General features: G+C 67.6%; 32 protein-coding genes, 2 pseudogenes and 1 riboswitch (1 of these 35 cut by a window edge). Of the genes and pseudogenes, 17 read left to right on the top strand and 17 right to left on the bottom strand.

Translation table 11 applies throughout. From position 1 onward, the window contains the following. The 12 genes and pseudogenes from EO170_RS16985 to EO170_RS17045 form a co-directional block, all read left to right on the top strand. Nucleotides 1-316: the final stretch of an LLM class flavin-dependent oxidoreductase gene (locus tag EO170_RS16985; RefSeq protein ID WP_126946743.1), read on the top strand. 1,013 nt of this gene lie to the left of the window's left edge; 316 of the gene's 1,329 nt are visible here — the last part of the coding sequence; its start codon lies off the left edge, out of view; it ends in the stop codon at nt 314-316. 16 nt (nt 317-332) lie between these two features. Then, complete coding sequence (gene mgrA, locus EO170_RS16990) at nt 333-1,373, top strand: L-glyceraldehyde 3-phosphate reductase (protein ID WP_126946746.1); 1,041 nt, start codon at nt 333-335, stop codon at nt 1,371-1,373. Nucleotides 1,374-1,384: 11 nt separating this feature from the next. Next, a complete protein-coding gene (locus tag EO170_RS16995) occupies nt 1,385-2,368 on the top strand; it encodes an aliphatic sulfonate ABC transporter substrate-binding protein (RefSeq protein ID WP_126946749.1) in 984 nt (327 codons plus the stop codon). Between the two features lie 108 nt (nt 2,369-2,476). Then, on the top strand, nt 2,477-3,271 hold the full coding sequence (ssuC, locus tag EO170_RS17000) for an aliphatic sulfonate ABC transporter permease SsuC (protein WP_126946752.1): 795 nt from the start codon (nt 2,477-2,479) through the stop codon (nt 3,269-3,271). Beyond that, on the top strand, nt 3,268-4,086 hold the full coding sequence (locus tag EO170_RS17005) for an ATP-binding cassette domain-containing protein (RefSeq protein WP_126946755.1): 819 nt from the start codon (nt 3,268-3,270) through the stop codon (nt 4,084-4,086). Before ssuC ends, EO170_RS17005 begins: the two co-directional genes overlap by 4 nt. Nucleotides 4,087-4,279: 193 nt before the next feature. Continuing rightward, on the top strand, nt 4,280-6,865 hold the full coding sequence (gene clpB, locus EO170_RS17010) for an ATP-dependent chaperone ClpB (protein WP_126946758.1): 2,586 nt from the start codon (nt 4,280-4,282) through the stop codon (nt 6,863-6,865). Between the two features lie 209 nt (nt 6,866-7,074). Next, complete coding sequence (locus EO170_RS17015; RefSeq protein WP_126946761.1) at nt 7,075-8,361, top strand: aminotransferase class I/II-fold pyridoxal phosphate-dependent enzyme; 1,287 nt, start codon at nt 7,075-7,077, stop codon at nt 8,359-8,361. A 558-nt stretch (nt 8,362-8,919) separates the two neighbouring features. Further along, a riboswitch (cobalamin riboswitch) is annotated at nt 8,920-9,143 on the top strand. Nucleotides 9,144-9,256: 113 nt separating this feature from the next. Continuing rightward, nucleotides 9,257-11,134 (top strand): TonB-dependent vitamin B12 receptor, encoded by a 1,878-nt coding sequence (gene btuB / locus EO170_RS17025; protein ID WP_126946764.1) that lies wholly within the window; start codon nt 9,257-9,259, stop codon nt 11,132-11,134. Nucleotides 11,135-11,231: 97 nt separating this feature from the next. Next, nucleotides 11,232-11,443 (top strand): annotated as a pseudogene (locus EO170_RS17030) (bifunctional adenosylcobinamide kinase/adenosylcobinamide-phosphate guanylyltransferase); the annotation flags it as partial. Continuing rightward, the gene (gene cobT, locus EO170_RS17035) at nt 11,440-12,486 is read left to right on the top strand and encodes a nicotinate-nucleotide--dimethylbenzimidazole phosphoribosyltransferase (protein ID WP_126946767.1); all 1,047 of its coding nucleotides are present in this window, start codon (nt 11,440-11,442) and stop codon (nt 12,484-12,486) included. The pseudogene EO170_RS17030 and the gene cobT, both read left to right, overlap by 4 nt. Before the next feature lie 8 nt (nt 12,487-12,494). Then, a pseudogene (locus tag EO170_RS17040) lies at nt 12,495-12,783 on the top strand (histidine phosphatase family protein); the annotation flags it as partial. A 231-nt stretch (nt 12,784-13,014) separates the two neighbouring features. Continuing rightward, complete coding sequence (locus EO170_RS17045) at nt 13,015-13,926, top strand: GyrI-like domain-containing protein (RefSeq protein ID WP_241239464.1); 912 nt, start codon at nt 13,015-13,017, stop codon at nt 13,924-13,926. On the opposite strand, the gene EO170_RS17050 is transcribed toward EO170_RS17045, so the two are convergent. The 8 genes from EO170_RS17050 to ybaL all read right to left on the bottom strand — a co-directional run bounded on the left by EO170_RS17050 (nt 13,830) and on the right by ybaL (nt 26,134). Continuing rightward, nucleotides 13,830-15,119 carry a type III PLP-dependent enzyme gene (locus tag EO170_RS17050; RefSeq protein WP_126946770.1) on the bottom strand — a complete coding sequence of 430 codons (1,290 nt, stop codon included), beginning with the start codon at nt 15,117-15,119 and terminating at the stop codon, nt 13,830-13,832. The genes EO170_RS17045 and EO170_RS17050 overlap by 97 nt on opposite strands. Then, nucleotides 15,116-16,885: an IucA/IucC family protein gene (locus tag EO170_RS17055; RefSeq protein ID WP_126946773.1), complete on the bottom strand. Its 1,770-nt coding sequence runs from the start codon at nt 16,883-16,885 to the stop codon at nt 15,116-15,118. The genes EO170_RS17050 and EO170_RS17055 overlap by 4 nt, the downstream gene beginning before the upstream one ends. After that, a complete protein-coding gene (locus EO170_RS17060; RefSeq protein ID WP_126946776.1) occupies nt 16,863-18,068 on the bottom strand; it encodes an MFS transporter in 1,206 nt (401 codons plus the stop codon). Before EO170_RS17060 ends, EO170_RS17055 begins: the two co-directional genes overlap by 23 nt. Further along, nucleotides 18,065-19,867 carry an IucA/IucC family protein gene (locus tag EO170_RS17065; RefSeq protein ID WP_126946779.1) on the bottom strand — a complete coding sequence of 601 codons (1,803 nt, stop codon included), beginning with the start codon at nt 19,865-19,867 and terminating at the stop codon, nt 18,065-18,067. Before EO170_RS17065 ends, EO170_RS17060 begins: the two co-directional genes overlap by 4 nt. Continuing rightward, on the bottom strand, nt 19,864-21,090 hold the full coding sequence (locus tag EO170_RS17070) for an ATP-grasp domain-containing protein (RefSeq protein WP_126946782.1): 1,227 nt from the start codon (nt 21,088-21,090) through the stop codon (nt 19,864-19,866). Before EO170_RS17070 ends, EO170_RS17065 begins: the two co-directional genes overlap by 4 nt. A 233-nt stretch (nt 21,091-21,323) precedes the next feature. Beyond that, complete coding sequence (locus tag EO170_RS17075; protein WP_126946787.1) at nt 21,324-23,456, bottom strand: TonB-dependent siderophore receptor; 2,133 nt, start codon at nt 23,454-23,456, stop codon at nt 21,324-21,326. Beyond that, nucleotides 23,457-24,218 carry an aldolase/citrate lyase family protein gene (locus EO170_RS17080; RefSeq protein WP_126946790.1) on the bottom strand — a complete coding sequence of 254 codons (762 nt, stop codon included), beginning with the start codon at nt 24,216-24,218 and terminating at the stop codon, nt 23,457-23,459. It abuts the gene before it with no gap. A 218-nt stretch (nt 24,219-24,436) separates the two neighbouring features. After that, nucleotides 24,437-26,134, bottom strand: coding sequence for a YbaL family putative K(+) efflux transporter (ybaL, locus tag EO170_RS17085; RefSeq protein ID WP_104650239.1), 1,698 nt, complete (start codon nt 26,132-26,134; stop codon nt 24,437-24,439). Nucleotides 26,135-26,557: 423 nt separating this feature from the next. Between ybaL and EO170_RS17095 the strand changes: the two genes are divergently transcribed. After that, nucleotides 26,558-27,751 (top strand): cytochrome P450, encoded by a 1,194-nt coding sequence (locus EO170_RS17095; RefSeq protein ID WP_126946792.1) that lies wholly within the window; start codon nt 26,558-26,560, stop codon nt 27,749-27,751. Nucleotides 27,752-28,012: 261 nt separating this feature from the next. Here the strand turns inward: EO170_RS17095 and EO170_RS17100 are convergent, their stop codons facing one another. The 4 genes from EO170_RS17100 to EO170_RS17115 all read right to left on the bottom strand — a co-directional run bounded on the left by EO170_RS17100 (nt 28,013) and on the right by EO170_RS17115 (nt 36,430). Beyond that, nucleotides 28,013-30,412, bottom strand: coding sequence for a TonB-dependent receptor (locus EO170_RS17100; protein ID WP_126946795.1), 2,400 nt, complete (start codon nt 30,410-30,412; stop codon nt 28,013-28,015). Nucleotides 30,413-30,725: 313 nt separating this feature from the next. After that, the gene (locus EO170_RS17105) at nt 30,726-33,113 is read right to left on the bottom strand and encodes a TonB-dependent receptor (protein WP_126946798.1); all 2,388 of its coding nucleotides are present in this window, start codon (nt 33,111-33,113) and stop codon (nt 30,726-30,728) included. Between the two features lie 274 nt (nt 33,114-33,387). Then, on the bottom strand, nt 33,388-33,813 hold the full coding sequence (locus EO170_RS17110) for a VOC family protein (RefSeq protein ID WP_164741083.1): 426 nt from the start codon (nt 33,811-33,813) through the stop codon (nt 33,388-33,390). 232 nt (nt 33,814-34,045) lie between these two features. Next, nucleotides 34,046-36,430: a TonB-dependent receptor gene (locus EO170_RS17115; RefSeq protein ID WP_126946801.1), complete on the bottom strand. Its 2,385-nt coding sequence runs from the start codon at nt 36,428-36,430 to the stop codon at nt 34,046-34,048. Between the two features lie 176 nt (nt 36,431-36,606). Between EO170_RS17115 and EO170_RS17120 the strand changes: the two genes are divergently transcribed. Next, nucleotides 36,607-38,523 carry an ABC-F family ATP-binding cassette domain-containing protein gene (locus EO170_RS17120; protein ID WP_126946803.1) on the top strand — a complete coding sequence of 639 codons (1,917 nt, stop codon included), beginning with the start codon at nt 36,607-36,609 and terminating at the stop codon, nt 38,521-38,523. A gap of 311 nt (nt 38,524-38,834) precedes the next feature. Here the strand turns inward: EO170_RS17120 and ampR are convergent, their stop codons facing one another. Continuing rightward, nucleotides 38,835-39,707 carry a LysR family transcriptional regulator AmpR gene (ampR, locus tag EO170_RS17125; RefSeq protein ID WP_126946806.1) on the bottom strand — a complete coding sequence of 291 codons (873 nt, stop codon included), beginning with the start codon at nt 39,705-39,707 and terminating at the stop codon, nt 38,835-38,837. Between the two features lie 100 nt (nt 39,708-39,807). Here ampR and bla point away from each other — a divergent pair, with 100 nt between their 5' ends. After that, nucleotides 39,808-40,758 carry a class A beta-lactamase gene (gene bla, locus EO170_RS17130; protein WP_126946809.1) on the top strand — a complete coding sequence of 317 codons (951 nt, stop codon included), beginning with the start codon at nt 39,808-39,810 and terminating at the stop codon, nt 40,756-40,758. Nucleotides 40,759-40,764: 6 nt separating this feature from the next. On the opposite strand, the gene EO170_RS17135 is transcribed toward bla, so the two are convergent. From EO170_RS17135 to EO170_RS17150, 3 genes are all read right to left on the bottom strand, one after another. Further along, entirely contained in the window at nt 40,765-42,915 is a 2,151-nt protein-coding gene (locus EO170_RS17135; RefSeq protein ID WP_126946812.1) for a phospholipase C, phosphocholine-specific, read from the bottom strand. Between the two features lie 227 nt (nt 42,916-43,142). Continuing rightward, complete coding sequence (locus EO170_RS17140; RefSeq protein ID WP_126946815.1) at nt 43,143-45,554, bottom strand: TonB-dependent receptor; 2,412 nt, start codon at nt 45,552-45,554, stop codon at nt 43,143-43,145. An 892-nt stretch (nt 45,555-46,446) separates the two neighbouring features. Next, nucleotides 46,447-47,691: an MFS transporter gene (locus EO170_RS17150; RefSeq protein WP_104649771.1), complete on the bottom strand. Its 1,245-nt coding sequence runs from the start codon at nt 47,689-47,691 to the stop codon at nt 46,447-46,449. A gap of 436 nt (nt 47,692-48,127) precedes the next feature. On the opposite strand from EO170_RS17150, the gene EO170_RS17155 reads away from it, so the two are divergent. Beyond that, nucleotides 48,128-48,421, top strand: a complete 294-nt coding sequence (locus EO170_RS17155; RefSeq protein ID WP_104583599.1) for a zinc ribbon domain-containing protein — start codon at nt 48,128-48,130, stop codon at nt 48,419-48,421. A gap of 104 nt (nt 48,422-48,525) precedes the next feature. Here EO170_RS17155 and EO170_RS17160 read toward each other — a convergent pair whose 3' ends face one another. Beyond that, nucleotides 48,526-49,299 carry a DUF3011 domain-containing protein gene (locus EO170_RS17160; RefSeq protein WP_126941987.1) on the bottom strand — a complete coding sequence of 258 codons (774 nt, stop codon included), beginning with the start codon at nt 49,297-49,299 and terminating at the stop codon, nt 48,526-48,528. A gap of 156 nt (nt 49,300-49,455) precedes the next feature. Between EO170_RS17160 and aspS the strand changes: the two genes are divergently transcribed. Beyond that, nucleotides 49,456-51,222 (top strand): aspartate--tRNA ligase, encoded by a 1,767-nt coding sequence (gene aspS / locus EO170_RS17165; protein ID WP_126946818.1) that lies wholly within the window; start codon nt 49,456-49,458, stop codon nt 51,220-51,222. Nucleotides 51,223-51,506 lie beyond the last annotated feature (284 nt).

A 51,506-nucleotide genomic window follows, 5' to 3' on the forward strand; every position in this document is an offset into this window, starting at 1 on the left:
GTTCACCGAGCTGGCCGGACAGGAGCAACTGAGCATTGCCCAGCTCGGCCGGCGCATCGCAGGCGGGCGCGGGCATTACAGCCTGATCGGCACGCCCACGCAGATTGCCGACGAGCTGCAGGCCTGGTTCGAGCAGGGCGCCGCCGACGGCTTCAACGTGCTGGTACCCCATCTGCCCGGCGGCCTGGCCGATGTGGCCACGCACGTGGTGCCCGAGCTGCAGCGGCGTGGACTGTTCCGGCGTGAATATGCCGGGCGCACCTTGCGCGATCATCTGGGGCTGGCACGCCCCGTCAATCGCTTCAGCGCACGCTGACTCACCGGATACCCTGATGACCTATCTCGCACATCCCGATCGTTACGACCGTATCGCCTACCGCCGTGTCGGCCGCAGCGGTCTTGTCCTGCCTGCGCTGTCGCTAGGCCTGTGGCACAACTTCGGCGACAGCACGCCGATCGACACGCAGCGCGCATTGCTGCGTACTGCCTTCGACCTGGGCATCACCCATTTCGATCTGGCCAACAACTACGGCCCGCCGTATGGCAGCGCGGAAATCAACTTTGGCCGCCTGCTGCGTGAGGACTTCAGGCCGTATCGCGATGAATTGATCCTCTCCACCAAGGCCGGCTGGGACATGTGGCCGGGCCCGTACGGGCAGGGTGGCAGTTCGCGCAAGTACCTGCTGTCCAGCCTGGACCAGAGCCTGCAACGCCTGGGCGTGGACTACGTGGACATCTTCTACTCGCACCGCTTCGATGCGGACACGCCGCTGGAAGAGACCGCCGGTGCATTGGCCAGCGCGGTGCAGCAGGGCAAGGCGCTGTATGTGGGCGTGTCGTCGTACTCGGCGGCGCGCACGCGCGAAATCGCCGCGTTGTTGCGCCAGTGGAAGGTGCCGTTGCTGATCCATCAGCCGGCCTACAACCTGTTCAATCGCTGGGCCGAGCACGAATTGTTCGATGCAACCGAGGAGGTCGGCGCCGGCGTCATCGCCTTCACGCCGCTGGCGCAGGGCCTGTTGACCGGCAAGTACCTCAATGGCGTGCCCGGCGATGCGCGGATGAACCGGCCTGGTGGCGACTCGTTGCGGCCGGAACATCTGTCCGAGGACAACCTGCAACGCGCACGCGGGCTGGAGGCGATCGCGCAGCGGCGTGGACAGAGTCTGGCGCAGCTGGCCTTGGCCTGGGTGCTGCGCGACCGGCGGGTGAGCTCGGCATTGCTGGGCGCCAGCCGCCCGGAGCAGTTGATTGAAAACGTCGCGGCCTTGCAGACGACCGAGTTCAGTGCGGACGAGCTGGCCGAGATCGATCGCTTTGCGGTCGAGGGTGGCGTGAACCTCTGGGAAAAACCGTCCACCGACTGGCAATGAGGAACACGCCGATGCGCTACCGCTTTTTGATTGCTGCGTTGCTGTTGTCCGGCATCGCGTGGCTGCAACCCGCAACGGCCGCCGAGCCGGCGCAGCTGCGTATCGGCTATCAAAAGGCGGTATCCAGCCTGGTGCTGGCCAAGCAGCATCGGTTGCTGGAGCAGCGCTTCCCGCGCACCAGGATCAGCTGGGTGGAGTTCCCGGCCGGCCCGCAGCTGCTGGAAGCCCTGAACGTAGGCAGCATCGACCTGGGCGGTGCGGGTGACATTCCGCCGCTGTTCGCGCAGGCCGCCGGTGCCGACCTGCTGTACGTGGGCTGGGTGCCGCCCACGCCCAAGGCCGAGACCATCCTGGTGCCGGCCAACAGCTCGCTGCGGCGTGTGGCCGACCTCAAGGGCAAACGGGTTGCCTTCCAGAAAGGCTCCAGCGCGCACAACCTGCTGCTGCGCCTGTTGGCCAAGTCCGGCCTGGGCATGCGCGACATCACGCCGTTGTATCTGTCACCGGCCAACGCACGTGCGGCGTTCGCCGCCGGGCAGGTGGATGCCTGGGCGATCTGGGACCCGTGGTATTCGGCACTGACGCTGGATGGCAGCGCGCGCCTGCTCGCCAACGGCGAAGGGCTGGGGCTGACCGGCGGGTTCTTCCTGTCCTCGCGCCGTTACGCCACCGCCTGGGGTCCGTTCGTGCAGCAGGTGATGGGCACGCTCAACCAGGCCGATGGCTTGCTGGAGCGCGACCGCGCCGGCAGCATCAAGGTGCTGGCGCAGGTCAGCGGGCTGTCACCCGCGGTGGTCGAGCGCACGCTGACGCACCGCCCGCCGGCCAGCGTGCAGCCGCTCAGCGCCGAGGTCGTCAAGGCGCAGCAGGCCACTGCCGATCTGTTCTACGCGCAGCGTTTGTTGCCCAAACGCGTGCTGGTGGCGCCGGCGGTATGGCGTGCGCCCGCGGCGGCCGCCGCGCAAACGGCGGGCAAGCCGGCGGGGGGCAAGTGATGCGCGCAAGCCGCAGCACACGCGCAGGTGCGGACGCGTGCCGGACATCGGCAACGGGCAGATGCGCGCCGTCGCGCCGAGGCCCCGCCACGACACCGCGGTTGCGCGATGCGTAGCCGCCTGCAGCGTCTGGGCAATGCGCTGGTGCCCTGGGTGTTGCCGCTCGTTTTGCTGGTGGCCTGGCAGGTCGCGGCCTCCGGCGGCTGGTTGCCGCAGCGCATCCTGCCTGCGCCGGACGCGGTGCTGCGCGCGGCAGTCACCTTGGTGCGCAGTGGCGAGTTGTGGCAACACCTGGCCATCAGCAGCTGGCGGGCGGCCGTGGGCCTGGCCATCGGCGGCAGCATCGGCTTTGCGCTGGGCCTGCTGACCGGCGTGTCGCGGGTGGCCGAGCGCCTGCTCGACAGCAGCCTGCAGATGCTGCGCAACGTGCCGCATCTGGCGCTGATTCCGCTGGTGATCCTGTGGTTCGGCATCGACGAGGGCGCCAAGCTGTTCCTGGTGGCATTGGGCACGTTCTTCCCGATCTACCTCAACACCTACCACGGCATCCGCAGCGTGGACCCGGCCTTGATCGAGATGGCGCGCAATTACGGCTTGCGCGGGCCGCAGCTGTTCGTCGATGTGTTGTTGCCCGGCGCATTGCCGTCGATCCTGGTCGGCTTGCGCTTTGCGTTGGGGCTGATGTGGCTGACGCTGATCGTGGCCGAAACCATTTCCGCCAGTTCCGGTATCGGCTATCTGGCGACCAACGCGCGCGAGTTTCTGCAGACCGACATCGTGGTGGTCGCCATCGTGTTGTATGCACTGCTCGGCAAGCTGGCCGATCTGGCCGCACGCGGACTGGAAGCCTGGTGGCTGGGCTGGCATCCGGCGCAGCAACAGCGTGCGGAGCTGCGCCGATGAGCGCGACCGAGACCGGCCTGCCGCTGCGCTTGCGCGGCATCGGCAAGCGCTACGGCGACAGCGCTGTGTTGCGCGGCATCGACCTGGACGTCGCACCTGGCGCATGTGTGGCGGTGGTCGGGCGCAGCGGCTGCGGCAAGAGCACCTTGCTGCGGGTGATCGCCGGGCTGGAGACGGCCGAGACCGGCACCGTCGACAGCGGCCATGCCGCGCTGGCGGCGCAGCGCGATGCGGTGCGGCTGATGTTCCAAGACGCACGGCTGCTGCCGTGGAAGCGCGTGATCGACAACGTGGCGCTGGGCCTGGGGCGTGCCGGGCGTGCGCAGGCACAGACGGCGCTGGACGCGGTGGGGCTGGGCACGCGTGGCGGCGACTGGCCGGCGACGCTGTCCGGCGGCCAGCGCCAGCGCGTGGCCCTGGCGCGTGCGCTGGTGCATCGGCCGCGGCTGTTGTTGCTGGACGAACCCCTGGGCGCGCTGGATGCGTTGACGCGCATCGAGATGCAGCAGCTGATCGTGCAGTTGTGGCGGCAGCATGGCTTCACCCTGGTGCTGGTGACCCACGACGTGGCCGAGGCCAGTGCGCTGGCCGATCGCATCGTGCTGATCGAACACGGCCAGGTCGGCCTGGATCTGCCGGTGCCGGTCCCGCATCCGCGTGCACCCGGCGCGCCGGCCCTGGCGGCAATCCAGGCACAGGTGCTGGCGCGCCTGCTGCGGACACCGGACGTGGTGGCGCCAGCGGGCGCGGACACTCCTGCTGTGGAGCAGGAGGGTGCCATGCCTGCACCTTTGTCTCTCCGGCGGATCATCTGACGGTTTGCCGGTGGGCCTGGGTCGCTCAGGCCACTGTGCGAGCCCGCAGCGCGCAGCCCATGCCACGGATAGGAGCCGGTCCTGGTGCCCGCATCGGCGCCTGCGCAGCCGCCACACCTTGAAACGCCGCACAGCAGCCGCATCTGCACGGTATTGTCGGCGTTGCCGGCCACCAGTTCAGAGGATTCTCCCCATGCGGATGGACAAGCTCACCTCGCGGTTCCAGCAGGCGCTGGCCGACGCGCAGTCGCTGGCCGTGGGCCGCGACCACAACATCATCGAGCCGGTGCACGTGCTGGCCGCCCTGCTCGACCAGAGCGGCGGCAGCACGCGCCCGCTGCTGTCGCAGGCCGGCGTCAACGTGCCGCTGCTGCGCGAGCGGCTGGGCGAGGCGCTGGACACGCTGCCCAAGGTCTCCGGGCAGGAAGGCAACCTGTCGATCGGCAACGATCTCAACCGCCTGCTCAACCAGACCGACAAGCTGTCCCAGCAACATGGCGATGCGTTCATCGCCAGCGAGTGGTTCGTGCTGGCCGCCGCCGACGATGCCAGCCCGCTGGGCGTGGCCCTGCGCGCGGCCGGCGGCGACAAGAAGAAGATCGAAGCGGCCATCGACAAGCTGCGCGGCGGCGAGACCGTGCAGTCGGAAAACGCCGAGGAACAACGCCAGGCGCTGGAAAAATACACCATCGACCTGACCGCGCGTGCCGAGAGTGGCAAGCTCGATCCGGTGATCGGCCGCGACGAAGAGATCCGCCGCACCATCCAGGTGTTGCAGCGGCGCACCAAGAACAACCCGGTGCTGATCGGCGAACCGGGCGTGGGCAAGACCGCCATTGTCGAGGGCCTGGCCCAGCGCATCATCAACGGCGAAGTGCCCGAAGGCCTGCGCGGAAAGCGCGTGCTGTCGCTGGACATGGGCGCGCTGATCGCCGGCGCCAAGTTCCGCGGCGAGTTCGAAGAACGCCTGAAGGCGGTGCTCAGCGATCTGTCCAAGAACGAGGGCCAGATCATCCTGTTCATCGACGAGCTGCACACCATGGTCGGCGCCGGCAAGGCCGATGGCGCGATGGACGCCGGCAACATGCTCAAGCCGGCGCTGGCGCGTGGCGAGCTGCACTGCATTGGCGCCACCACGCTGGACGAATACCGCAAGTACATCGAGAAGGACGCCGCGCTGGAGCGGCGCTTCCAGAAGGTGTTCGTGGGCGAGCCGACGGTGGAAGACACCATCGCGATCCTGCGCGGGCTGAAGGAGCGCTACGCGGTGCATCACGGCGTGGAAATCACCGACCCGGCGATCGTTGCCGCCGCCACCCTGTCCAACCGCTACATCACCGACCGCCAGCTGCCGGACAAGGCCATCGATTTGATGGACGAGGCAGCCTCGCGTATCCGCATGGAGATCGACTCCAAGCCGGAGGAACTGGATCGCCTGGAGCGCCGCCTGATCCAACTCAAGATCCAGCGCGAGATGCTGAAGAAGGAAAAGGACGACGCCTCGCGTCAGCGCCTGGCCGATCTGGAAACCGACATCGACAAGCTCGAGCGCGAGTTCTACGACCTCAACGAGTTGTGGAAGTCGGAAAAGGCCGCGTTGCAGGGCACCACCAAGGTCAAGGAGCAGATCGAGCACGCCAAGCTGGAACTGGAAGCGGCGCAACGGCGCCAGGACTACGCCAAGATGAGCGAGATCCAGTACGGCGTGCTGCCGCAGCTGGAAAAGCAGATGGCGCTGGCCAACGAGGTCGAACACCACGACTTCAAGCTGGTGCAGGACCGCGTCACCGCCGAGGAAATCGCCGAGGTGGTGTCGCGCTGGACCGGGATCCCGGTCAACAAGATGCTCGAAGGCGAGCGCGACAAACTGCTGCGCATGGAAGAGGAACTGCACCAGCGCGTGGTCGGGCAGAACGAGGCGATCAAGGTCGTCTCCGACGCGGTGCGGCGTTCGCGCGCCGGCCTGTCCGATCCCAATCGCCCGAGCGGCTCGTTCCTGTTCCTCGGCCCGACCGGCGTGGGCAAGACCGAGTTGTGCAAGGCGCTGGCGGACTTCCTGTTCGACAGCACCGAGGCCATGATCCGCATCGACATGAGCGAGTTCATGGAGAAGCATTCGGTGTCGCGCCTGATCGGTGCGCCCCCGGGCTATGTGGGCTACGAGGAAGGCGGCTACCTCACCGAGGCGGTGCGTCGGCGCCCGTATTCGCTGATCCTGCTGGACGAGGTGGAAAAGGCGCATGCCGATGTTTTCAACATCCTGCTGCAGGTGCTCGACGACGGCCGCCTCACCGATGGCCAGGGCCGCACGGTGGACTTCCGCAATACCGTCATCGTGATGACCTCCAACCTGGGCTCGCACCAGATCCAGGAGCTGTCCGGCGACGGCAGCGCCGAGGCCTACACGCAGATGAAGGCGGCGGTGATGGGCGTGGTGCAGGCGCATTTCCGCCCGGAGTTCATCAACCGGCTGGACGACATCGTGGTGTTCCATCCGCTGGACAAGGCGCAGATCAAGTCGATCGCGCGCATCCAGTTGCATGGGCTGGAAAAACGCCTGTCCGAGCGCGGCCTCAAGCTGGACCTGGACGATGCGGCGCTCGAATTGCTGGGCAATGTCGGTTTCGACCCGGTGTATGGCGCCCGCCCGCTCAAGCGCGCGATCCAGTCGCAGGTGGAAAACCCGCTGGCGCAGCAGATCCTGTCGGGGCATTACCTCAGCGGCGACACCGTGCGCGTGCGTGCCGAAGGTGGGCGCCTGGTGTTCACCAAGGGCTGAGAGCCGGCATCGGTTGTGTGCCGCATCGCTGGTTGCGTTTGAAGCAAGCAACGGGCACTGCGCAGGCAGTGCCCGTTTGCGTGATGTGGATGGCACATGCGGCGCATCGTTGTGCTCACAACGTGGTGGCATAAGGTCATCACCGCTGGTTTGCAGACACGCGCGCAAGGCCGGCTATGGTCGGCACTCCTGTCCGAGCGAGCCGCGCCATGACCGATCCGCAGTGGAAGCCCGAAACCATCGCCGTGCACGGCGGCTATCAGCCAGATCCCACCACGCGGGCGGTGGCGGTGCCGATCTACCAGACCGTCGCCTACGCATTCGACGATACCCAGCATGGCGCGGACCTGTTCGACCTCAAGGTGCAGGGCAATATCTACAGCCGCATCATGAATCCGACCAACGCCGTGCTGGAGCAGCGCGTGGCTGCGCTGGAAGGCGGCATCGGCGCGTTGGCGCTGGCGTCGGGGCAGGCCGCGGTGACCTATGCGATCCAGACCATTGCCGAGGCCGGCGACAACATCGTCTCCTCCAGTGCGTTGTATGGCGGCACCTACAATCTGTTCGCGCATACCTTGCCGCAGTTCGGCATCGGCACGCGCTTTGCCGACTATCGCGATCCGCAGGCGTTTGCCGGCTTGATCGATGAACGCACCAAGGCGGTGTTCGTCGAGTCGATCGGCAACCCGCGCGGCAACATCACCGATATCGAGGCGGTGGCGGCAGTGGCGCACGCGCACGGCGTGCCGCTGATCGTGGACAACACCGTAGCCACGCCGTCGCTGCTGCGCCCGATCGAGTTCGGTGCCGACATCGTGGTGCATTCGCTGACCAAGTATCTGGGCGGCCATGGCAACAGCATCGGCGGGGCGATCGTGGACAGCGGGCGCTTTCCGTGGGCGGAGCACAAGCAGCGGTTTCCACGCCTCAACGAGCCGGACGTGAGCTATCACGGCGTGGTGTACACCGAATCGCTGGGCGATGCCGCCTACATCGGCCGTGCGCGCGTGGTGCCGCTGCGCAATACCGGCGCGGCGTTGTCGCCGTTCAATGCGTTCCTGATCCTGCAAGGCATCGAAACGCTGCCGCTACGGATGGAGCGCATCAACGCCAACACGCTGGCAATAGCAACCTATCTGCAGCAGCACGCGCGGGTTGCCTGGGTCAATTACGCCGCGCTGCCGGATCATCCGGAGCATGCGTTGGCGCAGAAGTATCTGGGCGGGCATGGCTCGGGCGTGCTGACCTTCGGCCTGCCCGGCGGTCGTGCGGCAGGCGCGCGTTTTCTGGATGCGCTGCAATTGTTCACGCGGCTGGTGAACATCGGCGATGCGAAGTCGCTGGCCACGCATCCGGCATCGACCACGCACCGTCAGCTGGGCCCGGCCGAGCTGGAACATGCCGGCGTCAGTGAAGACACCGTGCGGCTTTCGATCGGGATCGAGCACGTCGACGATCTGCTGGCCGATCTGGAGCAGGCGCTGCAGGGAACATGAGGTTGTACGCCCGCCTTTAAGCGCAGGAACGCAGAGCCTCGCTCTCTTCGGGGCACCAAGGCACGGGCTGCGTGCCAGCTTCACCTGCGCCTTGGTGCGCCCGCGCTGCTGGCGCGGGCCGGGGCGCGGAGTGGGAGTGGTACGGCGATGCACGATGCCTGTGGGTACTGGCTTCGGTAGGGGCGTCAGCGCGGCCGGGGACCGGCTCCTCGGCTCGGTCAGACATCCTGTCTGACTCGCCGCCGCGGCACATCCGTGTGCCGCTCTCCGCCAATCCCCGGCCGCGCTGACGCCTCGGCACGTCGCTTCCATGCCCTGGAAACCTTGAACAAGCCAGCAACGCGTGATTTGAAGCTCCCGTTACTGTTGGGCACCAATGCACGGGTTGCGCGCCAGCTTCACCTGCGCCTTGGTGCGCTCGCGCTGCCGCCTCGGCACGTTGCTTCCATGCCCTGGGAAATTCCAGCACCCCACCGACGCGTGGCTGGATTTGGGGCGTGCCGACGCGCGGCGCCTGGCCGGTTGCCAGAGCGCGCCGGTGCCCCTGGCCAATCCTGCTACCATGCGCGCCCCTGAGGTGACTGCCGCGGTTGCGGTTGTTTAAACGGGAATCCGGTGCGTAGATCGCCTTGGCGAGCTGCAATGCCGGAGCTGCCCCCGCAACGGTGGGCGAGGTCAGGTGCCGCAACACGCCACTGTGCAGTCGCATGGGAAGGCGCGGCATCGGAGGCGCAGGCCTCCACTCGCGAGCCCGGAGACCGGCCTGAGGGATTGAACCGGCACGCGGTGGGCGTGGCCTTGCTCGTCTGGCGCTGCGCGTTGGACGTCTGGCCCGTTGCTGCCTGCCGCCCCATTGCCCCCGCGCGGGTAGGCGCGGTTCCAGGAGCAGCAGTCGATGTCCGTTTCTTCCGTTTTGCCGCGCCGTGCGTTGCTGGCCGCAGGGCTGTCGCTGTGCGTGGCCCACCTGGCCCACGCCGAGGCTGCCATCGATCTCGACCAGGTCGTGGTCACCGCCTCGCGCACTGCGCAGACCCAGGACCAGACGCTGGCGCCGGTCACGGTGATTGACCGCGCGCAGATCGAGCGTCGCCAAGTCAATTCACTGCAGGACCTGCTGCGTGGCGAGGCCGGCGTGGCGCTGGCCAACAACGGCGGCCCGGGCAAGCCGACCTCGCTGTTCCTGCGCGGCACCGAATCCGACCAGGTGGTGGTGTTGATCGATGGCGTGCGCATCGGCTCGGCCACCTCGGGCGGCGCGGCGTTGCAGGACGTGCCGATCGAGCAGATCGAGCGCATCGAAATCGTGCGTGGCCCGTTCTCCAGCCTGTACGGTTCCGAGGCGCTGGGCGGGGTGATCCAGATCTTTACCCGCCGCCCGCAAGGCCGCTTCGTGCCGACCTTCAGCGCGGCGGCCGGCAGCGACAACGCGCGCCGCTACAGCGCGGGCCTGGCCGGGCGCAGTGAAGGCGATCTGAGCGAAAGCGGTGGCTGGTACTCGGCCAACGCGGTGCATGACGAAACCGATGGCATCAACGCGTATCTGGACACCAGCTCCAGCGACTACGACCCGGATCGCGATGGTTACCGCAACGATTCGTTGAGCGTGCAGGGCGGCTGGCGCTTCAATCGCCAGTGGGATGCCGACGTGCACGGCCTGCGCGCGCAGAGCCGCAATGAATACGACGGCTCGGCTTTCGGCGGCAACCTGTCCAAGGGCGTGCAGCAGGCGGTCGGCGGCCGCCTGCGTTATGCGCCCACCGATGCGCTCAAGCTCACCGCCAGCGTCGGCAGCAGTTCCGACTTCAGCGATGCGTATTACGACGGTGCGTATGTGTCCACCTATGACACCCGCCGCAAGCAGGGCGCGTTGCAGGCCGATATCGCTGCCGGCGCGGGCCTGTTCACGGTCGGCTTCGACTGGCAGCGTGACGCCATCGCCAGCAGCGACAATTACGATGCCGACAGCCGCATCGACCGCGCCGCATTCGCGCAGTGGCAGCAAAGTTTCGGTACGCAGTCGGTGCAGGCCAGCCTGCGCCGCAACGACAACAGCCAGTTCGGCGGCAAGACCACCGGCGGCCTGCTGTGGGGCTGGGATGTTGCCGAGCATCTGCGCCTGACCGCCAGTTACGGCACCGCGTTCAAGGCGCCGACCTTCAACGAGTTGTATTACCCTGATTTCGGCAATCCGTTGCTGGGGCCGGAAACCTCCCGAAGCGCCGAGCTCGGCCTGCGCGGCGGCTACGACTGGGGCACCTGGACGCTGCGCGCGTTCCAGACCCGCATCGACGACCTGATCGCCTACGACGCGGCGCTGGTGGATGCGGCGCATCCGTTCGGGCAGCCGAACAACATCGACCGGGCGCGCATCCGCGGCGTGGAAGCCGGCTACGACACCGAGCTGGCCGGCTGGACCGTACGCAGCGCCTTGACCTGGCTGCAGCCGGAAGCCGATGGCGGCATCAATCAAGGCAACTGGCTGCCGCGGCGTGCGCGGCAGAGCGGGCGCATCGATGCGGACCGCAGCGTCGGGGCATTCGGCGTCGGCGCGAGCCTGTTCGGCTCCGGCAAGCGGTTCGACGATCTGGCCAACACCGAGCGCCTGGCCGGTTACGGCTTGCTGGATCTACGCGTGAGCTATGCAGTGACTGCAGACTGGAAGGTCTCGCTCACCGCCAACAACGTGTTCGACCGCCAGTACGAAACCGCACGCTGGTATGCGCAGCCGGGGCGCAATTATCTGCTGACCCTGCGCTATCAAGCCGCGCAGTAAGCGCGGCTGGTGCACCGGCGATGGCCGCTGAGCGGCCTCGCGCGCCGGGCACCGACGCGGGCCCTGGAAGACACGCAGTGGCAGATTCGGGCGCAGGCGCGAGGCCCTGCTCGCCACCCTGCCGCAACTGCCGTGGCGGCTCATGCCGGTCAGCAACCAGGTGGGGCAGGGCAGCGTGCCGCTGGGCGAACTGACGCGTCGATTTGTCGATCAGGCCGGCCGGCTGCACCAGGCATTGGCGCTACAGTGCGAGCCTGTGGTGCTGGTGGTGGCAGGTTGCCGATGGTTCTGAAGGGAGAGGTGGTGTGACAAGCGATTGGATCCATGGTGCCTGCGCGGTGCCGGACGCGCGCGTGCGCGCGGCTGCGCTGGCGCGGCAGGAACAACTGACCAAGCCGCCCGGCGCGCTGGGCCGGCTGGAACAGCTGGCGGTGCAACTGGCGGCCTGGCAGCGCAACGAACACCCCACCGTGCAGCGGGTCTGGATCGCGGTATATGCCGCCGACCACGGGGTCGCCGCAGAAGGCGTGTCTGCGTTTCCGCAGGCGGTCACCGGCGAGATGGTGCGTAATTTCGCCCGGGGTGGCGCCGCCATCGCGGTGCTGGCGCGCGAACTCGGTGCACGCCTGGAAGTGGTGAACCTGGGCGTGGTCAACGACCCGGGCGAGTTGCCGCGGGTGCGGCGTGCCTGGATCGCGCCAGCCAGCGCCAACATCTGCGAGCAGCCGGCGATGACCTCCACCCAGTTGCGCGATGCACTGGCCGCAGGCGCCGAAAGCGTTGCGCAGGCAAGAAGTTGCGACACGCAGCTGTTTGTCGGTGGCGAAATGGGCATCGGCAACACCACCTCGGCCGCCGCGCTGGGCTGCGCGCTGCTGTCGCAGTTTCCGCAGGCGATGGCCGGTGCCGGTACCGGGCTGGATGCCGAGGGCATCGCCCACAAGGCCACCGTGATCAACCGTGCGCTGGCCCTGCATGCCGATGCCTCCACCGCGCTGGAGCGGCTGCGCCGGTTGGGCGGCTTCGAGATCGCCGCGTTGGTCGGCGCCTACATCGCCGCGGCGCAGGCCGGGATTCCGGTGCTGGTGGATGGCTTCATCAGCACCGCCGCAGCGCTGGTCGCCACCCATCTCAATGGCGGCGTGCGCGAATGGCTGCTGTTCGGGCATCGCTCGCAGGAGCGCGGCCATGCCGCCTTGCTGCGCGCACTCGACGCCGAACCGCTGCTGCAGCTGGATCTACGCCTGGGCGAGGCCAGCGGCGCAGCGGTGGCGATTCCGCTGTTGCGCCATGCCTGCGCCTTGCACAACGGCATGGCCACCTTTGCCGAAGCCGGCGTGTCCGACGTATGAGTGCGTAGATCGGCGTGCTGCGCGACGGCGACACCGGTCAGCGCAGCGGCCGTGGCCAGCTCGACGACCCGCTCGCTGCACCGGGCTGGCAGCAACTGCGCGCGGCCACCGCCGACCGCGCATGGGGCGCGGTGGTCGCCTCGACGCTGCAGCGCTGTGTCTTGTTCGTCATCGAACTGGCCAGCGCGCGCGCTGCCGCTACAGCCGGATCCGCGGTTGCGCAGGTACCCCTTCGGCCACTGGCAGGGCCCGCCGGCGGCCGACATCGATCGCGCCGACGGCGCCGCGCTGGGGCGCATCCAGTCCGTGGCGTTGCAAGCGAGCTGAGCATACGGGGTGTTCCTGGCGGGGCCGCACCGCCTATCGACGGTGACGTGCACCCGGCGCACGCGCCGCAGCCAGGCCGTTTCAACGTGGACGCCTGCGGCGCGTTGTCTGCGCCGGGGCGCGCCACCGCCACTGCGCAAGATCGGGACCGCAGGCGGCGCCGATCTGCGCGATGCTGGGGCCGCCCATCAGGAACCGCCCATGCCAGCAGCCACCTCGGTCGTCTTCAACCGCCAGCGCAGCGTCGAGCGCGTCGTCGCCCATCTGCAGGCCCGCATCCGCGCTGGCGAACCGCTGCCGGACCTGGCCGCACTGGCGGCAGTGGCGCAGCAATCGCCGCATCATTTTCATCGGGTCTATCGCGCACTGGCCGGCGAAACCCTGGGGCAGACCATCGCGCGGCTGCGCCTGAGTCATGCGCTGCATCTGCTGGGCGAGCAGGCGACATCGGTCACCGAGGTGGCGCTGGCGGTGGGCTATCACACCCCGCAGGCGCTGGCGCGCGCGTTTCGCACCGTGCTGCAGGCCAGCCCGAGCAGCTTGCGCAACGCGCCCGCCGTGCGCGCGCAGAAACTGCAGCAGCTGGCCAGGCCCTCGGTGCCGCCGCAGGTGTCCGGCGCGCCCCTGCAGGTGCTGGTGCAGGTGCTCGATCCGCTGGAAGTGGTGGTGTTGCGCCAGCGTGGCGACTTCGACGACCTGGACCGTGGCTTCGGCCGCATCGCGGCCTGGGCCGAGCGGGTCGGTGCGATCGCGCAACTGCAGTCCTTGATCGGCCTGCCGCTGAGCGACCACCGCGACATGCCGGCGCATCGGCACCTGTTCGAATGCGGCATGGTCTTCGACGCCGCCCTGGCACCGCCCGCGCCGCTGCAACTGCGCCGGCTCGACGGCGGCACGCATGCGGTGTTGCGACACATCGGTGCGTATGCCGGTATCGAAGACGCACTGGACCTTCTGCTCGCGCAATGGTTACCACACAGCGGCTACGTCTTGCGCGCCGCGCCGCTGCATTACCTCTACCTTGACGACCCGGAAGCAGTGGCAGAGGCAGCGTTGCGTGCAGATATCCGCGTGCCGGTCCAGCCTTCGACCGACGCCGTTGCCGCCGCCTGAGCCGCCACCGGCAGGAACACCATCTGCGGCGGCGGATGCATCAGGAACTGCTGGTGCGAAATATTCCAGGCATATGCGCCGGCCAGCGGGAAGGCCAGGCAGTCGCCCGGTGCCAGCGCGGCAACGTGCTGGTTGCGCGCCAGCACGTCCTTGGGCGTGCACAGCTGCCCGACCAGGGTGACCGGGGTGTCGCGCAGCACCGGCGCGTGCCTGCCACGCAGCACACGGAACGGGTGATCGTGCCCCTGCGCGGCCGGGGTGCGGAAGTGATGGGTGCCGCCGCGGGCGATCGCAAACCACGCGCCGTGGCTGCGCTTGAGGTCCAGCACGTCCATCAGGTACCAGCCGCAGCTGGCGCTGACATAACGGCCGGGCTCCAGCCGCAGGCGCAGCGCCTGGCCGTGTTCACGCAGCAAGCCAGGCAGGCCGGCGCAGAAGCCGGCCCAGTCGAACGACGATTCCGGCGCCAGATAATCCACTCCGAAGCCGCCGCCTGCATTCACCCGCAACGGGCCGAGCCCATAGCGTTGCCGCCACTGCTGCACGGTGCGCAGGTAGGCGGCGATCAGCTGCAGCTGCGCGCCGGCGTCGCGCTGGTGCGACATCAGGTGGAAATGGAAGCCCTCCAGCCGCAGCGAGGGGCTGGCCCGCAGGCGTTGCATCGCCGCATCCAGAGCGTCCGGGTCCAGGCCGAACGGCGAGGGCTGCCCGCCCATCATCAGGCGCGTGCTCTGCGCACCGGGCACGGCGATGTTCATGCGCAGGAACACCGGCACGCAGCGGCCGGCCTGCGCCGCGATCGCGGCCAGGCGTTCCAGTTCGCCCAGGCTTTCCACATGCACGGTGCAGTTGGGCAGCGAGGCAGCCTGGGCCAGTTCGGCATCGAGCTTGCCCGGGCCGCCGAACAGCAACGCGGCCGTGGGCTGTTGCCGATGCAGCCAGGCCAGTTCGCCGCCGGAGGCCGCCTCGAAGCCATCCACGTGCGGGGCGAGCGTTTGCAGGATCGGTGGCTCTGCATTGGCCTTGGCCGCGTAGAAAAACTCGCACACTTCGGGCAGCTGCGCGCGCATCCATGCCGCATGCGCATCCAGAGCGGCCAGGTCGTAGACGTAGGCGCACAGCGGGCCATCGCTTTGGTTGCGGATGCCCGGCAATGCCTGCATCACTGCGTCACTATCGATGCGCAGGCTCATGCCGCCACCCGCCGTGTCGCCGCGCTGCGTGGAATCGGGTTGGGCAGCGCGGTGTAGTCGGATTGGCGGTCGGCGCGTTGCCACAGCCGCGTGCCCAGGTTGTTCTTGCCGGGCAGCGGTGCGCCCTCGAGCAGGCCCTGTAGTGCGGCCTGCGCGCCATGGCGCTGCTGCCAGCGCGCGGCGAGCTCGCCCACGCACTGCCACAGGCGCGCGTCCAGCACGGCATCGCCTTCGCTCAGGTGGAAGATCGCCTCGGCCAGATTGTTGACCAGCGCGCAGTACGCCACGCGATTCCAGCCCTGTTCCGGCGTGTAGTACAGCGATTGCCGCGCGCGTTCGCCCACGCCCTGCAAGCGCGTGGCGGGCCAGTGGTGCGCGAGCAGCTTGGTGCCTTCCAGGTCGCGGATCCACACCCGCGTCGGCCAGCCGTCGGCAAACCCGATCACGGTGTTCTGCAGATGCGGTTCCAGCGCAATGCCGTGCTGGAACAGCGCGCTCCACACGCCATCCAGCAGCAGGCCGGCATAGGCGCGGAACCACAGCAGCGTGGCGGTGTGGCGATCCAGCTGCGCGCCACCCAATGCCTGCAGTCTGGACGCGCACACGCTGTTGCCCTGCGCATCGCAGGTGAACAAGGCCGCGGCCACCTGCGGTTGCCACCGCGCCCGCTGCGCGGCAGTCAGGGTCTGCCGATACAGGATGCCGAAGCTCTCCGACAGGCCACGCGCCGCCAACGGGTTGGCGTCGTGCAGGGCGGGATCGACCTGGGCGATCTCCAGCGAGGTCGCCGCAGGCTCCAGCATCACATCGAAGCCCGGCACCTGCGCCGCCAACGCACGCCAGCTCGGCGCCAGCAGCTCGGTCAGCGCGACCGCACTTTCCAGCTCGTACCAGGCGTTCTTGCGCACGCAGTTGGTCAGGCGCACATGCACCGAGCACTTGAGGAAATAATCCAGTTCCGGGTGGTACAGCGTGCGCACCGACGAGGTGGGCCGCAGTGCCTCGCCGAGCATGCCGACAGGCTCGATCAGCCCGCGCGCCTGCAGTGTGCGCAGCAGCGGGTCGTCGAGCAATCGCTGCGCTTCCCACGGATGACAGGGATACAGCGCGTCGCTGCCGGAGAGTTGCCGCAGGCTGGCACGCACATCGCGGCCCTGCATGCGCAGCAGCCGTGGGTCGATGCGGAACCAGAACAGCTGGAACGCGGCGCGCGCTTCCGGCGCGCAGGCCAGCACCTGCGCCAGATCGACGCCTTCGCGGCTCTTGGGCGTGGGATGCAAGGCATGCCCCCACAGCATCGATTGTTCGGCGTCGATCATCGCCTCGCCGGTCGGCGCGGTGCGGTGCGCCTGTCTCAATAACGCAGCGGTGACCGCCACGCTGTTGGCGCTTTGCGCGAGCAGTTCCGGATTGACCGCCTGCGTGCTGCCCAGCGCCTGCAGCAGGCAGCGCGCCAGGGCATGCGCGTCCAGGCTCTGCCATGGTTGGCCGGCACCCTTGAGGAACGGCGTGGAGGCAAAGCGGCAGCGGCCCAGGCGATCGGCGTAAGCAATGCGCACGCACAGCACACCGGCATCGCCCAGATCGATCCGCAGCCAGCGCTGCTCGGCCACGCGCGGGCCGGGGCGATCCAGGCCGCGGTAATCGAAGTCCACGACGCGTTGCGGAATCGCGAACTCGCGCAGGTAGCAGTTCAACCAGCAACTGCAGGCCTGCGCGTCGGCCATGCTGTCGTACCAGGGGTCATGCATCGTGTGCGGCGACATCGGTCGATCTCCTCGAAGGGAAGCGCACCAGGACGGTGAGCGCAGCGGCCGCCGCAGCCAGCGCGGCAGCCAGGAAGGGGGTGGCAGGGCCGGCCGCCTGGGTCAGCGCGCCGGCAGCGGCACCGGCAAACACGCCGGCCCATTTGCCGCAGGCGTCGAAGCGGCCGAACAGGCGCCCGGCGCCATGCCCGCTGGCGACCTGCGCCAGGCGGCGGTTGAGCCCGCGCAGACCGAACAACATGCCCAGGCCGAACAACAGCCGCGCCGCTGCCAATGCGACGGCGTCGTGCAACAGCGCCTGCCACAGGCAGGCCACCGCAAACAGCACCAGGCCGGGCACCAGCCAGGCGTCGCCATCGCCGCGCCGCCACCACGGCAGCACCACCAGGTAGACCAGATGCGGCAGGCTGTAGAGCAGGCCGGCCAGCGCATCGTGGCCGGCACCGCGCGTCAGCGCATACGGGATGAAGTAGGGGAAGGTCACCACCATCGCGAAGCAGAACAGGAACTGCGCGACCAGCAACGCAGGCCACAGGGCGCTGGCCGTCGTGGCGGTCCATGCTGACGCCGACAGCGACGCGGCAGCGTCTGCGGAGGGTGTTGACCGCGCAGGGGACGCTGCCGGCCGCGCCGCAGGCCGGTCGGCCGGCAGGCGCCAGGTCAGCGCGAACGCCAGCAGCGGCAGCAGCGCAAGCGCGCGATACAGCGACTGCGCCGGGCCAAGCGCCACTGCCAGGCCCAGCAACGCCGGCGCGCTGACCATCGCCAGGCGTGCCGAGTACTGCGTCCAGTCGAGCGCGCGCGCCAGCGGGCCGGCCTGCGGCTGGCTGGCCAGGTACGCATTGGCCGCCGCCAGCGAGCCGCCGCAGGTGCCTTGCACGATCAGGCCGATCACCAGCCAGCTCAGCGACGGCGCAAAGCCGGCGATCGCAAAGCCCAGCGCCAGGCCCAGCTGCGCACGCAGCAACGAACGCTTGCGTCCATAGCGGTCGGCCAGGCGCCCCCAGGTGCCGGCCGTCAACGCGGTGCACAGCGTCGGCAATACGTACAGCACGCCGCTCCAGCCAACCGCCGCCGAAGGCGCCAGTTCGGCCAGCACCTGCGGCAGAAACAACGGCATGCCCAGTGCGGTGAAGGCGGCCAGGTAGTGCGCCGCCAGCACCGGGCCCAGGATGCGCTTCATCGCGGGGCACCCGCCTGTTGGCGCGGTATCTGCTGTGCGCCGGCGAAGGCGGCGCCGAAGGGATTGGGCGCGCTATCGCCGTAGAACTTGTTGATGTCGCTCGCACCGGTGAGCTGTTTGCTGAGCAGGCTGCCGGCACTGAGCAGGTACTTCACCGGCAGCCGCGGTGCGGCCAGCAGGCGGCGTGCGGGGCCGGTGTCGATGCCGTCGCGGTCCAGCTGCGCCAGCGTCGCTGCAAACTGCGTCTGCAACTGCGCGTACAGCGGCGCGCGCAGCGCGGGCTGCCACTCGGCCAGGCCTTCCAGCACCGCCTGCAGGTCCAGCTGCAGCACGATGGTGCAGAACATCTGCGCCAGGGCGTGCGGGTCGTCCACCGCGATGCGCGCATCGTGCAGCGGACCCAACGCGTCCAGATCCGGCAGCTGTGCGCGCAGTTGCGGCAGTGCGATGCGCGCGGCGTCGTTGTCCTTCATCAGCAGCCGCGTCGCCTGGCCATCGGCATACACCAGCACGCTGTTCTGCTGATTGGCTTCCAGCGCGATGCCGTAGCGCAGCCACAGGCGCAGATGCACCGCCAGCATCAGCTCGGTGTACTCGCGCCACCAGCCGAGCACATCGCCGTGCGCAAAGCGCTCGGCCAGATGGATCGCCATCGGCCGGCCGTCCGGCAGCAGCGCGCACAGTGCGGCCACAGGTACCAACGTGGCGTCGTCCAGCGGTGGGTAGCGCCGCAGCAGATAGGCCAGGTGGCGCGCCTGTCCCACGTGCCCGCCGAGCGATTCGTCCACGAACACGCAGCGGCCGCGCAACGCCGGATCCCGCGCATCGATGCGGCGCAGTGCGCGCTCCAGCCAGTGACCGTCGTACAGCGTGGAGGGCTTGATCAGGCGCAGGTTGAGCGCGCCCAGCGTGCGCATCGGGATCGGCAGCTTGAGATGCAACTGCGGATGCTGCAACGGCACCAGCGTGCGCACCGACAGGCTGGGGCGCACCTGTAGCCGGGCCTGCGGCGCGCGCAGGCTGCCCGCCGGCAACGCAAACCCATCCTGCTCCAGCCGCGCCCACACCAGCGGATGCACCGGCCAGGCAACGTGCGTGTCGGCCAGTTCGGGCGGCAGGCCCAGCGTGGCGAAGTCCGGCCACAGCTCGGCCGGCGCGGCGCCGGTGCAGCTGACCTGCGCCCGCGGAATCGCCAGCCAGCGCAACGCGAAGCTGGGCGCGAACTCGGGCGCGTAATCGCGCAGTTCCGAGGCCTCCAGCCCGGCCTTGGCGCGTGCGGTCGGATAGAACGGATGGTCGCGGTAGCTGGCCAGTTGATCGCAGCGATACGCACGCTCGGCTGCATCCGGATGCTGCAATGCGTTGAGCAACGCAGGTGCCTGGGCATCGAAGGCCTGGCGCGCCAGGCCCAGGTGGGCGGCGGCGCACTCGGCTTCTTCGGCATAGGCGCGATGCAGCTGTTGCGTCTCCACGTCCAGTTGCGCGCTGATGCGCTGCAGCCAGGCCTGCACACCGCGTTCGACATGCGCGCCATCGGCGCCCTGCACGATCCAGCTGTCGCCGCAGGCACCGATGTCCTGCAGATAGCCCTGCCGATGGATCGGCAACCACAGCGTGCCAGCGGGCAGGTGTGCGATGCGCCACCAGCCCTCCACCGGGCTGGGGTCGGTCCATGCCGCCAGCACGCTTGCCTCGGGTGTGGCGGCGCTGCCGCGCGAGGCGATCCCGCGCAGGTCCTCGCGCAGGCAGGCATCGATGATGCGGGTGGCGATGTAGCGCTGGTCGGCGGCGCTGCTCATGCGCGCAGCTCCGCGCCATCGATCCGCCATTGCAGTTCCGCTTCGGCATGCACCACCGCCTGTTGCAGCGCCTGTGCATCGCTGGCCACGGCGCTCAGCACACCCAGGTAATCCTTGTTGGAATGGCTCAGGCGGATGCGCTCGCCGGGCGCACGCATGCGCCGGTAGTGCACGTCGCTGTGCGCATCGTGGTGGCGACGGTCTTCGCTGGCGGCCACCAGCTCGCCGTCCTGCTCGGCCACGTAGTAACGCAGCAAGGCATGGGCGCGATCGCAGCGCAGCTGCGGCAGCGGCAGGCCCAGATGCGGTGCCAGCGCGGCGGTGAACCACTGCCTGCCGAACATGTCGTCGAGCAGGAACTCGCGGCGGTCGCCGATGCTGCGGTAGTTGATCTCCACCAGCACCGGGCCGTCATTGGTGAGGATGAATTCGCTATGGCACAACCCGAAGCCGACACCGAAGCTGCGCAGCTGTTGCAGCGCCTGCGCAATCACCGGCGTGTCCACGCGGGCATCCCACTGCGCCTCGCATTCCACGAAATGCGGCGGTGGCGACAGCCGCACCTGGAAGCCGCCCAGCGCCTGCAGGGTGTGGCCGTCGCCCAGCGTTTCCAGCGTGAACAGCGCCCCTTCCAGCATGCCTTCCAGCAGCACGGTGCGCTGCGGATGGCGCTGCCACACATCGTCCAGATAGGCCTGCAACTGCGCGGCGTCTGCGCAGTGGCGCACATCCACACTGGCCACGCCCTCGCGCGGCTTGGCCACCACCGGCCACGGAATGCCGGCCGGCAACGCCGCACCCGGCGTCAGCGTGCAGAACCACGGTGATGGCAGTCCATGCGCGCGCAGGCGCTGACGCATCGCCGCCTTGTTCTTGGCCGCGTAACAGACCTGCCAGTCCTTGCCGGGCAGGCCAAGACCCGCTGCGACCAGCGCCGTGCTGGTCTGCAGATGATCGCTGTTGCTGAACACTGCGCGCGGTGACACATCGGCGTCGTGCAACGCATCCAGCACGCCGAGCGGGTTGAACACATCGCATTCGATCACCCGCTGCGGCGCATGCGCGGGGTGCTCGCGGAAATGGCTCAGGTGATCGAGTCGGTGATCGGTCAGCAGCCACACCGGCAGGCCGAGCGCATGCGCGGCCGGCAGGAAGCCTTCGGTGATGGCCGGATGGCAGACATGGGTGAGGATCACCAACGGTGCAGCGGATGTCGCAGTCATGGCAGCTCTCGTTCAACAGGACGGTGGAAAAACCGGTACTGAAACGGGCTGCCTGGCGCCGCGATGGCGGTGGGTGGCCTGCGATACGGTGATCGCATGCCGCATGCTGCGGCAGGGAGACGTGCGTCATGCACGCGGTGTTGTCTGCGGCGCGCGCCAGCGCGAGCGCCGTTGCCGTCAGCCGACCGACGCCCCTGTACGTCGGTCGCGACGGCATGTGCCGGGTCGAAGGCCTAAAACGTGTACTCCAGCCCGGCGGTGACGGTGCGCGACGGTGCGGCCTGGCGGCCCCACGGGCTGGTATCCACGCCGCGGAACCAGTACTGCCGATCGAACAGGTTGTTGATCGCCAGCGACGCGCTGAATTTCTGTCCATCGCGTTCGAACAGGGTATGGCTCACCTGCGTGTTCCAGACCCAGTACGACGGCAGCTCGCCGACCGAGGCGATGGCGTTCTCCTGCACGGTGTTGGCGGCATCGCTGTAGGCCTTGCTGAAGTAGTAGCTCGACAGTGCGACAGTGGTGTGACCGAGCGTGTAGTTGCCGCCGAGGGTGATCTGGTTTCGCGAGGTGTAGGGCACGCGCAGCCCGCGGAACGCGCCCGATTCCTGGCTGGCATCCAGATACGCATAACCGGCGTTGAGGGTGAGCGCACGCAGGTTTTGCGGGCTCCATTGCAGTTCCAGCTCGCCGCCCTGATGGCGGGTCTTGCCGAGGTTGCGGAACACGCGCGTGGTGTTGTCCAGCTGGATCTGCTGGTCGAAGTCGATCAGATACGCACCGAGCTGGATGCGGGTGCGGTCGTTGGGCTGGTAGCGCGTGCCGGCTTCGTAATTCCACGCCAGTTCGGCATCCAGGTTGTTGCCGAAGATGATCTGGGTGACCTGCGGCGCGCGCAGCGAACGTTGCCCGTCCGCATAGAAGAACCACTGCGCGTTGGCCTGGAAACCCAGCGTCAACCCCGGCAATACATCGCGGGTCTGGTTGCGCGTGCGCAGGCCGGTGGCGCGATTGAAGTAGCGCGAATCCAGCCGCTCATAGCGCAGGCCCGGGGTGATGGTCAGGCGTTCGTCGGGCAGGGTGACTGCGTTGCTGACGTAGGCGGCCAGGGCGCGGTCTTCGAACTGCCAATCACGCACGCTGGTGAACAGGCCATCGCGCAGGCGCAGATTGCCGACCAAAAAATCGATGTCCTCGTGCACCGCACGCACGCCGGCAGTCCACTGCTGGCGCACGCCACCGGCCTCGCCCATGGTCCAGCTCAGGCGCGGCTCGCTGCCGGCCACGCGGAAGTCGCGCGGTGCGGTCTGGCGCAGTTGCGGCGGCAGGTCCGAACGCCAGGTCTCGGTGGCGGCCTGGCGCATGCCGACAATGAAGTTGCGGCTGCTGCGCGCGCTGAAGTTGGTCCAGGACAACCGCACATCCTGCAGCGGCCCCCAGTCTCCAAGCAGTTGCTCATAGCTCAGCGACGCACGCGTGGTACGCCCGTTGAAGCTGTCCAATGGGCGCGTGGACTGGCGCGGATCGCGCCGGTAATCGTCCGGGCTGAGTGCGCCGGCCAGGTCCATGTCCACCAGATAGCGCTGCACGCTGGCCTTGAGCAACTTGGTGTCGTCCAGCCACCACTCCGCACGCACGCGCAGATTGCTGATGTCGGTATCGCTGTGTGCGCGCCAGTACTCGCCGTAGGTGCGATTGGCATCGACCTGCAGGCCGAAATTGTCGCTGAGGTAACCGCCGCTGCTGAGCGCGCTGTCCTGCAGGAACTGGCCCTGGCCGCCGGCGGTGACCTTGTGCGCCAGCGTGGTGCTCCACTGGCTGGGGATCTCCTTGCTGACCAGGTTGATCACCCCGCCCACGTTGTTCGGCCCGTACTGCACGGCCGCGCCACCGCGCACGATATCGATGCGGTCGATCTGATTCAGCCCCACCGGGAACAACGACAGGCTGGTCTGCCCGTACGGCGCCAGTGCCAGCGGAATGCCGTCTTCCAGCACCTGCACACGCCCGCTGCGGCTCTCGTACAGGCCGCGCAGCATCAGCTGCGGCAACGCGCCGGTGCCGGTCTCGTCGAAGATCTTGATGCCCGGCACGCGCTGCAGTGCATCGTCCAGCGAGCGGTTGCCGCCATTGCGCAGTTGCTCGCGGTCGATCACCTGCCGGCTGCCGGCATAGCGCTGCACGTCGTCGGGCCTGGAGCGCCCGAGCAGGCTGCCTTGCACCTGGATCGTGTCCAGTGCGCGGATCGGCGGTTGCGCATCGGTGGCCGCCGCATCCGGCGACTCGACGGCAACTGCCAGCTGCGGCGGGGGCAACGTGGCCGCAGCGATGGCGATGGTCAGTGCGTGGAAACGGAACGTCGACATCTACGGCGTGCTCCTGCGGGCGGGTGGTGGAGTAGGGGCGGCGAAGGTGGCCAGGTGAGCGCGCAGGGCGCGTTGAACCAGCGCGCGGTCTTCGCCGGCAAGCAGCCAGCGCAGGTCCGGTTGTTGCAGCCAGTGCGCGCGCTGCGCATCGGTGCGCGGATTGGGGCAGAACGGCACGTCGGCCGCAACGCAGTGCGCATGCAGTTGCAGCAGCAGCTCCCACACCCGTGGATGGGTCGGCTGCGGGCCCAGGCCCAGATCCAGCGCAAGATCCAGTGCGCCCTCCATCACCACTGCCACACCGGGCACGGCCAGCATCTCCGGTAGCGCCGCAATGCCGGCGGCACTTTCGATCATCGGCACGATGCGGATGCCGTCATTGGCCTGCGCGATGTAGGTGGGCAGGTCGACAGTGCCGAAGCCGGTGACGCGCCCGCCGGTGATGCCGCGCCGGCCCAGCGGCGGAAACCGCGCCGCGGCGATGGCAGCGCCCAGTTGCGCGGCCGATTCGGCGCGCGGAATCACGATCCCGCGTGCGCCGGCATCCAGCACCCGGCCGATCAGTTTTTCGTCCACTTCCGGCACCCGCACCCAGGCTTCGCAGCCGGACAGCTCGCAGGCGCGGATGGCGTGTTCCAGGTCGTCCGGCGCGCGCAGCACGTGCTCCAGATCGAGCACCACAAAGCCGTAGCCGATGCGGCCCAGCAGCTCGCACAACTGCACGCTCGGCACTGCGTTGAGAACGCCAACCGCAAACTTCATGGATGAGGCCGCCAATGGAACGGGCGCTCATCCTGCTCCGGATGGGAATGATTATCAAGTGGATTTGAGGGGCAGTTTTCGGTGCCCTGGTCGCAGTTTGATCAATGCAGGGGTGCGAGCCGTTCCGCACTGAAGCACCTGCGCGCCACAAGAAAAGACCCGCAGGCGCTGCCGGCGGGTCTTCGTTTTCGTGCGGCGCTGCGTGGTCCCGCGCGCGATTACGAGGCCGGCACCCGCAACGCCCGATACGGCGGGGTGGACATCACCATCTCGGCCAGCGAATAGGCCAGTTCGCGTTCGGCCAGCACGGCGCCGTCGGCGCCATGTTCGAGCAGGTGCTTGACCTCGGTATCGCTGTGCGCGCGTGCCAGCAGCGTCAGCGACGGGTTGATCGCGCGCAGTTTGGCCAGCGCCTCGCCGGCTTCCAGCGGCTGCGGAATCGCCAGAATCGCGATCTTGGCATGCTCCGGGCGGGCTTCGGCCAGCACGCGGTCGGCCGCCGCGCTGCCGCGGATGCCGGGAATGCCGGCCGCATGCGCCTTGGCCACGTGATCGCCGTTGTCGTCGATCACCAGCACCGGCACGCCGCGGCTGCGCAGCAACTGCGCCAGCGCACTGCCCACGCGCCCATAGCCGATGACGATCGCATGGCCGTCCAGCGGCAGCGGCGGGCCGGGCGGCAGCTCCGGCTCCACCTTGGCCGGGGCGTCCTGCGCCTGCCTGGCCTGCCAGCGGTCCAGCCACGAGAACAGGAACGGGTTGGCGATGATCGACAGCAGCGCACCAGCCAGGATCAGGTCGCGCCCGGTTTCCGGCAGGATGGCCAGCTGCACGCCCAGCCCGGCCAGGATGAAGGAGAACTCGCCGATCTGCGCCAGGCTGGTGGAAATGGTCAGCGCCGTCCCGGTGGGATGGCCGAACGCACGCACGATCACGAACGCGGCCAGCGACTTGCCCAGGGTCACGGTCAGGAACGTGGCCAGCACCTGCCACGGATGCTCGACCAGGATCATCGGGTCGAACAGCATGCCCACCGAGACGAAGAACAACACCGCGAATGCATCGCGCAACGGCAGCGAATCGCTGGCGGCCTTGTGGCTGAGCTCGGATTCCTTCAACAACATGCCGGCGAAGAACGCGCCCAGCGCGAACGACACCCCGAACAGCGTGGCCGACAGGAACGCCACGCCCAACGCGATGCCGAGCACGGCCAGGGTGAACAGCTCGCGCGAGCCGGTGGCGGCGACCTTTTCCAGCGACCACGGAATCACCCGGCGGCCGACCACCAGCATCACCGCCACGAACGCCACCATCTTGAACAGCGTCAGGCCGAGCGCGGCCAGCAGCGAGGTGGATTCGCCGTCATGCGCCGCTGCCGGCGCGCCGCCGCCCAGCACCTCGGCCAGGGCCGGCAACATCACCAGCGCGATCACCATCACCAGGTCTTCGACGATCAGCCAGCCCACCGCGATGCGGCCGCGCTGGGTTTCCAGCAGGCGGCGTTCTTCCAGTGCGCGCAGCAGCACCACGGTACTGGCCACCGACAGCGCCAGGCCGAACACCAGGCCATGCATCAACGGCCAGCCCATGCTCCAGGCCAGCGCCCAGCCGAGCAGCGTGGCCACCACGATCTGCGCCAACGCGCCCGGAATCGCGATCCATTTCACTTCCATCAGGTCGTCGAGCGAGAAGTGCAGGCCCACACCGAACATCAGCAGCATCACACCCAGCTCGGACAGTTGGTTGGCCATCGTCTGGTCGGCCACGAAGCCGGGCGTGAACGGCCCGACGCAGACACCGGCCAGCAGATAGCCGACCAGCGGCGAGAGTTTCACCTTCTGTGCAAGCGTGCCCAGCACGAAAGCGACCGCGAGGCCAACGGCGATGATGTCGATGAGGCTGGTGTCGTGATGCATTCCAATCCGTTGTGAGAGTGTCCGAGAGAGCGTCGCGGGCGCGACCAGCCAACGGCACTGCGCCGGGCATCGCCTGCGGGCATTGCGTGGTCATGGCTGGAGTCCGGCGCGGGGGAACAGGACCGCGTTGCTGGTCCGGTTGGCCGGACGCCCATAGTACACAGCGCTTGATTAACGTGATGCGACACGCAGCGCATGCACGCACGCGGACGCATGCATCGGACCTCCGCGCGCTGGCGCAGGCTGCGATGCACGGCGCATGCCCGGCACGCCGATTCAACATAGACGACACCGCTTCGCCCCTGCGCAAGGCCGCTGCGCGGTGGCGGCCGACAATCGGAGCCCCCAGTGGAGTGCCTGCGTTGTCCGGCAGGCCCACGCCCTCATCGCCCCTGTCGCGGGCGATGCCCTACGAGCCAGGCCATGCATCTCAGCGATTTCGCAACACCCCACTTCCGGCACGATCCCTATCCGACCTACGCACGGCTGCGTGACGAAGGGCCGCTGGTGCAGGTGGCGGACGGGCGGCTGATGTCCGGCCGCTACGCGGTGGTGGATCGGCTGCTCGGCGATCGCCGGCTCGGCCGCGATTACCTGCAAAGCATTCGGTTGCGTTACGGCGAGGCGGCGGTGCACCTGCCGCTGTTTCAGGGCATGAGCCGCATGTTCCTGCTGCTCAACCCGCCGCTGCACACCCAGTTGCGTGGATTGATGACACAGGCCTTCGGTGCGCGGCAGATGGAGTCCATGCGCCAGGTGGCCGGCGATACCGCCGCCGGGTTGATCGACGCTTTCCAGGCAAACGGCCACTGCGATCTGCTGACCGAGTTCGCGTTCCCGCTGCCGATCGCCATCATCTGCCGGATGCTGGACATCGATGCGGCCGATGCCACCGCGCTGAGTCATGCGACCAGTGCCCTGGCAAAGGTCTTCGATCCGATGATGACGGCCGAAGAACTGCAGGCGACCAGTGTTGCCTATGACCAGCTGGCTGCGTATTTCCACGACGTGATCGCGCAACGTCGCAGCGATGGCGGCGAGGATCTGATCACGCGCTTCATCCAGGCCGAGGACAACGGCCGCCGCCTGAGCGATGAGGAGATCGTCTCCAATGTGATCCTGCTGTTCTTTGCCGGCCACGAAACCACCTCCAACATGATCTGCAATGCGCTGGTCGCCCTGCATCGGCATCCGCAGCAATTGCGCCTGCTGCAGGACACCCCGAGCCTGCTGCCCAATGCGGTGCTCGAGTGCATGCGCTACGACAGCTCGGTGCAGATCGCCACGCGCACGGCCTTGCAGGAGTTCGAGATCGAGGGCGTGGCGGTTCCGCAGGGCGCCATGCTGTACCTGATGCTGGGCGCGGCCAATCACGACAGCCTGCAGTTCACCGACCCGCAGGTGCTGGATATCCGCCGCCAGCAGGGCCGCGCGCTGTCCTTCGGCGGCGGCATCCACCACTGCCTGGGCAACCGGCTGGCCCTGATCGAGATGGAAGCCGCGCTGGCCTGCCTGCTGGCGCGTCTGCCGGCGCTGCGGCTGGAGCAGCTCGATACGCTGAGCTGGAACGATCGCGCCAACCTGCGTGGTGTCGACGCGCTGCTCGCCTCCTGGTGAGGTCGTCGGGCAATAGCAGCCAACAAACCCTCCTGGACGCTGCACGGATGGAGGCAACGCGTGGACCACGCCCGCCGACGCACTGTGGCCATCAATACGGCGTTCAACGGGATACACACCATTGTGGTAGACGGCAAACAGCCGCTGCACGCGTGTTGCGGTGGCTCCAACGACAAACACCGCCGAGCGATCGGCGGTGTTTGCGTGAGAGATGCGCTGATCGAAACGTTCGATCAGCACGTTGCAATCGAGCGTGGCGGCCTAGAACCGATAGGTGACCCGGCCGTACCAGTAACGCCCGTTGAAACCGAACGGTGACAGCGACGAATACTGCAGGCCGCCGGCGCGGTCGTCGTAGCCGGTGGTCAGCTGCGCCTTGGTCGGGTACTGGTTGGTGAGGTTGTCCGCGCCCACGGTGAAGGTGAATGCGTTCCAGGTCTGGCTGGCGGCCAGGTTCAACAGCCAGCGCGCGTCGTAGGTCTGGTCCTGGCTGCCATCGGCCGGATCGCTGATGCGCTTGATCGATCCGTAGCGGGTGGCGTTGAAGTTCAGTGCAAAGCCGCCCAGCGTCCAGTCCGCCGCGGCCATGTACTTGGTACGCGGGGTGGCATCGGTGAGCAGGCCCTGGCTGGCCCGCCCGAAGTTGGGGTTGGACAGTTCCAGGATCGTGGTCTTGTTGTAGTTGGCACTGGCACTGAGGTTGAGCTTGCCGTAGCTGCCCAGGTCGGCGAGATAGCTGTTGATCCAGTCCACGCCACGGGTGCGGCTGGTGGCGCCGTTGACGAAGAACTGCACCGCGGCCACCTGGCCGATCGGCTGCGCCAGCTGCAGCTGGTCCGAGTACAGGATCTGGTCCCAGATGCGGATCTGGTAGACGTCCAGGCTGGAGGTGAAGTTGGCCGTCGGCTGCCACACGCCGCCCAGGCCGTAGTTGGTGGATTTCTCCGGGCTCAGCGGGCCGGCGCCAAGCGCCACCGCGACCGGGTCGGAGGTGCGGTAGGTGCCGACCTGCACCAGCTCGCCGTTCTGGATCAAGGTCACCACCGAGGCATAGTTCTGCTGGGCCAGCGACGGCGCGCGGAAGCCGTTGGAGATGGTGCCGCGCAGCGAGAAGGTATCGCTGAAGGCGTAGCGCGCCGACAGCTTGCCCGAGCGCGTGGAGCCGGCGTCGCTGTAGTTTTCGTAACGCCCGGCGATGCCGCCGGACAGCTTGTCGGTGATGTCCGCTTCCAGGTTGGCGTAGACCGCGTTGCTGTGGCGGCCGAACTTGCCGGCCACCGACGGCTCAAGCCCGGAGAACACCTGGGCGCCACCCGGATATGGGGCACCGTCGTCGGGATTGATGGTGTTGGGATCGAAGAAGTACGACGCCGGCGAGCCGGCGGTGATCTGGTAGCGGTCCTGGCGATGCTCGGCGCCGAAGGCCACATTGACCGGATACGCCAGGCCCCAGTCGAAGGACTTGTTGACGTCCAGGTTGATCGTGCCCTGTTCGGTTTCGAAGCCGCCGGAATTGAAGTTGGTCGGCGAGCTGCCGGTGGTGTAGTACAGGTTGGTATTGATGCTGTTGAGGATGTTGAAGTTCATGTCGTTCTTGCCGTAGGTGGCCGACATGTCCCAATTCCATTCGCTCTCGGTGCTGCCCTTCAGGCCCAGCACCGCCGAGCGGTCGTTGGTGGGGTTGTAGATCTGCGGCAGGAAGCCGTTCGGGTAGATCGCCTGCACGTTGCGCGCGGTGTTTTCAGCTGCGCGGTAGTAACCGTTGGAGGTGACTTCGCGCCGGCTCATGCTGAGGTGGCCGTACAGCTCCAGGTTCGGCGAGAACGCATAGCCGAAGGCGGCCAGCCCCTGGTAGAACGTGGAGGCCGGGTCGCCGTGGCGCTGGTAGGGCACACCGCCCGGGTTGGGCGTGCCCGGCACGGTGGTGGCGCGGTTGGTGTTTTCGCCGCGGTTGGTGCTCATGGTGTTCTGGTAGTTCCAGGACAGCCGCACCCAGCCCGGAGCGGTATCGCCGCCGCTGCCGCCGAAGGGCAGGCCGACCGAGCCGTCGATGCCGTTCTGCTCGCCATCGCCCTTGTCCATGATGCCGCCATTGATCGACACGCTATTGCTGCCGGCATCGGCGCCATGCTTGAGCACGATATTGACCACGCCGGCGATGGCATCGGAGCCGTACTGGGCCGAGGCGCCGTCGCGCAGCACCTCGATGCGCGCGATGGCCGACATCGGCAGCGAGTTCAGATCCGCCGGTGCCGAACCGCGCCCGACGTACGGGTTGTAGTTGATCAGCGAGGAGGTGTGATAGCGCTTGCCGTCGACCAGCACCAGCACCGCATCCGGCGACAGCCCGCGCAGCGTGGCCGGCCGCGCGGCATCGTTGCCGTCGGAGATCGCCGGGCGCGGGAAGTTCAGCGAGGGCAGCAGTTTGCCCAGCGCGGTGGCGATGTCGGTCGCGCCGGTGGCCTGCAGCGACTGCTCGGTGATGATGTCGATCGGCGATTCGGATTCGGCCACGGTGCGGTCGCTGACGCGCGTGCCAGTGACGATCAGCGTATCCAGGGTTTTCTGCGGCTGGTCAGGCTGCGATTGCGCACTGGCGGCAAACGTACAGACGGTGAGCGCGGCCGAGATCGCAAGCGAGAGTGCGTTGGAGGTGTGCATGGGAATGGAGACTCAAGGGGGATGATGGACGCAGCACTGCGCTGCGTGTAGTGCGGGGGAAGAGGACGGCGGACTGCGTGATCCGTGTCGCCTGCACGCAGCGCGTGTGCGCTGGCGGGATGGCGGGCACGGCAAGGACAACGGACTGCGACGCAGCGTCTGCTGCGTGGCGCATCCTTGCGAAATAAGGGGGGAACTCGCCCTGTCGCGACAATCGGACAGGGCGAGCGATGCTGCGGGCGTGCCGCCTGGTCTCAGCGACGTGGGGCTCGGCGATCGAGGTGCCGGTCGTTGCCGACCGGCACGTGGCGATTTACCACTTGTAGCTCACGTTGGCATACACCAGCGCGCCGTTGAAACCGAACGGCGAGGCGCTGCTGTACGGCAGGTAGGTACGCGTGCCCAGGCCGGCCTCCTGGCGGTCGGGATACTCATTGAGCACGTTGTCGCCGCCGATGGTGAAGTTCCAGTCGTTCAACTTGTAGGACGCCGCCAGGTCCAGCGTCCACTTGGCCGCATAGGTCTGGTCGCTGCCGGCGTTGGTACCGAAGGTGCTGAACTCGCCCCAGCGGGTGGCGGTGCCGGTGAACGACCAGTTGCCCGGCGACCAGGTGCCGCCCAGGAAGAACTTGTCGCGCGGCGTGCCTTCGGTGATGCGGCCCAGTTCGGCGCGGCCGATGCGCACCGCACCCGGATCGATCGCTTCCAGCGCTGCCGGGTTGTCGGCGATCCGTTCCACTTCGGTCTTGTTGTAGTTGTAGCCGGAGGTCAGCTCCGCGCTGCCGCCGTCCAGGTTCCAGCGATAGGTGCCGACCGCATCCACGCCCTGGGTCTTGGTGTCCACCGCGTTGGTGAAGTAGCGCCCACCACCGATGCCCGGGAAGCCATTGGCCTGAAGGTAGTTGCGCGCCGCATTGGAGGTGAGGTTTTCCGACAGCACGATGCGGTCATCGATCTCGATGCGATACGCATCGACCGTGATGTACAGGTTTTCGATCGGCTGCAGCACCACGCCAAGCCCGTAGTTCTTGGATTCCTCGGCCTTCAACGGCTCGGCGCCCAGTGCAATGGCGGCCGGGTTGTCGGTACGGAAGGTGCCGATCTCGAACGGGATCGCGGTGACCGTGCCGTTGGGCTGGGCCACGTTGAGGAACTGGGTGGCGATCGACTGGAAGTTCTGTTGCTGCAACGACGGCGCGCGGAAGCCGGTGGAGGCGGTGGCCCGCACTGCGATCTTGTCGGTGAACGCATAGCGCAGCGACAGTTTGCCGGTGGCGGTATCGCCGAAGTCGCTGTACTTCTCGTAGCGGCCGGCCAGGCCGGCGGAGAACTTGTCGGTCAGATCCGCTTCCAGGTCCACATAGGCCGAGTGGCTGTTGCGGTTGTAGTAGCCGGCATCGGAGAGCTTGAAGCCCGGGAACACCTGTGCGCCCGGGATCAACGCGCCATTGGCCGAGGGAATGCCACCGTTGGCCGATGATGCGGCATCGCCGGGCGACTGGTTGAACTTCTCGCCGCGCCATTCCGCACCGAAGGCCAGGGTGACCGGATACGCCAGGCCCCAGTCCAGGGTCTTGGTGAAGTCGGCATTGAGCACGTTCTGGGTCACTTCCAGCGTGCCGGCATGGAAGTTGGTCGGGCTGGCCAGCCCCAGGCTGTTGTTCAAGCTGTTGCGTACATCGAAGGTGAGATTGTTCTGGCCGTAGTTATAGCTCAGATCGATGTTCAGGCCGCCTTCGGTGGAGGTCTTCAAGCCACCGACCCACGACACGTCCTTGCTGACGTTGTAGATCTGCGGCAGGAAGCCGTCCGGGTAGATTTCCGGGCGGTTGCGGTTGTCGCCGGCAAAGCGGAAGTAGCCGTTGGACAGCACCTCGCGGCGGCTGACCATGCCGAACGAGTAGAAGGTCAGGTAATCGGTGGGGCTGTATTCGCCATTGAACGAGATGGCGCCCTGGTCGATGTCCGGGTCGCCGTAACGCTGCTCCACGCGGCCCTGGAAGGGCAGTGCGCGGTTGGTCTGGTCCGAGTGCCCGGCCTGCGCGGCCAGGTGCACCTTGCCGGTGCCGGCGAAGCTGAAACCGGCGTCGCCGGACAATTGATACTGCTCGCCGTCGCCGGCGCTGTACTTGCCGTAGCGGCCATTGACGCTGCCGCCTTCGCCGCTGCCCTTGAGCACGATGTTGATCACGCCGGCGATGGCGTCGGAGCCGTACTGCGCCGACGCGCCGTCGCGCAGCACTTCGATGCGCTCCACCGCGGCGATCGGAATGGTATTGAGGTCGGCCGGCGACGAACCACGGCCCTGGGTGTCGTTGAGGTTGATCAACGCGGTGCTGTGGTAGCGCTTGCCGTTGACCAGCACCAGCACCTGGTCGGGTGACAGGCCGCGCAGCTGCGCCGGGCGCACTGCATCCGAGCCGTCGGAGATGGCCGGGCGGGGGAAGTTCAACGAGGGGATCGCGCGTGACAGCGCGGTCGCCAGCTCGGTGGTGCCGGTCGATTCCAGCGCCTGCGGCGAGATGATGTCGATCGGCGATGCCGATTCGGCCACGGTGCGATCGGCCACGCGCGTGCCGGTCACGATCAGGGTATCGAGGGTTTTCTGGGTGGGAGCTTGTGACTGCGCGACTGCGCTTGAAGCGGAAAACGACAGTGCAAGAACAACGGCAACTGCGAGTGGACTGGTCTTGCAATTCATGCGGTGACAACTCCGAGTGGGGAACGGATGCATCGCAGGGGCCCCCTTCCCGGGCCGCGTCCGTTGCGGCAGCTGCGGTGCGTTTCCAACCATTGACCACGCATAACCGCATGTCAAATTTTGGTTATGTTGCGCTTGCAACCGTCATCGCAAATATGCTTATGAAAACGTTGCCAGCTTGCACCAGAGTGATGCGTCGCTTGCACCCGACCTGCTGCTGCACGGGTTTTTTTGCACCATCATGGACATCGATAGCAGTTATGAAACTTCTGCATCAGAACGTGATTTGCACCGCATCGGCGCTGCGTTGCGCAGGACCATAGAACACCGCTTCGATGTTGTTGCCATCTGGATCCAGGGCAAACGCTGCGTAATAACTCGGGTGATACGGGCGCACGCCCGGTGCGCCGTTGTCGCGGCCGCCGTGGGCGAGGGCGGCCTGATGGAACGCATGCACCATGGCGACATCGTGCGCCTGGAAGGCCAGATGGTGGCGGCCGGTGAGTACGCCTTGCGCGACCGTGTGGCGATCGGACACGAACAGCTCGTCGGCCCAGAAGAATCCCTCGCCTTCGCCACCGATCGGAATGCCCAGCACATCGAGCACGGCCTGGTAGAAACGTCGGCTCGCCGCCAGGTCGTGGACGACCAGATGCAGGTGGTCGATCAGACGGCCGCGTGAGAGTTGCGCTGCGTCCATGGTGGGTGCTCCATCAGGGTGGAAGCGCGTTGATACCACTGCGGCCGCCGGTGGCTCTTCACGGCGCATCGATGCCTGCGTCTGGATGCCTGCATCAGGAAAACGCCGCAAGCACGCCGGGCAAAACGCACACGCCCCGGCAAGCCGGGGCGTGTGGTCGAGCGTCAGGATGCAATCGTGCAGCGCGCCTGGGCACTAAATGCCGGGCAACACCGCAGGCTAGGCCGCCAGGTTACCAGCGATAGTTGATGCGGCCGTACACGTAGGCACCATTGAAGCCGAACGGCGACAGATTGCTGTACGGGAACTGCCCGCTGGTGGAGTTGGCGAAATTGTTCTCGTCCGGGTACTCGTCCAGCAGATTGTCCGCACCCAGTGTCAGCGTCCAGCGATCGATCTTGTAGCTGGCCGAGGCATCCACCACCCACTTGGCGCCGAAGGTCTGGTCGTTGATCGCCGCGGCCGGACGCGTGCTGTACTTGCCATAGCGCGTGGCACCCAGTGCCAGCGTCCAGTGCTCCAGGTTCCAGCTGCCGTTGACCAGGAACTTGTCGCGCGGGAAGCCTTCTTCGATGCGGCCGCGTTCGGTGCGGTCGATGCGCTCCAGGCTCAGCCCGTTGGCCGACAGCGCGGACGGATTGGCCGCGACGCTGCGCACCTCGGTCTCCGAATAGTTGTAGCCGGCGGTCAGGTCCACGCTGCTGGCGGCCAGCTGCCAGCGGTAGCTGCCGACCACGTCCACACCGCGCGTGCGCGTGTCCACCGCGTTGGTGAAGTAGCGCCCGCCGTTGATGCCGAAGATGCCCTGCGCTTCGAGCAGGTTGCGCACGCCGGTGCCGGTGAGGTTGGACGACAGCACGATGCGGTCGTCCACGTCGATCTGGTACGCATCCACGGTGAGGTAGAGCGCATCGGTCGGCTGCAGCACCAGGCCCAGGCTGTAGGACAGCGAGGTCTCGGCATCCAGCGGCTCGGACCCCAGCGCACGCGCGACGGTGCTGTCGGCCGGGAAGGTGCGGATCTCGAACGGGTTCGGATTGCCGGCCAGGAAGGTGGTGCTGGTGGACTGGAAATACTGCTGCGCCAGCGACGGCGCGCGGAAGCCCGACGCCACCGTGCCGCGCAGCGCGACCCTGTCGGTGAACGCATAGCGGCCGGACAACTTGCCCGAGGCCTGGCTGCCGAAATCGTTGAAGTCTTCGTAGCGGCCGGCCAGGCCGGCGGAGAACTTGTCGGTGAAATCGGCTTCCAGATCCGCATACAGCGCGTAGCTGTCACGCGAATACTGCCCGGACACGCTCGGCGCAAACCCGCCGAAACCCTGCGCGCCACCGGCCAGCGTGCCGGCCTGGAAATACGAGCCCACTTCGCCCGGCGACTGGTTCCACTTCTCGTTGCGGTATTCGGCGCCGAAGGCCACCGTCACCGGATACGCCAGGCCCCAGTCGAAGCCGCGCTTGACGTCCAGGTTGACGATGTTCTGCGTGGTCTCCAGCGCGCCATCGTAGAAGGAGGTCGGCGAGGTCGGCCCCAGGCTCACGTTGAGCGTGTTGCGGGTGTGGAAATCGATCTTGTTGTAGCCGTAGTTGTAGCTGGCATCCCAGTCCCAGCCGCTGGCCGTGGACCCGCGTACGCCGGCCACCAGCGAGCGGTCCTTGGCGTAGGTCTGGATTTCCGGCAGGAAGCCCTGCGGATAGACCGACAGGATGTTCTGGGTGCTGCCCGGCGCGCGGAAGAACGCGAACGAGGTGATGTCGCGGTTGCTGGCGGTGGCAAAGGCGTAACCGGTGATGCTGTCGCTGAAGGCGAACTCGGTATTGGCCGACACCGCCTGCGCGTTGACGTCCGGGTCGCCGATCTTGAACGCCTTCTGGCCCACCGCCGGCTGCGAGGCGCTGGGGGCGCCGGCATAGCCGCGCGCACGGTCGGTGGGGTCCTGCTGGTTGAGCTGGGCGGCCACATGCAGCCAGCCGCGCTCGTTGCCGTACGCCACGCCGGTGTCGCCGGACAGCTCGTAGTTGCTGCCGTCGCCGGCCGAGTACTGGCCGAAGCCGGCCTGCAGGCTGCCGCCCTTCTCCGCGCCCTTGAGCACGATGTTGACCACACCGGCAATGGCATCGGAGCCGTATTGTGCCGAGGCGCCGTCGCGCAGCACTTCCACGCGCGCGATCGCCGCCACCGGAATGGTGTTCAGATCCACCGCCGCGGCGCCGCGGCCGATGGTGCCGTTGAGGTTGAGCAGCGAGGAGGTGTGGCGGCGCTTGCCGTTGACCAGCACCAGCACCTGGTCCGGCGACAGGCCGCGCAGCTGCGCGGGGCGGATCGCGCTGGTGCCGTCGCTCAGCGCAGGGCGCGGGAAGTTCAGCGACGGCAGCGCGCGGGCCAGTGCGGTGGCCAGCTCCGAGGTGCCGGTGGCCTGCAGCGACTCGGCGCTGATGATGTCGATCGGCGATTGCGACTCGGCCACGGTCCGGTCGGACACGCGGGTACCGGTGACGATGACGGTGTCCAGCGTGTTGGCGGGCGCGCTGGCGGGCGTGGCGCTCTGGGCAAAGGCGGGGGAGGCGAGCAGCGCCGCAACCACGGCGGTTGCGAGCGAGGACAGCGGGTAATTCATGACAACTCCGAACGGGGGTCCAGGCAGGACCAGTAAGGCTGGGCGGGGTCTGGTCGCGGCGACGCGAAGGAACGACGGCCAGCCCGAAGGCGCTAATTATTCGTTAACGCTAGAATGGCGTCGCAGGAGTGCTGCTCATCTGCTCATTCCTTTTCGTTCTATCGGACTGTCCATCAATGATTTCCCTGCGCAACTTCTCCATGCGACGCGGCGAGCGTCTGCTGTTGTCCAACGTCGACCTGACCATGCATGCCGGCTACCGCGTCGGTGTGGTGGGCCGTAATGGCACCGGCAAGTCGAGCCTGTTCGCCGCGGTCAAGGGCGAGCTGGAGGCGGACAAGGGCGATGTCGACCTGCCCGGCAAGGTGCGCACCGCCAGCGTCTCGCAGGAAACCCCGTCGCTGCCCGATCCGGCGCTGTCGTTCGTGCTGGGCGGCGACATCGAGGTCTCCGCGATCCTGCAGGAAGAGGCCGCGGCCACCGCGCGCGAGGACTGGGAAGCGGTGGCCAATGCGCACCAGAAGATGGCCGAACTCGGCGCCTACGATGCCGAGGCGCGCGCCGGCAAGCTGCTGCACGGCCTGGGCTTCCCGGCCGACACCCATCACCGCGCGGTGTCCTCGTTCTCCGGCGGCTGGCGCGTGCGCCTGAACCTGGCGCGCGCGTTGATGATGCCCAGCGACCTGCTGCTGCTGGACGAACCGACCAACCACCTGGACATGGACGCGGTGCTGTGGCTGGAGCAATGGCTGCTCAAGTACCCGGGCACCTTGCTGCTGATTTCGCATGACCGCGAGTTTCTCGACAACGTGGCCACGCATACGCTGCACCTGCACGGCGGCACCGCCAAACTGTATGTCGGCGGCTATACCGATTTCGAGCGCCAGCGCATCGAGCACCTTCGTCAGCAGCAGATCGCCCACGACAAGGAACAGGCCGAGCGCGCGCATCTGCAGAGCTTCATCGACCGCTTCAAGGCGCAGGCCAGCAAGGCCACCCAGGCGCAGAGCCGCATGAAGCGCCTGGCCAAGATGGCCGGCACCGAAGCGGTCCGCGCCGAGCGCGAGTTCCGCATCCAGTTTGCCCAGCCCAATCGGCTGCCGTTTTCGCTGATCCGGTTGAATCATGCGGCTTGCGGGTATGCGGCTGCGCCGCGGGAGCCGGGAATCGGGAATGGGGAATCGCAAAAGCTGGGGTCCAGCGATGCGATTACCGTGTTGCACGATGTCGGGTTCGGGCTGGAGGCGGGTGACCGGATCGGGTTGCTGGGGCCCAATGGTGCGGGTAAGTCCACGCTGGTGAAGACGTTGGTGGGCGAGCTTGCGCCGCTGTCGGGCGAGCGCAGTGCGCATCCGGACCTGCGGATCGGCTACTTCGCCCAGCACACGGTGGAGTCGCTGCACGAGGGGCAGTCGCCGATGGATCACTTCCGCGAGCTGTCGCCGGATGGCGCCAACCAGGCGTTTCGCGACTTCCTGGGCAAATGGAATTTCGCCGGCGACCGTGCCTTCGAGGTGGTGGATGGTTTTTCCGGCGGCGAGCGCGCGCGTCTGGCGCTGGCGCTGATCGCCTGGCAGCAGCCGAACGTGCTGCTGCTGGACGAACCGACCAACCATCTGGACCTGGAAATGCGCGAGGCACTGGCCGAAGCGTTGAGCGACTTCGAAGGTGCGATCGTGATGGTCTCGCATGACCGCCATCTGATCGGCCTGGTCTGCGACAGTTTCTGGCGCGTGGCCGATGGCGTGGTCGAGCCGTTCGAAGGCGACCTGGACGAATACGCCGCCTGGCTGCGCAGCCGCCCGGCCGCCCAGGGCACCAAGCAGAAGATGGCCGAAGTGGCGCCGACACCGCCACCGCCGACCAAGCCGCTGCCGCCGAAGAAGGCCGTCAACCCGCACAAGCTGGCCAGCGCCGAAAAGCGCGTCGGCGAACTGGAAGCGGCGTTGGCGGCGCTGGACCGCGAGCTCGCCAACCCGGGCAACTATGCCGACAGCGAGAAGATGGCGGTGCTGGGCCGCGACCGCGAGGCCACCGCACAGCAACTGGCGGCTGCGGAAGCGGCGTGGATGGAGCTGATCGAGGGGGTGTAGCAGCGGTCGCGGTGATGGGGCCGGTGATGGTGCCTGTTGATCGATGATGCACAGAGATCGAAGGTGATGGAAGTAGGCTTCGCGCCCGTACCCTCATCCGGCGCTACGCGCCACCTTCTCCCAGCGGGAGAAGGGAGCAAGCCGCCGCTCTGGTGATTAAGCCCCTCTTCCTGCGGGAGAGGGGTTGGGGTGAGGGTACGACGGAAGACAGCCATCTCGATGGAAGGGCTGGGTAAGGTGCGGCGCAGCCATCTCACAAGAGAGGCAGCGTCGCGTGCACGCAGGCAACCGGCCCGGGGACGCGTCCAACCTCACCCCGGCGTTTGCTCCACCAACAACCACGCAAGAAACCTCCGCCCGGCCTCGCTCTCCGCCCGCGAGCGCAGCCGCGTCAGCCAATAACGTCCAGCGTCGATCTGGATCGGAAACGGGCACACCAGGCGCCCGGCATCCAGGTCCTGGCGAAACATCGGCAGCGGCAATAACGCCACGCCGATACCGGCCGCCGCAGCGCTGGCCAGGGTCAACGAGGAATCGAACATCGCTCCGCGTGCGGCGACTTCGGCCACGCCCGCGGCGCGAAACCACTGCGGCCATTCGTCCTGGCGATACGATCGCAATAACGGCAGGTGCACCAGATCTGTCGGCGTGCGCAAGCCACGTGCCATGGTCGGCGCACACACCGGCGCGAACGGCGCCTCCATCAACGCCTCGGCAATCTGCCCCTGCCAGTCGCCATCGCCAAACCGGATCGCCAGATCCAGGCCTTCGCCGGCCAGGTCGACGCGGTTGTTGTGAGTCGACAGGCGCAGCTCGATCTCCGGATGCGCCGCATGAAAGGCATCCACGCGCGGCAGCAGCCAGCCAGTGGCGAAGGTGCCCACCACGCCGACGCTGAGCACCTCGCGATAGCGGCCATCGGCAAAGCGCTCCAGGGTGGCGGCAATGCGATCGAAGGCCTCGGCCAGCACCGGCGCCAGCGCCGCGCCCTCGTCGGTGAGTGCCACCCCGCGTGGTAGCCGATGGAACAGGCTGCTGCCCAGCTGCTGCTCCAGCGCCTTGATCTGGTGGCTGAGGGCGGCCTGGCTGACGCACAGCTCGCTCGCCGCACGGGTCAGGTTCTGGTGGCGTGCGGCGGCCTCGAAGGCGCGCAAGGCGTTGAGCGGGAGGCGAGGGCGTGGCATGCGCAGAGATTAGTTCAATTCATGCCAGGGATCGAAACATCGCGATACTCCGGCGGCCGCGCCGGGCCGATACTGCGGGCTCTGATCGGGAGGCTGGTCCATGTTGAAGCGTCGACAATTCCTGTGCGCAACCGGCGCGGGTGTGCTGCTTGCAGCGTCCAGGCCCCTGCGTGCCGTCAGTCTGGTGGCGTCTGCAGCGGTTGAGTTGCGAGAGGCATGGGCCGGGATCGAACGCAGGAGCGGTGGCCGCCTGGGCATCTGCCTGCTCGACAGCGCCACCGGCAGGCGCATCGGCCAGCGTGAGGACGAGCGCTTCCCGCTGTGCAGTACCTTCAAATTTGTATTGGCTGCGGCGGTGCTGCAGCGGGTGGACAAGGGCGAGCTGACCCTGGGGAAACGGGTGAAGATCCGCGCCGCCGACATGCTTGAACATGCCCCGGTCACCGAGCGCCATGTCGGCGGGTCGCTGAGCGTGGCCGAGCTGTGCCGGGCCACGATGATCCATAGCGACAACCCGGCCGCCAACCTGCTGTTTCCGCTGGTGGGCGAGCCGGCCGGACTGACCGCCTTCCTGCGTGGCATCGGCGATGCGCACACCCGCAGCGACCGCCACGAGCCGGAGATGAACCGGTTCGCCCCGGGCGACCCGCGCGACACCACCACCCCGGCGGCAATGGCCGCCACCTTGCGCACCCTGCTGCTGGGCGACGCGCTGCAGCCGGCCTCGCGCAAGCAGTTGACCGACTGGATGATCGACAACCGCACCGGCGATACCTGCCTGCGCGCCGGCCTGCCGCGCGGCTGGAACATCGGTGACAAGACCGGCAGCAACGGCAGCGACACCCGCAACGACATCGCCATCCTGTGGCAGCCAGGACGCCAGGCACCGCTGCTGCTGACCGCCTATCTCAATGGCGCAACGGTCGATGCTGCCGCACGCGATGCAGCGCTCAAGGCTGTTGCTGCCGCGGTCGCGATGACGGGCGCGGGGTTCACCGACGACGCGTTCCAGCGCGAGTGGCGCACGCTGACAGCGGTCACGCCGCGCTGAGTTTTCTCAACCGGGCGCGCCGATCACCAGCGGCTCGTCCTGCTGCAGCCGCGCCGGCCCGCCCATGGCCGGGTCGCTGACGCTGTCTGCGCCGGTTTCGATGCGCCCGGCAAGCCGCTGCGCTGCACCGTCGTGCGTCACCCACAGGTCGTACCAGCCGCCGGTTGCTGCTGCCTGCCAACGGCGTTGTTCGGTGGCGCCGGGTGCAATGCGCAGGCGTTCGTGCGGTTGCGCGGTGGCATACGCGCCCGGCTGCAGCTCCACCTGCACCGCAGTGCTGCCGGCATTGCGCAGCGCTAGGGACACGGCCGCGCGATCGTTCGCATCCTGGGTGATCTCGGCCACCAGTAACGGTGCGCCCGGATCTCCGCAATAGTGACGATGGAAGCCATTGGGGCCGATCAACCACAGGTCGTAACGGCCATCGCCGGTGGCCCACGTGCCATCCACTGCCGCGCCGTTCCCCACCGTATAACGACGCGGAATTGCAGCAAGATCGAGGCGGTCGTAGACGTGCAGGACCACCGCTGCGCCAGCGTTTGACATGCGCAGCTTCACCTCGCCACGCTCAGGCAGATATGCCAGTTCCACGCTGGGGCGATACGGCAGCGCCCGCGAACGGCGGGTACCGAACGGCTGCTGCGGCGATTGCAACGTGGCCGGCAACGGCGGCAGTGCGTGTTCGCGCAGGGCTGCCGCGCGCGCTGCGGTAGCGCTGACATCGGGCAACGCCGCGACGAAGGGGCGCGCATCGGCATTGCGGAAGTCGAATGCACCGGTGAGGTCACCGCACACCGCGCGCCGCCACGGCGTGATCTCCGGCGCGGGCACGCCGAAGCGGCGTTCCAGCAGGCGCAATACCGAGGTGTGGTCGTACACCTGCGAATCCACCCAGCCGCCGCGGCTCCACGGCGAGATCACGTAGAGCGGCACGCGCGGGCCCAGGCCATAGGGACGGCCGCGCAGCTCGGGCAGATCCACCTTCTGTTCGCCCGGTGCCGGGTGGCGATGGTAGTCGTCGTCGGTAGCGATGCTCGATGCGCCGGCAAGGCCGCCGGCCGCGCGCGGGTCCGGCGAAGGTGGCGCCGGCGGCGGCATGTGATCGAAGAAGCCGTCGTTCTCGTCGAACATCAACAGCAGTGCGGTGCGGCTCCACACCTGCGGATCGGCGGTCAGCGCATCCAGCACACGCGCGGTGTAGGCCGCGCCCTGCGCAGGGCTAGACGGATCCGGATGCTCGCTGCCGGCCGCATCGGCGATGACGAAACTCACCGATGGCAGGCGCCCGCCCAGCACATCGGCGCGTAGCTGCTCCACACCTCGCGTGCTGATACCACGCGCGCGCAGTTGCGCATCGTGGCCGGGCGCGTTGCGGTAGGCCTGCCGAAACGCCTCGAACCCGGCCAGCGGGTTGTCGGTGAAGTTGTCGGCCATGTCCTGATAGATCTGCCAGGACACGCCAGCGCGTTGAAGCTGCTCGACGTAGGTCGTCCAGCGATACGGCTCGGCAAAACCGCCCAGCTCCGGGAAATTGTCGTGCGAGTTGCCGATCACCGGCCCGCCGGCGCGCCCCTGCGGGTCGTTGCCGCCGCTCCACAGAAACACGCGATTGGAATTGGTGCCGGTCTGGATCGAGGCGTGGTACGCATCGCAAATGGTGAAGGCGTCGGCGAGCGCGTACTGGAACGGAATATCCGCGCGCCGGTAATAGCCCAGCGCGTGGTCGTGCTTGGCCGCGGCCCAGTGCCCGAGCCGGCCGTGATCCCAGGCGCGTTGCGCATCCACCCAGCTATGCGGCGTGCCTTGCACGCGCATGAAGCCGAATTGCGCTGCGGTATCCAGCGCAAACGGCGTCAGCCACTGGCGGCCGTCTTCGCTGGGTTGCAGCCACACCGTGCGCGCGGGCGCGCCCGGCAGCGGCGGCGCGGGAATGGGGAAACGATCGCCGAACCCGCGCACGCCGGGCAGGGCGCCGAAGTAATGATCGAAGGCGCGGTTTTCCTGCATCAGGATCACCACATGCTGCAGATCTTCCAGCGTGCCGGTGCGGCGATCCGGCGCGATGGCGGCGGCCCGCGCGATGCTGGGAGGCAGCAGCGCGGCGGCGGCGCCGGCAAGCCCGGTCTGCAGAACGCGGCGGCGGGGAAGGTCGATCATCGTGTCACCTGGTTGGCGCGCCAATCCTGTCGGCGCTGGAGCGGGCCGAGCGTACCCAACGCGTCAGCGCATGTGTTCTGGCGCGTGCGTGCACAAGCGCCAATGCCGTCCCTTTGCAGGTGCGCAGGAGACAATGCAGGGAGCGGATCGGTCGTGTGCCTTTTCCCCGATCCGCTCCCCATTACTGGAAATCCTATCGCCTGTCGGGCAGCGGTGCGCGCTCTACGCTAGAGATCCAGCGTCACGGTCAGCCCGACCGTGCGCGGCGCGCCGATGAACGCGCTGTCGCTGCCGTCCACGCCTTCCAGATAGCGCTTGTCGGTGAGGTTGCTGACGTTGAGCGCCAGCTGCAGGCCCTTGAGCTGCGACGACAGTTGCGACAGTTCCACGCCCAGGTTGGCATCGAAGGTGGTCACGCCATCGAGTGCCGCACGGTTGGAGGCGTCCAGGTAGCGCTTGCCCAGGTAGCGCCCGGACACGCCGAAGCGCCACGCCTGGCCGCGCCAGTCCGCCGACATCACCAAGGTGTTGCGCGGTTGGCCGATCACCTGCGCACCGGGGGTGATCTCCAGCGCGGTGTCGCGCGCGGCATCGCCGCTGCCCAGGTAATCGGCCTTGTTGTAGGTATAGGCACCGTTGATGCGCCAGCCGTTGTCCCAGCCATAGCCGAGCGCCGCTTCCACGCCGCGCGCATGCACGCCGCCGAAGTTCTCGTACACGCCATCGGTTTCGCCCAGGTAGTCGATGCCGGTGACGAAGTTGGCCGGCACATAGACGATGCGGTTGTCGAAGCGGATGTCGTACAGCGTCACGCTGCCGGTCAACGGCCAGCGGCTCAGGCGCAGGCCGAGTTCGACGTTGTCGGCGGTTTCCGGTTGCACCCGGCTCAGCGCGACCGGGTCGGTTTCGCCCAGCACGCCGGAGGGAATCGCGGCGAAGTTCTGCGAATACCCGGCAAAGGCTTCCAGGCCCTGCACCGGGGTGGTCCAGGTCAGGCCGGCCGACAGCAGCGGGTCCGAATGCGAATCCGACTCCACATGCTGCGCATCGCCGATGCGGCGGTCGCGGGTCTGGTCGACGAAGAACTGCTTGACGCCCACACGCCAGGCAAAGGCGCCGTAGCGCATCACGTCCTCGACGTAATACATCTGCTCGTCGGTCTGGTAGTCATCCTTGAACTGCACCCAGTACGGCTGATGATCGAAGCCGATGTTGGTGCCGACGTTGAGCAGGCGATGCCAGTCGCGGGTGACGCTACGGTCGTAACGTTCCAGCCACGCACCGGCGCGCACGGTGTTGTCGATGGCGCCCAGATCCGCGCGCCATTCCACGTCGGCCATCGCGCCGGCGCGGTGGTTGTCGTAGTGGCTGTGGCGATACGACTGCACCGGCACCGAACCGACCGGATAGCAGGCCGGGTTGGATTCGGCAGGCAGCGCATCGCTGCCGGCGCAACCGGCCAGCATCGTCGCGGCCGCGCCGCCGGGCGTGAGGTAATACAGCTTGCCCAGGTCGCTGCCGGCATACACGGTGTTGCCGCCACGCGCTTCGGATTCCGCTGCGCCGGCGCCGTCGTTGGTGACATCCACCAGATACGGCGGAATCCAGTCGCCACGGCCCTGCATGCGGTGCGCGTAGCCGGTCAGCGTGGTCTTGAAGCCATTGCCGCCATCGAAGGCGCCGCGCAGATAGCCGAAGGTGTTCTTGCGCAACGCGCGCGAGCCGGAGCGATAGTTCTGGTCCAGGTACGGAATGCCGGTGAGCGTGCCGGTCAGCAGGTCGTGCTCGGGGTCGCGCGCGAACTGTTCGGGCGTCACGCTGGTGTATTCGGATTCGTCGGCATCGTCGTAGGACGCGTAGCCGCTGAGCGTCCACTTGTCCAATACGCTGACGAACTTGCCGGCCAGGTGGTCGCGGCGGGTGTGGCCGCTGCCGTCGATCCAGTCGTCGTTGCGTGCCGACGAGCCGCTGACCCAGGCGCGTGTGTTGCCGCCGAGCAGGCCGCTGTCGTAGCGCGCGTAATACTTGCGCGCCTGGTTGTCGCCGATGCCGCCGATCACGCGCACGCGCTGCTCTTCCAGCGGGTCGCCGGTGAGGTAGTTCAAGGTGCCACCCAACGCTTCGTTGGAGCGCGAGGCGATGTCGGCGGTGCCCTGGCTGACTTCCACCGTTTCCAGGTCCGGCATGTCGATGAAGCGGTTGGCCTTGGAGCCGCCGCCATAGGCCGAGCCGCCGTTGGGCACGCCATCGATGGTGGTGCCGATCTGCTGGGTATCGCGATTGCTGACAAAGCCGCGCATGCTGATCTGGGTGCCCCAATCCGACGAGCCGAAGGCATCGGCCTCGGTCACCACCACGCCGGGCAGTTCGTTGAGCGCATCGTTGACGCTGCCCAGCACGAACTGGCGGTCCAGCATTTCCTTGCTGACATTGGTCTTGGAATACGTCATCGCCTGGCCGACCACCTGCACCTGATCCAGCGTGGACACCTGCTCGCCAGCGGTGCCCGGTTCGGCCGCGGACGGGCCAGACGCTGCGCCATCGGGGGCTTGCTGTGCGTAGGCGGGCAGGGTGAGCGGAACCAGTAGCAACGCGAGCGTGGCCGGATGGCGCACGCGCGAGGAGGACGTCGAATCCATTGCAATCCAACAAGCGGGGAGGTCTGCAAAGACTGCCGCGCTTGCATTGCGTGATGATGACCGCGCAAAAGGTGTGGTCGGGATCACTGGATGGTTTTACTACGCCCTGCCGCAAGGACGATTGCGGGCTAGCGCCGTCTGCATGCTTCGCGTTGGGTCGTTGAACGATACCTCCGGAGCTGCGTGTCATACCGAGGCTATTCATTCCAAGACAGGCGATGCGAATCGTCGCGTCGTTGGAGGGGTGGTCAAGTGCTTGGGTCAAAATCTCAGGTCGTCGAGGGCGCAGCGCCCTCACCGCTTGCGGGACACGCCGTGAACCCGTCCCTGGGGGCTCGGTGGCGGCATCCATGCCGCCACACGGTCCCGCAACCGGCAAGGACGCCGCACCAGACAGTTGGTCGGCGCTCATTGGAAAGCCGTCTGTCGTGCGATGTGCATCAGACCTGGAACCGCTGCTACGTGATTCAACAAGGCACACTCAGCACTGCTCTTCCCATGCACACCGACCATCTCGATAGGTCCTTGCCCGCTCACCGTCGCGGGACCTTACGCGGCATGGATGCCGCGTAAGAGCCTCCATGGATGGATTCACGGCGTGTCCCGCGATGGTGGGCGGGCAAGGACCCTGCAGCCAAGCCGCAGATCATCGGCTCTACAGCAGATCTACACGGCCTTCTATCAGCTGCTCTGTCGTGCGGCGTGTCCCGCGACCGTGGGCGGGCAAGGGCCCCGCGGCCAAGCCGCAGATCATCGGCTCTACAGATGATCTACACGGCCTTCTATCAGCTGCTCTGTCTTGCGGCGTGTCCCGCGACCGTGGGCGGGCAAGGACCCCGCAGCCAAGCCGCAGATCATCGGCTCTGCGACCGATACCCGCGAAACAGGGGCGTTAGCCGCTCCTGGTGTGCGGCGGTGCTTCGGCCTGCTGCGTCTCCGGCATCAACTCCAACGCCGATGGCGTGGTGCGCAGCATCGGGCGGAAAGAGATCGGGTGGATGCGGCGGCGCGTGAAGCGCAGCAGGCGTGCCAGGGTAAATCCGGCCAGTGCCAGCAGCATCACCGCGAAATAGACCGGGAGTGCGGCAGGGCCGAATTTCTGCATCGCGCCACCGGCCAGGGCCGGACCGATCGCCGCGCCCACGCCATGTACCAACAGCAGGCTGCTGCAGCCGGAGAGCAGATCTTCGCGCGGCAGGTAATCGAGCATGTGTGCCACCGCGAACGGATACAGCGAGAACGCCAAGCCGCCGTACACGAAGAACAGCACGAACAACAGTTGGGTCTGTGCCTGCACCATCGGCACCGCGGCGGCGATTGCAATGCCGGCCGCCAGCATGCTGATCGTGACCAGGCCGATGCGCCGGTCATGGCCATCGCTGATGCGCCCGATCGGCCACTGCAACACTGCACCGCCGATGATGGCGGTGAGCATGAACATTGCCACGCCGTCGGCATCCAGCCCGATGCGGTCGGCGTACACCGGCAACAAGCCCCAGAACGCCCCCATCGCCAGGCCCGACAATCCCGCGCCGATGGTCGCCACCGGGGCCAACGCGTACAGCGTCTTGAGGCGCAGGCGCGACACGTGCGGCACCTCGGGCGGAATCAGGCGCGTGGTCATCACCGGCATCACTGCCGCGCAGATCAGGATCGCCGTCAGCGTGAACATCGCCGGTGCGCCCGCATCGCCTGCGGTGAGCAGGATCTGGCCCAGCGCCAATGCCGACAGATTGATCGCCATGTACACCGAAAACACCCGGCTGCGCCGGCGCGCGTCCGGCTCGGCGTTGAGCCAGCTCTCGATCACCGTGTACAGGCCGACCAGTGCCGCGCCGGTGACCAGACGCAGCAATCCCCAGCCCCAGGCGTTCAACCAGATCGGATGCAGCAGCACCGCGATCGCCGCCAGCGCCGCGTAGAACGCGAATGCGCGGATATGCCCGATGCGCCGAATCAGCGGCGGTGCGAAGAAGGTGCCGAGAAAGAAGCCGGCGAAATACCCGGACATGATCAGGCCGAGCGCACGCGCATCGAAACCGGCCTGGCCACCGCGCACGGCAAGCAGGGTGCCGAGCAGCCCGCTGCCGGTCAGCAGCAGGGCAACGCCCAGCAGTAAGGCAGTCAGCCGCAACATGGATGCGGTCCTCGTGGGGGAAGAGGCGCGTCGATCACGTGTTCGAGTGTAGCAGCCCGTGTCCTGCGGCTTGACCGAAGCCAGCTGGCTTTCGGCGTTCGATACCAAGTGGTTGGCTGTAGTTCGGCGCGAAGCCTGGATGTTCGACGCTCCGGATGACGGCCTCACCTGCCTGCGCAGTTCGCACGGTCACGCCGCCCCATCACTCGGTGCCCAGGCCGGTGACCGTCGGCATGCGCGCGCACGCCTTGCAGTCTGCCGACGGAGCCGCGATGCCGGGCGCCCATCGGGCGCACGGGCGGGCACGCAGCGATCACCGGTCGATGTTTCTCGCCGGCAACGTGCGCGCGTGGTCAAGCGCAGCTGCACCACTGCACCTGTCTGCCCGCATCCGTCTAGAATCTGCGCCCCTGCATCGTCTTCAGCTGATCCTGCCATGCCCATCTACGGTTTCCAGTGCACCACCTGCGGCCACGCCTTCGACCGCCTGCAGAAGATGGCCGACCCCGATCCGCAGACCTGTCCAGCCTGCGCGGCGGCCACGATCAAGCGCCAGATCACCGCGCCGTCGTTCCGGCTGTCCGGTAGCGGCTGGTACGAGACCGATTTCAAGTCGGCGGGCGAGAAGAAGAAAAACCTCAGCGAGAGCAGTAGCGCCGGTGGCGATGCCAAGCCGGCCGCCGCCGCCGAGAGCAAGCCCGCGGCAAAGCCCGCGGCCGACCCTGCCTGAGCCGGGTCAGCGCGCCGCAACGACGGGCGGTGCCGGGCAGCGGCTGGCAGTGCTGAAGCCGCATCCCCCGTCCCGACCCGTAAGCGGCGCGCGTACCTGCTGCCTCAACGCGCCTCGAAGCGCGCCCGGCAGCCATCGTTGACCCACAGCGTCGCGCGGCGGTCGTCGTACCCCCAACTGCGGCCTTCTTCACAACGGGTGTCGGACAGCTGGCGGGTCAGCACCGGGCGGCCATAGCGGCCATCCCAGCCGCAGGTGCGCAGGCGGCGGTCGTCACTGGCGCAGGTGATGGCGTAATCGTTGCGCGGGCGGTCGTCGCGGCCACCGTCGCCGCCGTCACCCCGGCCCCAGCCGCCGCCGCGTGCCTGCGCAAACTCGCCCCGGCAGCCGTCGTCCACCCAGATGCGGCCCCCGTCCTGGCGCCAGTTGCGGCCTTCCACGCAGGGCGTGTTGGACAGTTGGCGCACCAGCATGGCGCGGCGCCAGCCGGTGTCGCAGATCTTCTGGCGCTGGTCGTTGCTCTCGCAGCGCACCGTACCGGCGACCCCGCCACCGCCGGGGCCAGTGTTGCCGCCCCAGCCGCCACCGCCGTTGCGACCATCGACAAAGCGCCCACGGCAGCCATTGTCGACCCAGACCCGGCCGCGGTCGCTGCCCCAGTTGCGGCCTTCGATGCAGCGGGTGCCGGAGATGTTTTCGACTAGCACCGCGCGGCCGCGGAACGGCGTATCGCACTCACGGCGACGGTTGTCGTTGCTGGAGCAGGTGATGCTGGGGCCGTTCCAGCCACGGTCCTGCGCGGCGACAGGCGCGCTGGTCAGCAGACCGGTCAGGGTGATCAGGCCGAAGCCGGAGAGCAGCAGGGCGGTGCGCAGCATCGTGTCGTCCTTGGTGCGGAAGGGTCTGGCGCCTATTCAGCGGGGCGCTGACTTAAGCGGCCATGAGCGCCTGCGCATTTGCTCCTGTCGCCCGCCGGCCCCAGAATATCCGGCTCTCCGGCGCCGTCCTGCGTCGGGTTTTCAGCGGAGCTTTCGATGCGTACCCACTTCTGCGGCCTGGTCGATGAGACCTTGATCGGCCAAACCGTCACTCTCGCCGGCTGGACCGACGTGGCCCGCAACCTGGGCGGGGTGTGCTTCATCGACCTGCGTGACCACGAAGGCATCGTGCAGGTGACGGTGGAACCGGTGGCCGGCGACGACGCCAGCGCCGAGCTGTTCAAGGTGGCCGCCAGCCTCGGCTACGAGGACGTGCTGCAGGTCGAAGGCGTGGTGCGCGCGCGTCATGCGGTCAACGACAAGCTGCGCACCGGCAAGGTGGAAGTGATCGCCACCCGCATCAGCATCCTCAACAAGGCTGCGCCGCTGCCGTTCCACGCGCATGAAAACCCGGGCGAGGAAACCCGCCTGAAGTACCGGTACCTGGATTTGCGCCGTCCGGAAATGCAGCGCATGCAGCGCACCCGCATCAAGCTGGTGCAGGCGCTGCGCCGGCACCTGGACGCACGCGATTTCCAGGACATCGAAACCCCGATCCTGACCAAGGCCACCCCGGAAGGCGCACGCGACTTCCTGGTGCCGGCGCGCATGCATCCGGGCGAGTTCTATGCATTGCCGCAGAGCCCGCAGCTGTTCAAGCAGATCCTGATGGTGGCCGGCTTCGACCGCTACTACCAGATTGCACGCTGCTTCCGCGACGAAGCGCTGCGCGCCGACCGCCAGCTGGAATTCACCCAGCTGGACATGGAATTTGCCTTCGTGCGCGAGCGCGACGTGCAGGATTTCGTCGAAGACATGATCCGCGCCATCTTCGCCGAAGTGGTGGAGGTCGAGCTGGCCGCGCAGTTCCCGCGCATGACCTGGGCCGAGGCGATGCGTCGCTATGGTTCGGACAAGCCGGACCTGCGCATCGGGCTGGAGCTGGTCGACGTGGCCGAGCTGGTCAAGGCCAGCGAGTTCCCGGTGTTCACCGCCGCCGCCAATGACGCCGACGGCCGCGTGGCCGCGCTGCGCATCCCCGGTGGCGTCACGCTGAGCCGCAAGCAGATCGACGACTACGCCGCGCACGCCGCCAAGTACGGCGCCAAGGGCCTGGCCTACATCAAGCTGTCGGAGACCGGCGAGGTCAGCTCGCCGATCGCCAAGTTCTTCGGCGAGCAGGCCTTCGCTGCGCTGCTCAAGCACGTCGGTGCAACCAACGGCGACATCGTGTTCTTCGGTGCCGGCCGCTACAACACCGTGTCCGACTTCATGGGCGCACTGCGCCTGAAGGCCGGCAAGGAATTCAATCTGGTCGCCGATGGCTGGGCGCCGCTGTGGGTCACCGATTTCCCCATGTTCGAATGGGACGAGGAGGCGCAGCGCTACGTGGCCCTGCATCACCCCTTCACCGCGCCGGCGGTGGACGACATCGCCGACCTGCGCGCCAACGCCCGCACCGCGGTCTCGCGTGGTTACGACATGGTGCTCAACGGCAACGAGATCGGCGGCGGTTCGATCCGTATCCACCGCCCAGACATGCAGAGCGCCGTGTTCGAGCTGCTCGGCATCGGCGCCGATGAGGCGCGTGCCAAGTTCGGCTTCCTGCTGGATGCCTTGAACTACGGCGCCCCGCCACACGGCGGCATCGCCTTCGGCATCGATCGCATCGCGGCATTGATGGCCGGCACCGAATCGATCCGCGACGTCATCCCGTTCCCCAAGACCACCGGCGCGCAGGACCTGATGACCGACGCCCCGTCGCCGATCGCCGCCGATCAGCTGGCCGAAGTGCACGTGCAGGTACGCCCCAAGCAGGCCTGACCTGTCACCACACGGCCATGCCAGCGCGTGGCCGTGCAGCCGATACGCCGCGCCGCCCAGCGTGTCGCATGCGTAGATGCGGTGGGCGCGCTGCACATCTGCCGAACTGGCGGTTTCCTCAGCCGAGGCCGCGCCCTGCCGCAACCGCGACGCAGGGCCGCGCTCCTCGCTCGCCCTCGACAATCCACTGCGAGCGGTCCGGAAACGCGGATCCCGGATGCTTTCCCGCTTCCCGCTTCCCGCTTCCCGCTTCCCGCTTCCCGAATCCCCATTCCCCATTCCCC

Source organism: Xanthomonas sp. BRIP62409 (assembly GCF_003992965.1).
Classification (GTDB): Bacteria; Pseudomonadota; Gammaproteobacteria; order Xanthomonadales; family Xanthomonadaceae; genus Xanthomonas; species Xanthomonas euroxanthea.

Excerpts from the sequence above, each read along its gene's own strand:
- EO170_RS17115 (WP_126946801.1), bottom strand. The coding sequence starts at position 36,430 with ATGAATTACCCGCTGTCCTCGCTCGCAACCGCCGTGGTTGCGGCGCTG.
- EO170_RS17055 (WP_126946773.1), bottom strand. The coding sequence starts at position 16,885 with ATGTCGCCGCACACGATGCATGACCCCTGGTACGACAGCATGGCCGAC.
- clpB (WP_126946758.1), top strand. The coding sequence starts at position 4,280 with ATGCGGATGGACAAGCTCACCTCGCGGTTCCAGCAGGCGCTGGCCGAC.
- mgrA (WP_126946746.1), top strand. The coding sequence starts at position 333 with ATGACCTATCTCGCACATCCCGATCGTTACGACCGTATCGCCTACCGC.
- EO170_RS17155 (WP_104583599.1), top strand. The coding sequence starts at position 48,128 with ATGCCCATCTACGGTTTCCAGTGCACCACCTGCGGCCACGCCTTCGAC.
- EO170_RS17005 (WP_126946755.1), top strand. The coding sequence starts at position 3,268 with ATGAGCGCGACCGAGACCGGCCTGCCGCTGCGCTTGCGCGGCATCGGC.
- EO170_RS17080 (WP_126946790.1), bottom strand. The coding sequence starts at position 24,218 with ATGAAGTTTGCGGTTGGCGTTCTCAACGCAGTGCCGAGCGTGCAGTTG.
- EO170_RS17070 (WP_126946782.1), bottom strand. The coding sequence starts at position 21,090 with ATGACTGCGACATCCGCTGCACCGTTGGTGATCCTCACCCATGTCTGC.
- EO170_RS17100 (WP_126946795.1), bottom strand. The coding sequence starts at position 30,412 with ATGCACACCTCCAACGCACTCTCGCTTGCGATCTCGGCCGCGCTCACC.
- EO170_RS17120 (WP_126946803.1), top strand. The coding sequence starts at position 36,607 with ATGATTTCCCTGCGCAACTTCTCCATGCGACGCGGCGAGCGTCTGCTG.
- EO170_RS17135 (WP_126946812.1), bottom strand. The coding sequence starts at position 42,915 with ATGATCGACCTTCCCCGCCGCCGCGTTCTGCAGACCGGGCTTGCCGGC.
- EO170_RS17140 (WP_126946815.1), bottom strand. The coding sequence starts at position 45,554 with ATGGATTCGACGTCCTCCTCGCGCGTGCGCCATCCGGCCACGCTCGCG.
- ybaL (WP_104650239.1), bottom strand. The coding sequence starts at position 26,134 with ATGCATCACGACACCAGCCTCATCGACATCATCGCCGTTGGCCTCGCG.
- ssuC (WP_126946752.1), top strand. The coding sequence starts at position 2,477 with ATGCGTAGCCGCCTGCAGCGTCTGGGCAATGCGCTGGTGCCCTGGGTG.
- EO170_RS17050 (WP_126946770.1), bottom strand. The coding sequence starts at position 15,119 with ATGAGCCTGCGCATCGATAGTGACGCAGTGATGCAGGCATTGCCGGGC.
- btuB (WP_126946764.1), top strand. The coding sequence starts at position 9,257 with ATGTCCGTTTCTTCCGTTTTGCCGCGCCGTGCGTTGCTGGCCGCAGGG.
- EO170_RS17045 (WP_241239464.1), top strand. The coding sequence starts at position 13,015 with ATGCCAGCAGCCACCTCGGTCGTCTTCAACCGCCAGCGCAGCGTCGAG.
- EO170_RS17075 (WP_126946787.1), bottom strand. The coding sequence starts at position 23,456 with ATGTCGACGTTCCGTTTCCACGCACTGACCATCGCCATCGCTGCGGCC.
- EO170_RS17095 (WP_126946792.1), top strand. The coding sequence starts at position 26,558 with ATGCATCTCAGCGATTTCGCAACACCCCACTTCCGGCACGATCCCTAT.
- EO170_RS17015 (WP_126946761.1), top strand. The coding sequence starts at position 7,075 with ATGACCGATCCGCAGTGGAAGCCCGAAACCATCGCCGTGCACGGCGGC.
- EO170_RS17150 (WP_104649771.1), bottom strand. The coding sequence starts at position 47,691 with ATGTTGCGGCTGACTGCCTTACTGCTGGGCGTTGCCCTGCTGCTGACC.
- EO170_RS16995 (WP_126946749.1), top strand. The coding sequence starts at position 1,385 with ATGCGCTACCGCTTTTTGATTGCTGCGTTGCTGTTGTCCGGCATCGCG.
- ampR (WP_126946806.1), bottom strand. The coding sequence starts at position 39,707 with ATGCCACGCCCTCGCCTCCCGCTCAACGCCTTGCGCGCCTTCGAGGCC.
- aspS (WP_126946818.1), top strand. The coding sequence starts at position 49,456 with ATGCGTACCCACTTCTGCGGCCTGGTCGATGAGACCTTGATCGGCCAA.
- bla (WP_126946809.1), top strand. The coding sequence starts at position 39,808 with ATGTTGAAGCGTCGACAATTCCTGTGCGCAACCGGCGCGGGTGTGCTG.
- EO170_RS17160 (WP_126941987.1), bottom strand. The coding sequence starts at position 49,299 with ATGCTGCGCACCGCCCTGCTGCTCTCCGGCTTCGGCCTGATCACCCTG.
- EO170_RS17110 (WP_164741083.1), bottom strand. The coding sequence starts at position 33,813 with ATGGACGCAGCGCAACTCTCACGCGGCCGTCTGATCGACCACCTGCAT.
- EO170_RS17065 (WP_126946779.1), bottom strand. The coding sequence starts at position 19,867 with ATGAGCAGCGCCGCCGACCAGCGCTACATCGCCACCCGCATCATCGAT.
- EO170_RS17105 (WP_126946798.1), bottom strand. The coding sequence starts at position 33,113 with ATGAATTGCAAGACCAGTCCACTCGCAGTTGCCGTTGTTCTTGCACTG.
- EO170_RS17060 (WP_126946776.1), bottom strand. The coding sequence starts at position 18,068 with ATGAAGCGCATCCTGGGCCCGGTGCTGGCGGCGCACTACCTGGCCGCC.